49 protein-coding genes and 3 pseudogenes (1 of these 52 cut by a window edge) are annotated in these 57,253 nt (G+C 71.1%); 35 read left to right on the top strand and 17 right to left on the bottom strand.

The features are described 5' to 3' along the window. The 3 genes from ABZW32_RS13385 to ABZW32_RS13375 form a co-directional block, all read left to right on the top strand. Positions 1-3,487: the 3' portion of a Pls/PosA family non-ribosomal peptide synthetase gene (locus ABZW32_RS13385; RefSeq protein ID WP_356214973.1), read on the top strand. Its footprint begins 455 nt before the window's first position; the window shows 3,487 of its 3,942 coding nt (coding positions 456-3,942); the start codon falls outside the window, past its left edge; it ends in the stop codon at positions 3,485-3,487. 50 nt (positions 3,488-3,537) lie between these two features. After that, positions 3,538-4,917, top strand: a complete 1,380-nt coding sequence (locus ABZW32_RS13380; RefSeq protein WP_356214972.1) for a M1 family metallopeptidase — start codon at positions 3,538-3,540, stop codon at positions 4,915-4,917. A gap of 119 nt (positions 4,918-5,036) precedes the next feature. Then, entirely contained in the window at positions 5,037-5,483 is a 447-nt protein-coding gene (locus tag ABZW32_RS13375; RefSeq protein WP_356214970.1) for a hypothetical protein, read from the top strand. Here ABZW32_RS13375 and ABZW32_RS13370 read toward each other — a convergent pair. The 3 genes from ABZW32_RS13370 to ABZW32_RS13360 are packed head-to-tail and all read right to left on the bottom strand — an operon-like array spanning position 5,440 to position 7,300. Further along, the gene (locus ABZW32_RS13370; RefSeq protein ID WP_356214968.1) at positions 5,440-6,162 is read right to left on the bottom strand and encodes a 4'-phosphopantetheinyl transferase superfamily protein; all 723 of its coding nucleotides are present in this window, start codon (positions 6,160-6,162) and stop codon (positions 5,440-5,442) included. The genes ABZW32_RS13375 and ABZW32_RS13370 overlap by 44 nt on opposite strands. Further along, positions 6,153-6,383: an acyl carrier protein gene (locus tag ABZW32_RS13365; protein ID WP_356214966.1), complete on the bottom strand. Its 231-nt coding sequence runs from the start codon at positions 6,381-6,383 to the stop codon at positions 6,153-6,155. The genes ABZW32_RS13370 and ABZW32_RS13365 overlap by 10 nt, the downstream gene beginning before the upstream one ends. A gap of 59 nt (positions 6,384-6,442) precedes the next feature. Further along, positions 6,443-7,300: a hypothetical protein gene (locus ABZW32_RS13360; protein ID WP_356214964.1), complete on the bottom strand. Its 858-nt coding sequence runs from the start codon at positions 7,298-7,300 to the stop codon at positions 6,443-6,445. 592 nt (positions 7,301-7,892) lie between these two features. Between ABZW32_RS13360 and ABZW32_RS13355 the strand changes: the two genes are divergently transcribed. The 5 genes from ABZW32_RS13355 (at position 7,893) to ABZW32_RS13335 (ending at position 14,726) form a co-directional block, all read left to right on the top strand. Next, entirely contained in the window at positions 7,893-8,978 is a 1,086-nt protein-coding gene (locus ABZW32_RS13355) for a phytanoyl-CoA dioxygenase family protein (RefSeq protein ID WP_356214962.1), read from the top strand. Then, entirely contained in the window at positions 8,960-10,297 is a 1,338-nt protein-coding gene (locus ABZW32_RS13350; protein WP_356214960.1) for a DUF6271 family protein, read from the top strand. Before ABZW32_RS13355 ends, ABZW32_RS13350 begins: the two co-directional genes overlap by 19 nt. Then, positions 10,294-12,126, top strand: coding sequence for a condensation domain-containing protein (locus ABZW32_RS13345; protein ID WP_356214958.1), 1,833 nt, complete (start codon positions 10,294-10,296; stop codon positions 12,124-12,126). The genes ABZW32_RS13350 and ABZW32_RS13345 overlap by 4 nt, the downstream gene beginning before the upstream one ends. A gap of 1 nt (position 12,127) precedes the next feature. Continuing rightward, positions 12,128-13,375 (top strand): MFS transporter, encoded by a 1,248-nt coding sequence (locus ABZW32_RS13340; RefSeq protein WP_356214957.1) that lies wholly within the window; start codon positions 12,128-12,130, stop codon positions 13,373-13,375. A 67-nt stretch (positions 13,376-13,442) separates the two neighbouring features. Then, a complete protein-coding gene (locus ABZW32_RS13335) occupies positions 13,443-14,726 on the top strand; it encodes an NAD(P)/FAD-dependent oxidoreductase (RefSeq protein ID WP_356214955.1) in 1,284 nt (427 codons plus the stop codon). A gap of 89 nt (positions 14,727-14,815) precedes the next feature. Here the strand turns inward: ABZW32_RS13335 and ABZW32_RS13330 are convergent, their stop codons facing one another. The 8 genes from ABZW32_RS13330 to ABZW32_RS13295 form a co-directional block, all read right to left on the bottom strand. Beyond that, on the bottom strand, positions 14,816-15,589 hold the full coding sequence (locus ABZW32_RS13330; RefSeq protein WP_356214953.1) for an enoyl-CoA hydratase/isomerase family protein: 774 nt from the start codon (positions 15,587-15,589) through the stop codon (positions 14,816-14,818). Beyond that, entirely contained in the window at positions 15,586-16,833 is a 1,248-nt protein-coding gene (locus ABZW32_RS13325; protein ID WP_356214951.1) for a cytochrome P450, read from the bottom strand. The genes ABZW32_RS13330 and ABZW32_RS13325 overlap by 4 nt, the downstream gene beginning before the upstream one ends. A 104-nt stretch (positions 16,834-16,937) precedes the next feature. Further along, a complete protein-coding gene (locus ABZW32_RS13320; RefSeq protein ID WP_356214949.1) occupies positions 16,938-18,317 on the bottom strand; it encodes a cytochrome P450 in 1,380 nt (459 codons plus the stop codon). A 10-nt stretch (positions 18,318-18,327) separates the two neighbouring features. Next, a complete protein-coding gene (locus ABZW32_RS13315) occupies positions 18,328-18,888 on the bottom strand; it encodes an ATP/GTP-binding protein (RefSeq protein ID WP_356214947.1) in 561 nt (186 codons plus the stop codon). Between the two features lie 3 nt (positions 18,889-18,891). Further along, complete coding sequence (locus tag ABZW32_RS13310) at positions 18,892-19,287, bottom strand: DUF742 domain-containing protein (protein ID WP_356214945.1); 396 nt, start codon at positions 19,285-19,287, stop codon at positions 18,892-18,894. Beyond that, entirely contained in the window at positions 19,280-20,122 is an 843-nt protein-coding gene (locus tag ABZW32_RS13305; RefSeq protein WP_356214943.1) for a roadblock/LC7 domain-containing protein, read from the bottom strand. The genes ABZW32_RS13310 and ABZW32_RS13305 overlap by 8 nt, the downstream gene beginning before the upstream one ends. Next, on the bottom strand, positions 20,119-21,309 hold the full coding sequence (locus ABZW32_RS13300) for an ATP-binding protein (protein WP_356214941.1): 1,191 nt from the start codon (positions 21,307-21,309) through the stop codon (positions 20,119-20,121). The genes ABZW32_RS13305 and ABZW32_RS13300 overlap by 4 nt, the downstream gene beginning before the upstream one ends. 530 nt (positions 21,310-21,839) lie before the next feature. Beyond that, the gene (locus ABZW32_RS13295) at positions 21,840-22,037 is read right to left on the bottom strand and encodes a hypothetical protein (protein ID WP_356214939.1); all 198 of its coding nucleotides are present in this window, start codon (positions 22,035-22,037) and stop codon (positions 21,840-21,842) included. An 89-nt stretch (positions 22,038-22,126) separates the two neighbouring features. Between ABZW32_RS13295 and ABZW32_RS13290 the strand changes: the two genes are divergently transcribed. The 23 genes from ABZW32_RS13290 (at position 22,127) to ABZW32_RS13180 (ending at position 48,135) form a co-directional block, all read left to right on the top strand. Next, positions 22,127-23,191 carry a phosphotransferase gene (locus ABZW32_RS13290; RefSeq protein WP_356214937.1) on the top strand — a complete coding sequence of 355 codons (1,065 nt, stop codon included), beginning with the start codon at positions 22,127-22,129 and terminating at the stop codon, positions 23,189-23,191. Positions 23,192-23,250: 59 nt separating this feature from the next. Next, positions 23,251-23,913, top strand: coding sequence for a hydrolase (locus ABZW32_RS13285; protein ID WP_356214935.1), 663 nt, complete (start codon positions 23,251-23,253; stop codon positions 23,911-23,913). A gap of 5 nt (positions 23,914-23,918) precedes the next feature. Beyond that, the gene (locus ABZW32_RS13280; RefSeq protein ID WP_356214933.1) at positions 23,919-24,425 is read left to right on the top strand and encodes a DoxX family protein; all 507 of its coding nucleotides are present in this window, start codon (positions 23,919-23,921) and stop codon (positions 24,423-24,425) included. A gap of 95 nt (positions 24,426-24,520) precedes the next feature. After that, positions 24,521-25,099 carry a DNA starvation/stationary phase protection protein gene (locus ABZW32_RS13275; protein ID WP_356214931.1) on the top strand — a complete coding sequence of 193 codons (579 nt, stop codon included), beginning with the start codon at positions 24,521-24,523 and terminating at the stop codon, positions 25,097-25,099. Then, positions 25,099-26,523 carry an NAD(P)/FAD-dependent oxidoreductase gene (locus tag ABZW32_RS13270; protein ID WP_356214930.1) on the top strand — a complete coding sequence of 475 codons (1,425 nt, stop codon included), beginning with the start codon at positions 25,099-25,101 and terminating at the stop codon, positions 26,521-26,523. The genes ABZW32_RS13275 and ABZW32_RS13270 overlap by 1 nt, the downstream gene beginning before the upstream one ends. 79 nt (positions 26,524-26,602) lie before the next feature. Continuing rightward, positions 26,603-27,436, top strand: a complete 834-nt coding sequence (locus tag ABZW32_RS13265) for an alpha/beta hydrolase (protein ID WP_356214928.1) — start codon at positions 26,603-26,605, stop codon at positions 27,434-27,436. Between the two features lie 47 nt (positions 27,437-27,483). Further along, a complete protein-coding gene (locus tag ABZW32_RS13260; protein WP_356214926.1) occupies positions 27,484-28,437 on the top strand; it encodes an alpha/beta hydrolase in 954 nt (317 codons plus the stop codon). Next, the gene (locus ABZW32_RS13255) at positions 28,434-30,320 is read left to right on the top strand and encodes an amidohydrolase (RefSeq protein WP_356214924.1); all 1,887 of its coding nucleotides are present in this window, start codon (positions 28,434-28,436) and stop codon (positions 30,318-30,320) included. The genes ABZW32_RS13260 and ABZW32_RS13255 overlap by 4 nt, the downstream gene beginning before the upstream one ends. A gap of 16 nt (positions 30,321-30,336) precedes the next feature. Next, positions 30,337-31,074, top strand: a complete 738-nt coding sequence (locus tag ABZW32_RS13250; RefSeq protein WP_356214922.1) for a GPR1/FUN34/YaaH family transporter — start codon at positions 30,337-30,339, stop codon at positions 31,072-31,074. Between the two features lie 46 nt (positions 31,075-31,120). Continuing rightward, the gene (locus ABZW32_RS13245) at positions 31,121-31,435 is read left to right on the top strand and encodes a GNAT family N-acetyltransferase (RefSeq protein ID WP_356214921.1); all 315 of its coding nucleotides are present in this window, start codon (positions 31,121-31,123) and stop codon (positions 31,433-31,435) included. A gap of 83 nt (positions 31,436-31,518) precedes the next feature. Further along, complete coding sequence (locus tag ABZW32_RS13240; RefSeq protein WP_356214919.1) at positions 31,519-32,244, top strand: alpha/beta hydrolase; 726 nt, start codon at positions 31,519-31,521, stop codon at positions 32,242-32,244. 103 nt (positions 32,245-32,347) lie between these two features. Continuing rightward, positions 32,348-33,679: an extracellular solute-binding protein gene (locus tag ABZW32_RS13235; RefSeq protein ID WP_356214917.1), complete on the top strand. Its 1,332-nt coding sequence runs from the start codon at positions 32,348-32,350 to the stop codon at positions 33,677-33,679. Continuing rightward, entirely contained in the window at positions 33,679-34,644 is a 966-nt protein-coding gene (locus ABZW32_RS13230) for a sugar ABC transporter permease (RefSeq protein ID WP_356214915.1), read from the top strand. Before ABZW32_RS13235 ends, ABZW32_RS13230 begins: the two co-directional genes overlap by 1 nt. Then, on the top strand, positions 34,641-35,528 hold the full coding sequence (locus tag ABZW32_RS13225) for a carbohydrate ABC transporter permease (RefSeq protein ID WP_356214913.1): 888 nt from the start codon (positions 34,641-34,643) through the stop codon (positions 35,526-35,528). Before ABZW32_RS13230 ends, ABZW32_RS13225 begins: the two co-directional genes overlap by 4 nt. Next, entirely contained in the window at positions 35,525-38,293 is a 2,769-nt protein-coding gene (locus ABZW32_RS13220; protein ID WP_356214911.1) for an AAA family ATPase, read from the top strand. The genes ABZW32_RS13225 and ABZW32_RS13220 overlap by 4 nt, the downstream gene beginning before the upstream one ends. Positions 38,294-38,427: 134 nt before the next feature. Then, positions 38,428-39,264, top strand: a complete 837-nt coding sequence (locus tag ABZW32_RS13215; RefSeq protein ID WP_356214909.1) for an alpha/beta hydrolase — start codon at positions 38,428-38,430, stop codon at positions 39,262-39,264. A 104-nt stretch (positions 39,265-39,368) separates the two neighbouring features. Further along, positions 39,369-40,454, top strand: a complete 1,086-nt coding sequence (locus ABZW32_RS13210; RefSeq protein ID WP_356214907.1) for an LLM class flavin-dependent oxidoreductase — start codon at positions 39,369-39,371, stop codon at positions 40,452-40,454. Continuing rightward, on the top strand, positions 40,451-41,065 hold the full coding sequence (locus ABZW32_RS13205; RefSeq protein ID WP_356214905.1) for an FMN reductase: 615 nt from the start codon (positions 40,451-40,453) through the stop codon (positions 41,063-41,065). Before ABZW32_RS13210 ends, ABZW32_RS13205 begins: the two co-directional genes overlap by 4 nt. A 60-nt stretch (positions 41,066-41,125) precedes the next feature. Further along, positions 41,126-43,957 carry an AAA family ATPase gene (locus tag ABZW32_RS13200; RefSeq protein WP_356214903.1) on the top strand — a complete coding sequence of 944 codons (2,832 nt, stop codon included), beginning with the start codon at positions 41,126-41,128 and terminating at the stop codon, positions 43,955-43,957. A 136-nt stretch (positions 43,958-44,093) separates the two neighbouring features. Then, positions 44,094-45,341, top strand: a complete 1,248-nt coding sequence (locus ABZW32_RS13195; RefSeq protein ID WP_356214902.1) for a helix-turn-helix domain-containing protein — start codon at positions 44,094-44,096, stop codon at positions 45,339-45,341. A 138-nt stretch (positions 45,342-45,479) separates the two neighbouring features. Then, a complete protein-coding gene (locus ABZW32_RS13190; RefSeq protein WP_356214900.1) occupies positions 45,480-46,331 on the top strand; it encodes an alpha/beta hydrolase in 852 nt (283 codons plus the stop codon). Positions 46,332-46,373: 42 nt separating this feature from the next. Next, positions 46,374-47,273 carry a helix-turn-helix domain-containing protein gene (locus ABZW32_RS13185; protein ID WP_356214898.1) on the top strand — a complete coding sequence of 300 codons (900 nt, stop codon included), beginning with the start codon at positions 46,374-46,376 and terminating at the stop codon, positions 47,271-47,273. A 148-nt stretch (positions 47,274-47,421) separates the two neighbouring features. Next, positions 47,422-48,135 (top strand): alpha/beta hydrolase, encoded by a 714-nt coding sequence (locus ABZW32_RS13180; RefSeq protein WP_356214896.1) that lies wholly within the window; start codon positions 47,422-47,424, stop codon positions 48,133-48,135. A 252-nt stretch (positions 48,136-48,387) separates the two neighbouring features. Here ABZW32_RS13180 and ABZW32_RS13175 read toward each other — a convergent pair. The 3 genes and pseudogenes from ABZW32_RS13175 to ABZW32_RS13165 all read right to left on the bottom strand — a co-directional run. Then, positions 48,388-48,579: pseudogene (locus ABZW32_RS13175) on the bottom strand (CorA family divalent cation transporter); the annotation flags it as partial. Between the two features lie 614 nt (positions 48,580-49,193). Then, the gene (locus tag ABZW32_RS13170; protein WP_356214894.1) at positions 49,194-49,565 is read right to left on the bottom strand and encodes a hypothetical protein; all 372 of its coding nucleotides are present in this window, start codon (positions 49,563-49,565) and stop codon (positions 49,194-49,196) included. A gap of 29 nt (positions 49,566-49,594) precedes the next feature. Then, positions 49,595-51,679, bottom strand: a complete 2,085-nt coding sequence (locus ABZW32_RS13165; protein ID WP_356214892.1) for a hypothetical protein — start codon at positions 51,677-51,679, stop codon at positions 49,595-49,597. A 434-nt stretch (positions 51,680-52,113) separates the two neighbouring features. Here ABZW32_RS13165 and ABZW32_RS13160 point away from each other — a divergent pair. After that, a pseudogene (locus tag ABZW32_RS13160) lies at positions 52,114-52,335 on the top strand (site-specific integrase); the annotation flags it as partial. Positions 52,336-52,539: 204 nt separating this feature from the next. Here the strand turns inward: ABZW32_RS13160 and ABZW32_RS13155 are convergent. Together ABZW32_RS13155 and ABZW32_RS13150 are read right to left on the bottom strand one after the other, a co-directional pair. Further along, positions 52,540-52,737, bottom strand: a pseudogene (locus ABZW32_RS13155) (CorA family divalent cation transporter); the annotation flags it as partial. Positions 52,738-53,515: 778 nt separating this feature from the next. Further along, positions 53,516-53,998: a hypothetical protein gene (locus ABZW32_RS13150; protein ID WP_356214890.1), complete on the bottom strand. Its 483-nt coding sequence runs from the start codon at positions 53,996-53,998 to the stop codon at positions 53,516-53,518. 24 nt (positions 53,999-54,022) lie between these two features. On the opposite strand from ABZW32_RS13150, the gene ABZW32_RS13145 reads away from it, so the two are divergent. From ABZW32_RS13145 to ABZW32_RS13135, 3 genes are all read left to right on the top strand, one after another. After that, positions 54,023-55,090, top strand: coding sequence for a serine/threonine-protein kinase (locus ABZW32_RS13145; protein WP_356214888.1), 1,068 nt, complete (start codon positions 54,023-54,025; stop codon positions 55,088-55,090). 430 nt (positions 55,091-55,520) lie between these two features. Beyond that, a complete protein-coding gene (locus ABZW32_RS13140) occupies positions 55,521-55,880 on the top strand; it encodes a hypothetical protein (protein ID WP_356214886.1) in 360 nt (119 codons plus the stop codon). Then, a complete protein-coding gene (locus tag ABZW32_RS13135; protein ID WP_356214884.1) occupies positions 55,877-57,031 on the top strand; it encodes a caspase family protein in 1,155 nt (384 codons plus the stop codon). Before ABZW32_RS13140 ends, ABZW32_RS13135 begins: the two co-directional genes overlap by 4 nt. 9 nt (positions 57,032-57,040) lie before the next feature. Here the strand turns inward: ABZW32_RS13135 and ABZW32_RS13130 are convergent, their stop codons facing one another. Next, positions 57,041-57,244: a hypothetical protein gene (locus ABZW32_RS13130; RefSeq protein ID WP_356214882.1), complete on the bottom strand. Its 204-nt coding sequence runs from the start codon at positions 57,242-57,244 to the stop codon at positions 57,041-57,043. Between the last annotated feature and the right edge of the window lie 9 nt (positions 57,245-57,253).

Raw genomic sequence — 57,253 nt, 5'->3', positions numbered from 1 at the left:
AGGCCGCATCGACCCCGTCGGGAACCCCGGCGGCGCCGGCGTCCGCGCACCGGCCGCACGGCCCGGACCCGAGCACGACGCCTGGATCATCTTCACCTCCGGCTCCACCGGGAAGCCCAAGGGCGTCGCCGTCAGCCACCGCAGTGCCGCCGCCTTCGTCGACGCCGAAGCCGCCCTGTTCCTCACCGACGAGCCGATCGGCCCCGGCGACCGCGTCATGGCCGGACTCTCCGTCGCCTTCGACGCCTCCTGCGAGGAGATGTGGCTCGCCTGGCGCTACGGCGCCTGCCTCGTCCCCGTACCCCGTTCCCAGGTGCGCAGCGGCGCCGACCTCGGCCCCTGGCTGGTGGAGCAGGAGATCACCGTCGTCTCCACCGTGCCGACCCTGGCCGCCCTCTGGGAGCCGGAGACCCTCGACGAGGTCCGGCTGCTGATCTTCGGTGGCGAGGCCTGCCCGCCCGAACTGACCCAGCGCCTGGTCACCGAGGGCCGCGAGGTCTGGAACACCTACGGCCCCACCGAAGCCACCGTCGTGGCCTGCGCCGCGCTCCTGACCGGCGAGGAACCGATCAGAATCGGCCTTCCTCTCGCAGGCTGGGAGCTGGCCGTCGTCGACGGGGCCGGTGAACCGGTCCCCATGGGCGGCAGCGGCCAGCTCGTCATCGGCGGCGTCGGCCTCGCCCGCTACCTCGACCCCGAGAAGGACGCCGAGAAGTACGCCCCGCTGGAATCCCTCGGCTGGCAGCGCGCCTACCGCAGCGGCGACCTCGTCCGCGCGGAACCGGAAGGGCTGGTCTTCCTCGGCCGCGCCGACGAGCAGATCAAACTCGGCGGGCGCCGCATCGAACTCGGCGAGGTCGACGCCGCCCTCCAGGCCCTGCCCGGCGTCGCCGGCGCCGCGGCGGCCGTCCGTACCGCGCGCAGCGGCAACCAGCTGCTCGTCGGCTACCTCGTCACCCAGGACGGCTGGGACCACGCGGCGGCCGTCACCCGGCTGCGCGCGGAACTGCCCGCCGCGCTCGTCCCCCTGCTCGCGCCCGTCACCGAACTGCCGACCCGCACCTCCGGCAAGGTCGACCGCGACGCCCTGCCCTGGCCGCTGCCGGAACTGGAGACCACCGGACCGGCGGAGCAGCTGTACGGCACCGAGGCCTGGCTCGCAGAACAGTGGAGCGAGACCCTCGGGGTGGCCGTCACCGGCGCGGCCGACGACTTCTTCGCGATCGGCGGCAACAGCCTCGCCGCGGCGCAGCTCACCACCCGCCTGCGCACCCGCTACCCCAGAGCGGCCGTCCTCGACATCTACCAGCAGCCCGTCCTGCGCAAGCTGGCCCGGCGCCTGGAGAAGTCCGTACGGGACGACGACGCCGTCCGCACCGTCGCGCCCGTGCCGCGGCGGACCAAGGCGGCGCAGGCGCTCCTGCTGCTCCCCTTGTTCACCCTGGTCGGAGCCCGCTGGACGGTGGCGCTGCTGGCCCTGGGCAACGTACTGCACCACTTCGGGCCCTATCCGTGGGCGCCGACCGCCTCGTGGTGGCTCGTCGCCGCCGGCGCGGCACTGCTCTTCAGCCCGCCGGGCCGCCTCGCGATCGCGGCCGGCGGGGCGCGCCTGCTGCTGCGCGGGGTGAAGGCTGGGCGCTACCCGCGCGGCGGGAGCGTGCACCTGAGGCTGTGGACGGCCGAGCGGCTGGCCGAGTACGCGGGCGCCACCTCGCTCACCGGTTCCTGGCTGGAGCGCTACGCGCGGGCACTCGGCGCCAAGGTCGGCCCCGAGGTGGACCTGCACTCGCTGCCGCCGGTGACGGGCATGCTCAAGCTCGGCCGCGGCTGCGCCGTCGAATCCGAGGTGGACCTCTGCGGGTACTGGCTGGACGGGGACCGGCTGGAGATCGGCCCCGTCAAGGTCGGCGCGGGCGCGGTGGTCGGCACCCGCAGCCTGCTGTTCCCCGGTGCGCGGGTCGGCAAGCGGGCCGAGGTGGCACCCGGCTCCGCCGTGGCCGGGCAGATCCCGACCGGGCAGCGCTGGGCCGGGGCGCCCGCCGTCAAGCTCGGCCGGGCCAAGCGGAACTGGCCCAGGGAACGCCCGCCGCGCGGGCTGCCCTGGCGGGCCGCCTACGGGGCGGCCGGCTTCGGCCTCACGGCCCTGCCGGTGCTCGCCGCCCTGCCCGCCCTGCTCGTGGCGAGCCGGTTCGTGCCCGCCGATGCCGGCTTCGCACGGGCCCTGCGCGGGGCCCTGCTCGCCGTGGTTCCCGGGGCGCTGGCCTTCGGGTTCGCGTACGCGCTGCTGCTGCTGGTCTCCGTACGCCTGCTCAGCCTCGGACTGCGTACGGGCACCCACCCCACCCACAGCCGCACCGGCTGGCAGGCCTGGACCGTCACCCAGCTGATGGACCTGGCCCGTGAGACGCTCTTCCCCCTGTACGCCGGGCTGATCACCCCGGTGTGGCTGCGGCTGCTCGGCATGAAGATCGGCCGCGGCGCCGAGGTCTCGACCGTGCTCGCCCTGCCCAGCCTGACCACCGTCGGCGAGGGCGCCTTCCTCGCGGACGACACCCTGACCGCCCCCTACGAGCTGGGCGGGGGCTGGATGCGCGTCGGACACTCCGAGATCGGCCGCCGGGCCTTCCTCGGCAACTCGGGGATGACCGCGCCGGGGCGCAGCGTCCCCGACGACGGACTCGTCGGCGTCCTGTCGGCCACCCCGAAGAAGGCCAAGAAGGGCAGCTCCTACCTGGGCCTGCCGCCGGTCAGGCTGCCGCGGTCCGCCGCGGACGCCGACCACAGCCGCACCTACGACCCGCCCACCCGCCTGCTGTGGGCGCGCGGCCTGGTCGAGCTGTGCCGGCTCGTGCCCGTGTTCTGCTCGGCCGCGCTGGCCGTGCTGACCGCGGCCGCGCTCTGCGCCCTGATCACGGCACCCGGCGCCGGGCTCTGGCAGGCCGCGCTATTGTCCGGCGCCGTCCTGCTCGCCGCCGGAGCCGCCGCCTGCGCGGTCTCCGTCGCCGCCAAATGGCTGCTGGTCGGCCGCCACCGCACCGGCGAGCACCCGCTGTGGAGCGGCTTCGTCTGGCGCAACGAACTGGCCGACACCTTCGTCGAGGTCCTGGCCGTGCCGTGGCTCATCGGATCGGTACCCGGCACCCCGCTGCTGTCCCTGTGGCTGCGCGGCCTGGGCGCCCGGATCGGGCGCGGAGTGTGGTGCGAGAGCTACTGGCTGCCGGAGACGGACCTGGTGGTCCTCGGCGACGGCGTCAGCGTGAACCGGGGCTGCGTCCTGCAGACACACCTCTTCCACGACCGGATCTTGAGGACGGATACTGTGGTCCTCCGCGAGGGCGCCACCCTGGGCCCGGGCGGCATCGTCCTGCCCGGGAGCACGGTCGGGGCCCGGAGCACACTGGGACCCGCCTCGCTGGTGATGGCCGGGGAATCCGTCCCCGCCGACACCCGGTGGCTGGGCAATCCGATCGAGGCGTGGCGGTCCTGAGCGGCCGGGCACAGCGGCACAGCGGCACACCGCAGGGAGCAGGAACGGCCATGAACCTCAGCGGCCAGAAGGCAGCGGCACCGGACCCGTACTTCCCGGCCAACGGCGACCCCCGTTACCGCGTGCACCGGTACGAACTCGCTCTGGAGTACCGTCCCGGCCCCAACCGGCTGTCCGGGACGGCCCGGCTCAGCGCGATCGCCGGCCGGGCCCCGCTCGCCGAGTTCGCCCTGAACCTGGCCGAGTTCAAGGTGGGCCGCGTCCTGGTCGACGGCCGCGTCCCGCACTACGCCCACCGGGGCGGCAAGCTGCGCATACGGCCCGCCAAGCCCCTGCCCGCCGGTGCCGCCTTCACCGTGGAGGTGCACTGGGCGGGCAACCCCAAGCCCGTGCGCAGCCCCTGGGGCGGCCTCGGCTGGGAGGAACTGACCGACGGCGCGCTCGTGGCCAGCCAGCCCGTCGGCGCGCCCTCCTGGTACCCGTGCAACGACCGCCCCGCCGACAAGGCCTCGTACCACATCTCCGTCAACACGCCCTCCGCCTACACCGTCGTGGCGGGCGGCCGGCTGCTGACCCGGACCACCCGGGCGAGCACCACCACCTGGGTCTACGAGCAGCCCGCACCGACCTCCAGCTACCTGGTCGGCCTCTCCATCGGCCTCTACCAGACGGTGCTGCTCGGCGACCCCGGCCTCGAAGGCGTCGCGCAGACCGCCCACGTACCGGCGCACCTGCTGCCGCGGTTCTCCCGCGACTTCGCCCGGCAGCCCGCCATGATGCGCCTCTTCGAGGAACTCTTCGGGCCCTACCCCTTCGGCGAGTACGCCGTCGTCATCGCCGACGAGGAACTCGACGTCCCCGTCGAGGCCCAGGGCCTCTCCCTCTTCGGCGCCAACCACGTCGACGGCGCCCGCGGATCGGAGCGCCTCATCGCGCACGAACTCGCGCACCAGTGGTTCGGCAACAGCGTCACCATCGCCGACTGGCGGCACATCTGGCTCAACGAGGGCCTCGCGAAGTACGCGGAATGGCTCTGGTCGGAGCGCTCCGGCGGCCGCCCCGCGCACGACCTCGCCGCCACCGCCCACCGGCTGCTCTCCGCGCTGCCACAGGACCTGCGCCTGGCCGACCCGGGCCGCAAGCTGATGTTCGACGACCGCCTCTACCAGCGCGGGGGGCTGACCGTCCACGCGATCCGCTGCGCCCTGGGCGACACCGCGTTCTTCCGCATGATCCGCGACTGGGCCGGTGTGCACCGCCACGGGGTGGTCACCACCGCCGTGTTCGGCGCCCACGTGGCCCGCTACGCCACCGAGCCCCTGGACGACCTCCTCACCGCCTGGCTCCACACCCCGGCGCTCCCGCCCCTCCCGGCGCCCCCCGTCACCCCGGCCCGCCCGCCGTACCCCCCGCACCCGGCCTCGGCGTAGCAGCGGGCGGGCGCCGGGGCGCCCGGAGTGCCGATGCGGGTCCGCCGTGCCAGGCTGAAACGGGGTATTCCGCCGGTCGCGGTCACGCCGGACCGGCTCCGCAACCCATGGAGGCCGACATGGCCAGTGACGCCAGCAGTGCCCGCACGGGCTCTGGACACCCCATGCCCCACCACGCGCCCACGTCCGGCCGCACCCAGCTGGCCGCGGCACTGATGATCTTCGGCGGCGTGATGGCGCTCCTCGAAGGCATCTCCGCCGCCTCCAGGGACCCCGTGTTCGTCGCGACGCGCCACTACGTGTTCGAGTTCAGCCTGGTGGGCTGGGGCTGGGTGCACATCATCCTCGGCGCCCTGCTGATCTTCGCGGGCGTCGCCGTGCTCCGCGAGGCCCTGTGGGCCCGCTACTTCGGCGTCACCATCGCCGGCCTGGGAGCGATCGCCAACTTCCTCTGGCTGCCGTACTACCCCTGGTGGGCCATGGTGCTGATCGCCGTGAACCTCCTCGTCGTCTGGGCCCTGCTCACGGGCATCCACCACGAGGCCGACGCGTCCCGGCCCGTGTGAGCACACCGCCGACCCCGCCGCCCTCGTCCCCGCGGTCTCCGCGGCCGGCGAGGGCGGCTTCGGCGGGCAGGACCGCGGTGGGGGCGGTGGCGGCCACGGCCGCGACGGCCGCCCGGCCGCGGTCCTGCCATTCGAGGACGGGGAGGTCGTCGCGGCCCGCCTTCAGCAGGGCTTCCGCGCGGACCCACAGCCGGAGCAGTGCCGGGCCGGGATCCGGTCCGGCGCCGGCCTCGCGGAGGTCCGCCTCGGGCAGCAGGCGGCGCAGCACGCGCAGCGGGCCCGGGCGGCGCGTCGAGGGCTCGACGTCGATGCCGACGGCGCCCGGACCGACGGCCGCCGCGACCACACCGTCCGCGTGGCTCATGCTCACCCCCACCCCGGGATGGCCGCGCAGGTAGGGGCGTCCGTGGCCGTGCCGTCCGCATCCGGGGCACCGCTGCGCCGGGGCCGACGCGCGCAGGGACAGGCCCGTGTGACGGGCGACGCACAGCCGGAGCAGCAGCCGGGCCGCCAGTACGTCGTCACGGCGGCCCGGCACCCGTATCCCGGCGAGCCGCCGCCGTTCCCAGGGCGCGAGCAGGCCCTCGTGGAGCCCGGGGCGGGCCAGGACCTCCCGGGTGGTCGCCACCACCGCGATGCCCGTGTCCCGGCCCCGCGCCGCGCCGCCGGTCAGGGGCACGTGCTCAGGAAGCGCTTCTGGACGTTGTCGAGGGTGCGGAAGTCGTCGATGGTGACCTCCTGGAGGTCGATGGTGGTGCCGGACAGCTCCTCCAGGAGGTCGACGAACTCCAGGAAGTCCATCGAGTCGATGAGGCGCGCCTCGATGAGGTCCTCGTCGGTGCCGATGGGGCCGTCGAGGCCGGGGTTCTTCTCGTGAAGCCACGTGGCGATGCGGTCCATGGGGGAAAGCGCTCCTTGCTGCTGTTGCGGTGACGTGAGGGCGGGGCGGGCGGGCCGCCTCAGGGGGCGGCGTCGCGCAGCCGGTCCAGGGCCCGTTCGGGGGTTCCGTGGGCGAGGACCATCGCGTGGACCCAGCGTTCGAGGCCGAAGGCGACGCACGAGCTGTACGCGGGGCCGCCGGAGCCCGCGCGGATGTCCAGCCGCTCGCCGAAGAAGTTGCGGTGCCGGTTCACGGAGGCGATGGCGGTGCCGTCGGGGGCGGAGAACTCGTGCTTGACGGGGTCCAGGGCCATCAGCCGGGCCCGGGCGGCCCCCTTGTCGTAGAACGGGTCGTCGGCGACGGCCCTGTCCAGTTCCAGTCCGAGGCGCGCGGCTGCCTCCAGGATGAACCCGGCGCCCTGTTCCAGGTGTTCGACCGCGCCCTGTTTGGTGCCGAGGTAGAGCACCTCCCGCATGTGGAAGCCCCACAGGCGGCGCAGTCCGTCGTAGTGGGTCTCATTGCGGAAGCAACGGCCGGCGGCGGAGAGGCGCAGGCCTTCCTCGCCCACGTCCCCGCCCTCCAGGGAGAGCAGCAGCCCGTAGCAGGTGGCGGACGGCAGGAGGTAGCCGGTCGGCCGCAGCGGCAGCTCTCCCGGGGCCTCGCCGGCGGCGAGGCCGTCGAGCGCGTCCGGGGCGAAACGCGCGGCGGAGACGCCGAGGTGGGGGAAGTTGCGGAAGAAGTCGAGCCGGGCCAGCCCCTCCACGGACAGCAGGGGCGGACCGACGACCTCGGGGGCGCGGAGCCGTGCGGCCAGCCCCGTGAGCAGGTCGTCCAGCCCGCGCAGGAGGGCGGTCCGGACCGGATCCAGCGTGATCAGGCCCGCACCTGGACTCTTCAGGCCGCCGTCCGGCAGGGCCGTGGTGCTGGGTGTGCTCATGGGAACCGCTTCCTCTGGGCGTGGGTGGACAGTCGACGGGGTCGGCCGCGCGGGTGGGCGCGGCGGTCGTGCCACGGCGTCCGCGCGGTCGCGCCACGGCGTCCGCACGGTGGCGTCGACACGCTTCAGCCGGGGCGCGGGGGCGTGTGAAGGTCCGCGCGTGCGGTCGGCGTTGACCGCGACGGGTGCGCGGCGGCGAAGAAGTCGAATGTCCGATTAGGGGCGGACTGCGCATCAGGACACTAAGCCGCCCGTGCGGCTATTGTCTAGACCAAACCTGGCGGACGGTCGAGTGGATTTCCAGGCTCCGTTTCGGCGCAACTCCGTCTCTTGAGATGCCACTTGGCAGCGGTTATGGTCTAAACCAATTCCGCCGAACGGCGCGGCCCACGCACCCGCGCCACGGCGTCACCACCCGTCCCCGGCGTCCGCCACCGGCCCGCGCCGAGGGGCGCCCCGCGCTGCCCTCCGGCCGAGGAGGAGCGCGCGTCACCACTGCCCGTCCCCCTCGCATCCCCCTCGCACCCGCCGGAGCGGCCGCGCCCGCCGACGGGCCGGACCGCCGCCCCGACTCCCTTTCTGGAGGGACCGCATGACGACACCCGCTCCCCGCAGCCGCCCCCGTCTCCACCGGGCGGCCTCGGACCTGCCGTACTTCAGCGCGGACGGCGAGTCCTACCTGGCCCAGACCACCCTGCGGGAACTGAAGAAGTCGAGACCGCTGCGGGTGCTGTCCGAGGAGGACTTCGCCCACTGGCAGACGTACGGCTACGTCATCGTCCGCGAGGCGGTCCCGGCGGAAGCGGCGCGCCGCCTGCTCGACTTCACCTGGGAGTTCCAGGGCCTCGACCCGGACCGGCCGGACGGCTGGTACGCGGACCGGCCCTTCCGCTCCGACCTGGACCGGCAACTGCACGTGTACGGCTTCGTGGAGGCCTACCACCACCAGCTCCTCTGGGACAACCGGCAGGCCCGGCGCGTCTACGACGCCTTCGTCGACGTATGGGACTGCGAGGAACTCTGGGTCACCCAGGACCGGCTCAACCTCAACCCGCCCAACACCGGCAACCGCGACCGCGCCCTGATCGAGCCCACGGACCGCGGCTTCGACATCGAACTGCACTGGGACATCGACACCACGCTCGGTGTTCCGCCGCAGCGCGTCCAGGGGATCATCGCGCTCAACGACACCCGGCCGGAGGCGGGCGGCTTCCAGTGCAGCCCTGAGCTGTTCCGCCGGTTCGACGCCTGGAAGGCCGGCCAGGCGGCCGACCGGGACCCCCTGCGCCCCGGCGCCGACCGGGCGGAGTACCCCGTCGTACGCCCCGACCTGCACCCCGGCGACCTGCTGATCTGGAACGGCCTGCTCGCCCACGGCGTGGCGCGCAACACCTCCCGGGACCAGGTGCGGGCGGTCCAGTACCTGTCGATGATGCCGGCCCTGGAGGAACACGAGCGCCTCAGGCGCTCCCGCGTCGACGCCTGGCGGCACCTGCGGACCCCGCGCTGGAACCGCACCCTGGTCGGGGACCCCGTACGGCACGAGTCCGAGCGCTACCCCACGGCCACCCTGAACGAGCTCGGCAGCCGGCTGCTCGGGCTCACGTCCTGGAAGGAGACGGGCACCGCCACCCGCGCCGACCGGAGCGGGGAGCCGGCGTGCGCCGTGTCTGCCTGACCCTGCCCACCAACCGGCCCTGCGCGGCGACGATCAGGGCCGTGGCCGAGGAGGCCGCGTACGGCGCCCGCCGTTTCGGCGCCGAGGTCCACCTGCTCGTCCTCGACTCCTGCGACGCCCCGGAGCTCGCCGGGCACCGGGAGACGGTCGCCGCCCTGCCCGCGGTCCCCGGGGTGGTCGTGCACCACCTCGACGAGGACGCCCAACGGACCTTCCTGCGCGAGGTGATCACCCGGTCCGGAGCCGCCGCGCCCGGACGGCTGCTGGAGCTGATGCTGCCGTCCCGCGTCTCCTACGGAGCCTGCACCAACCGCGCCTTCCTCATCGCGGAGGCCCTGGGCTGCACCTCCGTCCACCGCCGGGACTCGGACAGCCGCTACCAGTACCTGGACGGAGAGCCGGTCTTCCCCCTCCACCACGAGCTGACGTCCCTCGGGCGGCCCGCCGCCGAGGTGTCCGCCCTGGTCACCCGCAGCAGGCTCGACCCCGCCTGCGCGGACCGGCCGGTGGCCCTGGTCGGGGGCTCCTTCGTCGGCGAGATGTCCGTGGACGTGGAGGAGATCCGCCGCCTCGACCCCTCCGTCTACGAGGACGTGGTGGGCCTCTCCGTCCCCGCCGGCCACCCCGAGATCTGGCGCAGGAACCTGATCGCGGAGTCCTTCCGGGGCGCCGGGACCGCCGCGTTCACCGGCGACCTCACCACCCTCACCAGCGTCAGCCCCCTGCGCGTCGACATGTGCAACATCGCCCTCGACCGAGAGGTCTACGCCCGGGTGCCCCTGCCGCCCGCCACCGACACCATCGGCAGCGACTACTTCCTCCTCCACCTGGTCCACGACGCACGACTGCCGGGGGTCCTCCACAACCGGCACATCGTCAACTTCCACACACGGGAACGCCGTTCCGACGAGGGCTTCCTCGCCTACCAGCTGCGCTTCGCCAAGTTCCTCCTCTCCGGCCCGCACCTCGACGCCGTGTACGCCGCCACGAAAAAGGCCGGTGACGCACTGCTCGACCCCGACGGCCACGTCCGCGCCGCCGCCGTCGCGGGCCTCGTCGGGGACGGCGCCCGCGTCGCCCCCGACGAGGGCGCCAGACGGCTCGACGTACTCGACCGCTCGTACCGGACCCTGGGCGGCCGCTACACCACGGCCGCGGACGCGCTCACCGCCCGCCGGGAACCGCTCCTCGACGACGCCCGGCGAGACATGGAGGACTTCGCCGTCCTGACCGAAGCCTGGGAGGACCTGACCCGCGCGAGCCGGGCACAGGGCCGCCCCGGCCCGACGCACCGGGAGGCCGCGCGATGCACCGCATGAGCCGCCGACCGGCGGGGGCCCGGCCCGACGGCGGCCCCCGCCGGCCGAGCGGCACGCACGTCCTCACCGTCACGTACGCGGGCGGGGAGGAGCGCCGGGGCCCCGTCACGATGGGGCAGGCCAACATGATCCGCTGCATGCTGCGCGACGAGCCCGCGCACATCAACATCCACGACGTGTGGCCGGTTCCCGAGGGGACCCGGACGGACGCGGTGGTCGAAGCCCTGCGCGCCCTCGTCGTACGGCACGAGGCCCTGCGCACGACCTTCCCGCACGCCCCGGGCAGCGCGCCCCACGAGCAGGCCGTGGCGTCCCGGGGAACGTTCACCGTCACCGTCCTCGACCACGGGGAACTCTCCGGGGACCCCGTCGCGTACGCCGACTCGCTGGCCCGCCGGGCACGCGAGGAACGCTTCCGGCTGGACCGGGACTTCCCCCTCCGCCTCTCCCTGGTGACACGCGCCGGCACGCCCGTGTGCGTGGCCATGGCCGCGAGCCACGCCCTGACCGACGCCGGCGCCCTCGCGGTCCTGAAGGAGGAATGGCTGTGCCTGCTCGCGGGCGAGGAGCTCGCCCCGCCCACCTCGCTCACCCCGCTCGGCCTCGCCGAGGAGGAGGCCACCCCGGCCGGTCTGCGCAGGTCCGAGGCATCGCTGCGACACTGGGAGCGGATCATCCGCACCGGACCCCAGGCGATGTTCGCGGAGCCGGGCGCCGAGGGCACCGAGGTACGGGTGCCGCTGCTCACCCTCCGGTCGCGGCGGGCCGCCCGCGCGCTGGCCGGCGCTGCCGAACGCACCGGCGCCCTGCCGTCCACCGTCCTGCTGACCGCCTGGTGCGCCATCGTCGCCCACCGCACGGGGCAGGACGCCTGCGTCATCGCCGCCCCGACCTCCAACCGGTACCACCCCCGGCTCGCGCGCGCGGTGAACACCCTCTCCCAGGACGCCCTGCTCTCCCTGGACGTCCGGGTGCCGTCCTTCGACGTGCTCCTCAAGAAGGCCTGGGGAGCGGCCCTCAACGCCTACCGGCACAGCCGGTTCGACGCGCTCGGCCTGTGGGAGGTGATCGGCCGGACCACCTTCGAGCGCGGCAGCCGGTTCGCGCGCGACGTCGTGTTCAACGACGTGAGCACGCTCCCGGCCACCTCGGCCTCCCGCACCGCGGACGGCCCGCCGGAGGGCCGGGACCCGTACGGGCCGGAGCTGGAGCTCACCTGGGGGCCGGAGCAGGTCCTGCCGACCCGCGTCCTCGTCTTCGTCCACGCGACCGATCCGCTGCTGCACCTCGCCCTGTGGGCCGACCCCGCGCTGTTCGGGCGGGAGGAGGCCGAAGGCCTCCTCACCGGTCTGGTACGGCTCCTGGAGGCCGCCGCCGCGCGGGACGTGCCGCTCGCGTCGCTCACCGGGGTCACGGGGGTCCGGCCGGTGGAACGCGGCCCCCACTGGCTCCGGGTGGACGGCTCCTGGACCTCGCCGCCGCTCGTGGCCGCGACGCTGAGCCGGGCCCTGGACGGCCTGCCCGTACACGTCACCGCGGACGCCCCGGCCGGGAGCGCGCCTGCGGGGAGCGAGCCGCCGGGGAGCGAGCCGCCGGGGAGCGAGCCGACGGCGAGCACCCTGACGGCGTACATCGCCGCGGGCGACACCCCGCTCACCCCGGCGCAGGCCCACACCGCGCTGATGGACGCGCTCCCCGGCCGCCCCGGGGTACTGGCCCCGAGCCGGTACGTGATCGTCCGGCACCCGCCGGCCGAGGCGGACCGCGGCGACGCCTGGCTCCACCGGAAGATCCTCAGGGAAGGGACCGGCCGGCAGCGGCCGATGTGACATGACGATGGATGAGGCAACCGCGCGGCGGGAACAGCAGACCCCGCCGCCCAGCCCGTGGCGGTCGAGCCGCTTCCGGCTGTTCTTCACCGCCCGCAGCACCTCGCTGCTCGGCGACGGCATGCTGATGGTGTCCCTGACGACCGCCGTGCTCGGGGCGGGATACGGGGCGGCCGGCGTCGGCTACGCGCTGGCCGCGTGGATGGCGCCGATCGTCCTGCTCGTGCTGTTCGGCGGGGTCCTCGCCGACCGGTTCACCCCCCAGGTGATGATGGTCGGCGCGGACGTGGTGCGCACGGTGGTCATGCTCGCGCTCGCGCTGCTGCTGATCGGCGACCACGTCCGGCTGTGGCACGTCATGGCGCTGCTGGCCCTCAGCGGCGCCGCCACCGCCATGTTCCAGCCGGGCCTGGCGAGCCTGGTGCCCCGGGTCGCCGAGGACATCCAGCGGGCCAACGCCCTCCTGCGGATCTCCGAGGCCATCTGCACCCTGCTCGGCCCCGGGGTCGCCGGTCTCCTCGTGGCCTACTGGAACGTCGCGGGATCGTTCGTGGTCATCGCGGCTGCGTACGCGCTCAGCGCCCTGGGCCTGGCGCCGCTGCGCGGGCTCGGTACCGCCCGGGACGAGAGCGACGACCCGATGTGGCACCGACTGGCCGCCGGATGGCACGAGTTCCGGTCCCGTTCCTGGCTGTGGGGGGTCATCTCCGTATGGGCGGTGTACGGCCTCTTCGTCTTCGGCCCGGCCCTCCCGCTGGGCGCGACGCTGCTCACCGAACAGCACGGCGCCGGCGGCTACGGCTGGATCGCCTCGGCCGACGGCGCCGGGACGATCGTCGGCGGCCTGCTCGGCATGCGCGTCCGGCCCCGCCGCCCGCTCGTCGCGGGGGCCTGCGCGATGTTCTTCTTCTCCCTCAACCCCCTCGCGCCCGCCCTGGGCTGGTCCTTCACCGTGACGGCGCTGACCGGGGCCGTGGCGGGCTGCGGGTTCGCGTTCTGGGGCGTCATGTGGGCGACGAGCGTGCAGTCCCACATCCCGCTGGCCGTCCTGAGCCGCGTCTCGGCCTACGACGTGGCCGGCTCGATCATGGTCATCCCCGTGGGCCGCGCCCTGGCCGGCCCGGCGGCGGCCGCCTTCGGAGCGGACCGGGTGCTGCTGTTCTCCTCGGCCGTGGGCGTCGTGTGCATCGGCGTGATGCTCGGCGTCCCCGCGATCCGCGCACTGGAACGGGCACCGGGGAAACCGTAGTCCGCCTACAGTTGGTCATGTTCCTGACAGTAGTGCCACCGCACCACCCGAGGGGGGCGACCAGCGCATGACCAACCCTGAGAGCGCGGGAGACGACTACGACGTCGTCATCAGCGGAGCCGGCCCGGCCGGCAGCGCCGCGGCGATCCTGCTCGCTCGCCGCGGCGTCCGCGTCGCACTGCTGGAACGCCGCTCGGACCCCGGGGCGTACAAGGTGCTCTGCACCCACTCCCTCACGGCCAACGCCTACCCGGTGCTGGACGAACTCGGCCTCGTTCCCGCGCTCGAAGAGGCCGGGGCCGTCCGCAACGCCGCGCGCTGGTACACCCGTTGGGGATGGATCGAGCCGAGGGCCGCGCCGGGCGGCCCCGAGCTCCCGTACGCGTACAACATCCGGCGCAGCGTCCTCGACCCGCTGATCAGATCCCACGCGGCGCGGACCCCCGGCGTCGACCTGCTCCCCGGTCACCGGGTGACCGGGCTGATCCGGGAAGCCGGGCGGACGGTGGGCGTGCGCGCGGCGGCACCGCGGGGCGAACGGGAGATCCGGGCCCGCCTGGTGGTCGGCGCCGACGGCAAGGACTCGGCGGTGGCGGGCCTCGCGGAGGTGCCCACCCGGCTGCACGAGAACGGGCGCTTCGGCTACCTCGCCCACTTCCGCGGCCTTCCGCTGCACGGCGGGATCGGGCAGGCCTGGTTCCTCGAACCCGACATGGCCTACGCGTTCCCGAACGACGACGGGGTGACGGTCCTCGCGGTGCTCCCGGACAAGAAGCGACTGCCGGCCTTCCGGGAAGACCTGGAGGGCAGCTTCTTCGACTTCGTCCGCGCCCTGCCCGACGCGCCGCCCATCGACTCGGCCGAACGCATCAGCAAGATCATCGGTACGGTCGACTACCCCCTCGTCACCCGGGATCCGACCGCGCCGGGCATCGCCCTGATCGGCGACGCCGCCCTGACCGGGGATCCCCTGTGGGGCGTGGGCTGCGGGTGGGCCCTGGAGTCCGCGCACTGGCTGGCGCGGGCGGTGGCCCCGGCCGCGGCCGGCCGCGGCGACCTCGACAGGTCCCTCGCGGCGTACGCCCGCACCCACCGCCGCCGGCTGCGCGGGCACCAGAGCCTGGCGGTCGACTTCGCCAGGGCCCGCCCGTTCAACCCCGCGGAGCGGCTGGTCTTCTCGGCGGCGGCGCGCGACGAGGCGATGGCGCGGCACATGTACCTGTTCGCCTCCCGGCTGATCGGTCCGTCGCGCTTCCTGAACCCCGTGGCACTGACCAGGGCCGCGGTGGTCGACATCCGACACCGCCGGGCGTCCACGCCGACCGCGCACCGCGCACAACCGGACTCCTGACCGGCTCCCCCCGCCCGACCGGCGGGGCCGGCCCCGCGAGCCACGGCCGGCCCGTGGGGGGCCGGCCGCCCGCGTCGGCCCCGGGAGGATCAGCCCGTCGCGTGCCCCTGGAGCGTGGCCGCCAGCAGATGGGAGTCGAGGAGGGAGACGTCCGCCGTCCTGTCCGCCCGTGCGTAGCCGGCCAGCATCCGCTTCGTCAGGACGAGCGCTTCGGGCGAGCGCCGGACGAGGGGCCTGGTCCAGGAATCGATGACCGCGTCCAGCTGGTCGAGCGGGGCGGTCCGGTGGAGCAGGCCGATCCGGTGGGCCGTGTCGGCGTCGAAGACGTCGCAGGTGAGCATGAGCTCGCGGATCCTGGAGGCGCCCACCTCGGAGACCAGCCGCCCCATCGCCCCGCCCCAGGCCGGCGGCAGCCCTATGCCGACCTCCGGCATGCGGAAGCGGCTGGTGTCGGCCCCGGCGCGCAGGTCGCAGAAGGAGGCGAGGGCGAGGCCCGCGCCGATGACCCGCCCGTGCAGCCGGGCGACGGTGACCGCGTGCGTGTTCTCCAGGGCCTGGCACAGCCGGTGCGCCTTGTCGGCGATGCGCCGCAGGCCCGCTCCGGACGGATCGGCGGCCAGTGCCTCCCGGTACTCGTCGCGGTCGGCACCCAGGCAGAAGTCCGTACCCATGGACGACAGCGTCAGGATCCGGACGTCGGGTCTCTCGTGGAGGTCGTCCAGCAGCATGATGAGGTCGTCCAGGACCGCGGAGTCCAACGTGTCCTCCTGCCCCCAGGGGTTGAGGCGGACACGCAGTACGGGGCCGTCCTGCTCGGCGATGACCGCCTTGGGAACGGTCCGGGTGCGGGTGGAATCGGTCATGCGACGGTCACGTCCAGGTTCAGCAGGCGCCGGAACGCCACGCGGGGCGCCATCGACGGGGGGCGTACGAGGGTGAGGCGGGGAAGGCGGCGGATCAGCTGGCGCAGGAGCGTCTGGGCTTCGAGGCGGGCCAGCGGCGCGCCGAGGCAGTAGTGGATGCCGCCGCTGAAGGCGAGGTGGCCGGGCGCGCGCTCGGGGTCGAACCGGTCCGGGTCGCTGTGCCTGGCCGGGTCCCGGTGCGCCGCCCCGACCATGAGGTGGACCATCTCGTCGCGGCGGATCTCGATGCCCCCCAGCACGCAGTCCTCGGAGGCGATCCTGCTGATCACGTGGGTGGGCGGGTCGTAGCGGAGCGTCTCCTCCACGAACCCGGGCACGAGGTCGGGGTTGTCGGCGACCGCGTTCCAGCGGTCCGGGCTCTCGACGAGCCGGAGCGTCATCGTCGAGAGGAGGGTCGCGGTGGTTTCCAGGGCGGCCAGCAGGACGAACAACACCAGGAAGTAGACGGCCTCGTCGGCCTTGTCCCGGTCGGGCTCGATCGTGTCCCACGTCCGGATCCACCGGGTGACGGGGTCGTCGCCGGGGTGGGAGCGCCGGTCACGCACCAGTTCCATGAAATAGGTGCGGAGTTCGGCGGTGGCCGCGTCGGACAGGGCCAGCTGGCTGGCCGAGGGCAGCAGCTCCTGGGTGAAGACCTGATCGTGCGTCAACTGCCGGAGCCTGGGCCAGTCGGCCCGTGGCAGCCCCAGCCAGTCGCCTATGGTGGCCACGGGCAACTCCTCGCAGACGAGCTCCGAGATGTCCGCCTCGCCGGTGCGTATTCGCTCCGTGAAGGCGTCGAGGAGCTGATCCGCGGTCCGCTGCACGTTGCGGCCGATGCGCTCCACGCTGCCCCGGTCGAACGTGCCCGCCGCCCGCCGCACCCTGGTGTGGTCCGGGGCGTTGAGTGCGGCGAGCGTGTTGCTCATCTCGCGCGAGCTGGGCGCGTTCCAGCGGGTCCCCGGACCCTGGCGCTCCCGCCATTCCCTGTCGGGCTCCAGCCATTGCCGGCTGCGCAGGACCTGGTCGCAGGCGGCGAAGCCGGTGACCGCCGAGCCGCCCCAGGGCGCGGGCACCACCTCGCCCCGCGCGAGGAGCTCGGCGTATATCGGGAAGGGGTCGGCCTGCCCTCTGGCCGTCCGCAGACGGGAGAAGAGGGAGGCGGACGCCCGGCGGTCGTACGACGGACTTGTGGCAACGCCCATGATGGCGGCTCCTTTCTGAGAACCAGCCGCCATGCATACCCACATGATCGTTAAAGACTCCACTACCACTGAGTACTCAGGACGTTACTAGAATCACACTCGATTCACCCGCCCTTGGTCCACGCCAGGAAGCGGCTGAACAGACCGCCCTTGGGCTGCGGCGCGGCGCCGGAGCCCGTACGCGAGGGGCCGGTGCTGGAGGTGGAGGAGGCGGCTGCCTGCTGCTGGGAGGTTTGGCCCGCGTTCGATCCGGCCGACTCGGCCGCCGGGGGAGCGGCCCTCGGGGTGAAGCGGATCGGGAGGGTGACCAGCGAGCGGATCCACGGGCTCGGTGCCCAGGTGAGCGCCTTGAACGGGACGCGCATCTCCACGTCGGGAAGCTGGTTGAGCAGCGTCTCGACGGCGGTCACGGCGATCATGAAAGCCGGGTCCTTGGCGGGGCAGGCGTGCGGGCCCGCCCCGAACGCCAAGTGCGCCTTGGCGCTCAGCTGTTCGCGGTGCCTGGTCAGCTTCGGGTCGGTGTTGGCCGCGGCGAACGAGATCAGGACCGGGTCGTTGGCCCGGACCAGCCTGTCGCCGAGCTCGACGTCGTGAGTCGGGTAGTGCGCCGCGTAGTTGGCGATCGGCGCGTAGTTCCAGAGGGTCTGGGAGACCGCGTCCTCGACCGGGAGGCCGATCTGCCAGTCCTCTCCGAGGTACAGGGCGCTGCTGGTGCCGATGGCCGCGGCCAGCGGCGCGGTGCCACCGGAGAGGAGGGTGACCAGCTGGTGGAGCACCTCCTCGTCGCTCAGCTGGGCCGAGTGTTCCATCAGACGCGTCGTCAGGTCCGCACGCGGGCGCCGCCGCTTGAGGGCGATCAGCTCGTTGAGCGCACCGCCGAGCACCTCGTCGGCCCCGGGCGTCCCCTCGAAGATGCCGCTGATCCCGGCGATCACCCGGTCGCCGATCTCGGGCGGGCAGCCGAACAGCTCGCTGAACACCAGCAGGGGCAGCGGCTGGGCGTACTCGGCCATCAGCTCCGCCTGCCCGCGGATGTCGGTGCTGAACTGGCTGATCAGGTAGTTGGCGGACTGCTGCGTCTGCCGGATGAGCTGGTGCTCGTTGACCGTGGCGAGGCTGTCGGTGACGGCCCTGCGCAGCCGGGCGTGTGCCGCACCGTCACTGAAGAGCGCGTTGGGGCGGTATCCCATCATCGGCAGTGCCGGGCTGTCGGCCGGGACCCGCCCTTCGGCCAGCGCGTTCCAACGGCGGGAGTCGCGTACGAAGGAGGCGGGGTTCTGCAGGACGTACAGCGCGGCGTCGTAGCTGGTGACGAGCTCGGCCGGGACGTCGGGGGCGATGTCCACGGGCGCGCTGGGACCGTACGGACGCAGCTGTGCGTAGTGGCTGTCGGGGTCGGCTCCGAACGAGGGGCCGTACATCTGGACGTTCCCGTGCGCGGGGCAGCCGGGGGGTATCTCTTGCGGTTCACGTGGCTGTTGCATTCCTGCGCTCCTAGCCGAGTTGGGACATGAGGTGTTTGGCGAGGGTGATGAGGGCCTGCGCCGAGGAGTTCTGGTCCCGTACGTCGCACTTGACGACGGGGGTCTCGGCGGTGAGGTTCAGGGCCTCGCGCACCTCGTCGAGCGGGTAGTCCGTGGTGCCCTCGAAGTGGTTCACGGCGATGGCGTACGTCAGGCCGAAACGCTCGACGAGGTCCAGGACGGGGAAGGACTCGTGCAGTCGCTCCGGGTCCACCAGGACCAGCGCGCCCAGGGCACCGCGGGAGAGCTCCTCCCACATCTCCTTGAAGCGTTCCTGGCCGGGCGTTCCGAAGAGGTAGAGCACCAGGGTGTCGCTCAGGGTGAGCCGGCCGAAGTCCATGGCGACGGTGGTGGTCTTCTTGCCGGGCGTGCCCGACAGGTCATCGAAGCCCATGCTGGCCTCGGTGATCTCTTCCTCGGTCCGCAGCGGCTCGATTTCGGAGAGACTGCCGATGCAGGTGGTCTTGCCGACCCCGAAGTGCCCCACTATGAGGATCTTCACCGCGTGGGAGACGTCTGGATCCAGGTACACGGGCTAAGCTCCGAATCGATTCTTCAGGCCCTCGAGCACGGCGCTGACCAGTTCTCTGTCGACACGTTCGGCACGCGGTATCGGTCTCCTCGCGAGGATGAGACCGTCCTCCTCCAACTGCGCCAGCAGGATGCGGACGATGCCCAGGGGCAGGTGCGTGTGCCCCGCCACCTCGGCCACGGACAGGAAGCCGTTCGCGACCAGGTCCATGACCTGCCCCGCTTCCGGGGACAGTGTGCGCGCCGTGACCTGTCCGTTCTCCGCCGGCGCCGCCGTCACGAGCGTCGTGTGCTCGTACTCGTGCTCCGGGGGCAGCGCCCGTCCGTTCGTGATCACGAAGAGGGGGACTAACGGAGACGTCAGTTCCAGATCTTCATCGTGTTCGGATCCGTCAGACACGGCCTGTTCCCTTCCCCGGTGTCGCGCCCGCGGTCAGTCTGGGAACCACCTCGTGCAGACGCATGGTGAACTCCTCTATGTCACAGTCGTGTTCGGCGGCGGCGGCCAGGAGGGCATCGGGGCCGGCCGCCATCAGGAAGATCCAGCCGTGCTGGAACTCGATGACCGTCTGACGCCATTCCGCGTCCTCGACGACCCCCGCGAACTGGGAGGTCACCCGGCTGTAGGCGTGGATGCCCGTCATGGCCGCGGAGATCGTGTCCGCGAGGTCGCGGCTCATCCCGTCGGTCGCCCCGCGGGGCAGTCCGTCCGATCCCAGCAGTACCGCGTGGAGGGCGCCCTCGACCCGGGACACCACCTGGTCGAGCTCGCGGAGGACGAATCCCGAGTCACCGGCGCCCTGCGGCCGGGGGTCGCTCCGCCGGGTACCCGCGGCGTCCTCGGCGCTCACGCGCGGGGGCGAGGTGAGGTTGGTGCCCAGCCGGGCGACGAGGCGGTGCATGCGGAAGGAGATCTGCTGCATGTCCACGTCGGGCGCGGCCGCGGCGGCGAGATAGGAGCCCTGCCCGGCCCCGATCAGGAAGCTCCAGCCGTGCGAGAACTCGATGATGGTCTGGTTCCACTGCCGGTCCTCGTCCGGTCCGGCGAAGTGGGCCGTCGCCCGGCTGAGCGACTGCATCCCGGCCATGGCGGCGGAGATGGTGCGTACATCCTTCTCGGCCAGGCCTTCCGTAGCGCCGCGAGGGAGGCCGTCCGCGGACAGCAGGACGGCGTGCCGTGCGCGGGGCACGTTGTGCACGATGTCCTCGAGCATCCACGACAGGTCTGCGGTCATGCGTTCTCGGGTCCTTCGAACGAGGTGGCGTCAAGGTTGCGGCCGGAGAGCGTGCCGCGCTGGAAGGCCCCCAGACCGCGCCCGGAAGCACGGCCCGGCTCTCCCGGGGTCCGCGGCGCCGGCGGGGCGGCGTCGGGATCGGGAACGCTCGCGATGGGCGCCTGGCGCGCGCCGCGCTTGGGCAGACCGTGCATCGTGCGCGACGGCGGGCTCTGGGGCCGGCTCTCGGCGGCGCGCCGGATGTTGCTGACCGGAGCCTCCTGGGGGGCGGGCGGTATCTCCTCCATGGTCCACAGCTCCTCGGGCAAGAGGACGACGGCCCTGACGCCGCCGTATCGGGAGACTCCGGTGACGTCCACCTTGAAACCGTACTGACGCGCGATCAGGCCGATCACCGGGAAACCGAACTTCGGCTGGGTCCCGAGCTCCGACAGGCGGGGGGCGACCTCTCCGGAGAGCAGCATGGTCGCCCGCTGCCGGTCCTCGTCGTTCATGCTGACACCGGCGTCGTCGATGACGATGCACAGGTTGTTCTGGACGCGCTGGAACGTCACCTCGATCGGTGCGTCGTGCTGCGAGAAGCTCGCGGCGTTGTCGAGCAGCTCCGCCACGGCGAGTGCGACGGGCGCGACCGCGGACGCCTTCAGCGCGAGACCGGTCTGCTGCATGATGGCGACCCGGTGGAAGTTGCGGATCTGGCCCTGGGCACTGCGCACCACGTCGTAGACGCTGGCAGGCCTGTTGCGGCGGCCGAGCGGCGCACCGCACATGACGGCGATGCCCTGGGCCTTGCGCGCCATCTGCGCGTTGGCGTGGTTGACGTCCATCAGGTCGCTGAGGACGGCGTGCCCGCCGTACTTGCGCTGGATGTCGTCCAGGAGCGTCGTCTGCTCGGCCGCGAGGCTCTGCAGGAACCTGGCGGCACCCTTGAGGACGGCCTTGGTGTTCTCCTCCGCCGCTTCCTTCGCTTCGCGGAGCGTGGCGTCCTGCTCGCCGCGGAACCTCTGCAGGTCGGCGTGGAGGGCGTGCAGGTGGCCGTCTGCCGTGAGCAGCGCCTGCCTCAGTTCGGCCTCGGTGTGGCGCTTGTTCGCCCCCAGCGCCCGGTTGCGGGCGACGAGTGCCGCGACCGCGGCAACGGCTATCGCCGCCACCGCAACCAAGCACCACACAAGTGCGTCTCGATTCATGGAAACCTTTCCCGGCGCATGGCATGCGGACGGCTGCAGATACACCTCGCGAGGCCCCGCAACACGGCTGATCGGCACGGTTCGCCTGCGGTTGCGCGGAGATGAAGCCGCCGATCGCAGATCAGCATCTGAGTCAAAAATTGATCAAGATCACAGATGCCGGGATGCTATCACCCGGATCTCGGCCCCCCTGACCCCCTCCGCGGCTCCGCATGCGCTCAACCGGGCCCTCGTGGCTGCGGGTTGACATGGCCCTTTCGACTCCGCATCCGCTGCCGGCAACCCCCTTCGTTGCCGCTCCGTCAAGGAGTTCTTCACGAGAGCAGCGACAATCCCTCACATCGCCCCGAGGCCCCGCCGGCCGAACTCGTGAAGGACCTCACAGGCGGCCGACGTCGCCCGTGCGTCGAATCCCGCCTTTCTTCAGGTCGATTTTCCGCCACTGGCGCATTTCGTATCCTGCGGATTTCAGTCACCGGAATTCCCGGTCCCCGACGCACGGTTCCCGACGCGCGGTTCCCGACGCACGGTCAGCGCGACGTGCCCGGGCGCCCGGGCACGTCCAGCACGGCCTGGAACTGCCCGAGCGCCTCGTCGATGCGGCCGGTCGCCACGTAGGCGCGGCCCGGCCGAGAGCGGATGTCCATCTCCAGCCAGTCGTAGCCGGGTTCGGTGAGGGGGGACGGCAACCGGTGCCGGCGCGGCGCCTCCTCGTGCCGTCCCTCCAACTTTTGGCTCGTGTCTCCGTCTGACTCTCTGCGGAGACCCGGGTGACGAATTCGGGTGCGGGATTCGGCGTCGGCGTACCGTGCTCGGGGTGACGGACACGACTCGGGAAGACGGTCTGGCGGCAGTACTGCCCACCCTGTCCGGCGCCTTCGGGCTGGGCGAGGTACGCGATCAGCGGTTCCTTGCCCATGGCCTGATGAACCGGAACTGGCGGCTCGTGACGGCTACGGGGGTGTACGCGCTCAAGGAGATCACCGACGTTCCTCTGCCGAAGGTTCGCAGGAACCTCACGGTCCTCGTTGACCTGGCTCGTGAGGGCGTCCCGGTGCCGGCACCACTGTTCGACGCCGGTGGGGACCGTGTGGTGGAAGTCGGTGGTCGCGGCTACTGCGTCCTGCCGTGGGTGGACGGCGAGCACGTTCAAGGGACGGACCTCCCGCTCGACCAGGTGCGCGATCTCGGTGCTCTCCTGGGCCGCCTGCACGAGGGCTTGCGGCGGCATGGGCCCGGCCCGGTTCCGGAGCGGGCACCGGTGGCGGAGGTCCGCGACGTGGCCGAGGCCGACCGGGCCGCCGCCGCTCTCGCGGGCCGCCTCCCGTCCGATCCGGTGAGCGACCTCGGCAAGGCCGCCGCCGAGGCCCTGCGCGGCCGCCGCGGTCTCCTCGCCCGGTACGCCGATACCCGGCCGGACGGCGGGGTGCCGGCCGGGCCGTACGGGTGGACGCACGGCGACTTCCAGTACCGCAACCTGCTGCGCCGTGACGGCCGGGTGGTGGCGGTACTGGACTGGGACCGGCTCGGGGTCCGTCCGTACGGGGAGGAGGTCGCGCGGACCGCGCAGGTGCAGTTCGGGGTGGGTGGTGCTTTCGACCTCGACCGTGTCGCCGCGTTCTGCTCCGGGTACCGGTCCGTGATCGATCTGTCCGCGGGTGAACTCACCGACGTGGACCCTCCGCCGCGCATCTCCGCAGATTCTCCCCGGCCGCAGCCCGTTCCTGGCGGCGTTTCCGCTGGTGAGGCGGCCCTTGGTTGGGTTGGGGTGTGGTTCCGCGCCGTTTTGGTGGGGTCTCGGGGCGTTGACCGGTTGTGCGCTGTCGTGCCAACCCCTGGGCGCAGAAGGTCAACGCGGTCGGTCGGGTCGCTCGTAGCTTGAAGAAGTGCCGAGCCGCCGACGTGGCGGGCACGTTACCGATTGCTTCGAGAGGACCCCTCATGTTCGACATCAGCAAGGTGCAGGCCGCCCCGAGCAAGGACCTGCTCACGCCCGACAACTCGGTCATGCTCTTCGTCGACCACCAGCCGCAGATGTTCTTCGGCACCGGCAGCGGCGACCGTGCCGCGATCATCAACAGCACCGTGGGTCTCGCCAAGGCGGCTCAGGCCTTCGACGTTCCGACCGTTCTGACCACGGTGGCCGCCGAGTCGTTCTCCGGGCCCCTGCTGCCGCAGCTCGCCGAGGTGTTCCCCGAGAACGAGATCATCGACCGCACCACCATGAACGCCTGGGAAGACGAGGCGCTCGTGGCGGCGGTCAAGGCGACCGGGCGCAAGAAGATCATCCTGTCGGGTCTGTGGACCGAGGTCTGCCTGGTGCTGCCCGCGCTCTCGGCGCTTGAGCAGGGTTACGAGGTGTACGTGGTCTCCGACGCCTCCGGTGGCGTCAGCCCGGCCGCCCACGAGCACGCGCTGCAGCGGATGATCGCCGCCGGCGCCGTCCCGGTGACCTGGGTCCAGGTCCTCCTGGAGCTGCAGCGCGACTGGGCGCGTCAGGAGTCGTACGGCGCGGTCATGGAGATCGTCAAGGCTCACGCGGGTGCGTACGGCCTGGGCGTCGTGTACGCGCAGAGCGTCATCGGCGCGCACGCCGCCGGCTGACCCCTGTGGACACCGGCATTCTGATCCTGCGTCTGCTGGTGGGACTGCTCGTCGCCGGCCACGGTGTGCAGAAGATCAGCTCGCACCTGGGCGGCAAGGGACTTCAGGGCGGTACGGAGGAGTTCCGCGCCGACGGCTTCCGCGGCGGTGCCCTCACCGCCCTGGCGGCGGGCGGTGGTCAGATCGGATCGGGCCTGCTGCTCGCGGTCGGCCTCCTGACCCCGCTCGCCGCGACCGGCGCCATCGGGGTCATGACGGTCGCGCTCACCGTGAAATGGCGCCACGGTCTCTGGGTGCAGAACGACGGGTACGAGTACCCGCTCGTCCTCATCGGCACCGCCACCGCCCTCGCCGCCACCGGCCCCGGCGCCTGGTCCCTCGACGCGGCCCTCGGCCTCACGCCGTACCCGCTGTGGTGGGCCGCCCTCGCGCTCGTGGCCGGTCTCGGCAGCGGACTCCTCACCCGGCTCGTCCTGCACCGGACCGCCGCCCCGGCGATCGCCGAGCGCTGAGCGCGAGCCGCGCAGACCGGGTCCGGCCGCCCGCGTACCCCCCCCGACCGGGCGGCCGGGCCCTTCTCACCCTCTCTCCCGAACAGGAGCACTCGATGGACACCCTCACGACCCCGCACGGCGGCGGCCAGCCGCTGCTGCACCAGAAGGGCGCCGAGACCCAGGCGTTCGGCACGCTCAAGCAGTTGCCGATCGGCCTCGGCCACGACACCCGCATGTACGCCTGCCAGCGGCTGAACCGCGTCCTCGCCGACACGCAGATCCTCCACTCCCTCTACAAGAAGCACCACTGGCTCATGCGCGGAGCGACCTTCTACTCGCTCCACCTGATGCTGGACAAGCACGCGGAGGCCCAACTGGCCATCGTGGACGCGCTGGCCGAGCGGGTCCAGAGCCTCGGCGGCGTCGCCGTCGGAGACCCGCGTCACGTCGCGGAGCTGACGTCGATCCCCCGGCCGCCCGACGGCGTCGAGCCGGTGCCCGTCATGCTGTCGCGGCTCCTCGACGCGCACGAGCGGATCCTGATCGACGCCCGGGACGCCGCCGCCCGGCTCTCCGGTGAGGGCGACGAGGGCAGCGCCGACCTGCTCGTCTCCGATGTCATCCGCACGGGCGAGGCGCAGGTGTGGTTCCTGGCCGAGCACCTCGTGGACACCCCTCTGGTGCGCGGCTGATGGACACGTACGACGTCGTCGTGGTCGGCGGCGGTCCGGCCGGCGAGGTCGTCGCCGACCGGATCGCCCGGTCGGGGCTGACCGCCGTCGTCGTCGAGGCCGAGGCGGTCGGCGGCGAGTGCTCCTACCGTGCCTGCGTGCCGAGCAAGGCCCTGCTGCGACCCGGCGCCGCGCGGGCGGAGGCACGCTCGGTCGACGGGGCCCGGCAGGCGGTCACGGCGGCACTCGACCCGGCGCGCGTCCTGGACCGCCGTGACCGTTTCACCGGGCGGGGCGACGACACCGGACAGGCCGACTGGCTCGACGGTGCGGGCATCGCGCTCGTGCGGGGGCACGGACGGCTCGCCGGTGAGCGCCGGGTGGAGGTGACGGGGGCCGACGGCACGGTCCGTACCCTGCGGGCCCGGCGCGCGGTCGTGGTGTGCACCGGCACGGAACCCGCCCTTCCGTCAGTCGAGGGGCTCGACCGGATCGGTGTGTGGACCAGCCGGCAGGCCACCACGGCCGACGTGGTGCCCGAGCGGCTCGTCGTCATCGGCGGGGGAGTGGTGGCGTGCGAGATGGCCACCGCGTGGCGCTCGCTCGGCTCCTCCGTCACCCTGCTGGTCCGCGACCAGGCCCTGCTGACCGGCTGGGAGCCGTGCGCCGGCGAAGAGGTCGCCCGGGGTCTGAGCGATCTGGGCGTCACGATCCGCTTCGGGGTGTCGGCCGTCCGGGTCGCCCGTGACGAGGACACCCGCGCGGTGACGGTGGACACCGACGACGGTACCGCCCTCGTGTGCGACGAGGTCCTGGCCGCCGTCGGCAGGCGCCCGCGGACCGCGGACCTCGGCCTGGACTCCGTCGGACTGGCGGCAGGCGACTGGCTCCCGGTCGACGACACCTGCCGCGTCACGGCAGCCGAGGGCGACTGGCTCCATGCCGTCGGCGACGTGAACCACCGTGCGCCGCTGACCCACATGGCCAAGTACCAGGCCCGCGCCTGCGCGGCGGCGATCGCCGAGCGAGCAGCGGGGCGCCCGGCCGCCACCGGAGGCCGGCAGCCGTGGAGCGCGGAAGCCGACCACGCCGCCGTCCCGCAGGCCGTGTTCACGCGCCCCGAGGTAGCGAGCGTCGGTCTCACGGAACGCGCTGCACGCGAAGCGGGTCTCGCGGTACGCGTGGTCGAGTACCGCATCGACGACGTCGCCGGTGCCGCGCTCCACGCGGACGACTACCGCGGCGTCGCCAGACTCGTCGTCGACGAGACCCGAGGAGTCGTCGTCGGCTGCACGCTCACCGGCCCGATGGCGACCGAACTCATCCACACGGCAACGGTCGCCATCGTGGGAGAAGTCCCGCTCGAACGCCTGTGGCACGCCGTCCCCGCGTTCCCGACGGTCAGCGAGATCTGGCTACGGCTCCTGGAGGCGTACGGCCTCTGAGGTGAGGTCCCGCCAGACCGAGGCACCCCCGCCCGCCCGAGCGCATCCGAATGTTTCACCATCCGAGAAGGAAATCCCCGTGCATCCCAAGAGGCGCACCCTCGCTTTCGCCCTGCCGGCCACGGTGGCCGCCCTGCTGGGCGCCGCGCCCGCCACATCCGCCGCACCCGCGACCGTCCCGGCCGCCGCCGACCGGCACGGTCCCAAGCCCACGATCGTCCTGGTCCACGGGGCGTTCGCCGACGCCTCCAGCTGGAGCGGCACGATCAGGCGGCTTCAGCGCGCCGGCTACCCCGTCCTGGCCCCCGCCAACCCGCTGCGCGGTCTCGCCGCGGACACCGCCTACCTGCGCAGCGTGTTGGCCGCCGTCGAGGGACCCGTCGTCCTGGTCGGCCACTCCTACGGCGGCGCCGTCATCAGTGGCGCCGCGCTGGGCGACATCCGGGTGAAGGCCCTCGTCTACATCGCTGCGTTCACCCCGGACAAGGGCGAGAGCGCGGCCGAGCTCGCCGCCAAGTTCCCCGGCTCCACCCTCGGCGATACCGTGAACCCGCGGTCGTACCCGCTGCCCGGCGGTGGCACCGGCACCGAACTCGTCATCGAACGGGCGCAATTCCACCGGCAGTTCGCCGCAGACGTCCCGGCCGCGGACGCGGCCGTCATGGCCGCGACCCAGCGCCCGGTCGCCACCGCCGCGCTGGAGGAGAAGGCCGGGGAAGCGGCCTGGAAGACGATCCCTTCCTGGGCGCTGATCGTCACCGCCGACAAGAACATCCCGCCGGCCGCCGAACGGTGGATGGCCCGGCGCGCCGGCTCGCACATCACCGAAGTGGACGCGTCGCACGCCGTGGCCGTCTCCCGCCCGGCCGTGGTCGCCGACGTGATCCTCGACGCCGTGGTGGCGACCCGCTGAGCCCCCGGCCCGAGCCCTCTCGTACATCCTCAGAAGGAGAACGCCATATGAAGAACCGTCCGATCCTCGAACCCGCCGCCCAGGCCTTCGCCGACGCCACTGCCCAGCCGCCGTACCTCTACGAAATCCCCGTCGCCGAAGGCCGTAAGGCCGTGGACGGTGTTCAGAGCGGCGAGGGCGTCCCCCTGCCCCAGGTCGACGAGGAGTGGATCACCGTCCACGGCGGCCCGACCGGCGACGTCCGCGTCCGGATCGTCCGCCCCCGCGGTGCCTCCGGCCCGCTTCCCGTCATCCTCTACATCCACGGCGCGGGCTGGGTCTTCGGCAACGCCCACACCCACGACCGGCTCGTCCGTGAACTCGCCGTCGGTACCCGGGCGGCCGTGGTCTTCCCCGAGTACGACCTCTCGCCCGAGGCGCGCTACCCCGTCGCGATCGAACAGAACTACAGCGTCGCCCAGTGGGTCGCCCGCGAGGGGTGCCACAAGGACCTCGACGGCACGCGGATCGCCGTCGCGGGCGACTCCGTGGGCGGCAACATGAGCGCCGCCCTCACCCTCATGGCCAAGGAGCGCGGCGACGTCACGCTCGTCCAGCAGGTCCTCTTCTACCCGGTCACGGACGCGAGCTTCGACACCGACTCGTACCACCGGTTCGGTGAGGGCTACTTCCTGCGCCGCGACGCCATGAAGTGGTTCTGGGACCAGTACACGACCGCCGGGGCCGAGCGGGCCCAGATCACCGCCTCCCCGCTGCGCGCCTCCACCGAGCAGCTCAGCGGCCTGCCGCCGGCCCTGGTGATCACCGCCGAGGCCGACGTCCTGCGCGACGAGGGCGAGGCGTACGCGGCGAAGCTCCGCGCCGCCGGCGTTCCCGTCACCGCCCTGCGCGTCCAGGGCGTCATCCACGACTTCGTGATGCTGAACGCACTGCGCGGGACGCAGGCCGCGGAGCTCGCCATCGGTCTCGCCACCGACACCCTGCGCAAGGCCCTCGCATGACCGGGCCGTCGACGAGCATGCCGGTGGCGGGTCTCGTCCCCGCCCCGCGTCGGGAACACGAGCACGCCGACCTCCTCGTCCGCAACGCCAGGGTGTTCACCGGTGACCCCGACCGCCCCGAGGCCCGTGCCGTCGCCCTCCGCGGCGGCCGGGTCGCAGCCCTCGGCGACGACCACGACCTCGCCCACCTCGTCGGGCCGGGAACGAAGGTCGTCGACGCCCTCGGCCGCCGGGTGATCCCCGGCCTCAACGACTCGCACCTGCATGTCATCCGGGGCGGCCTGAACTACGTCCTGGAGTTGCGCTGGGACGGTGTACGAAGCCTCCGGCACGCCCTCGCGATGCTGCGCGAGCAGGCAGGCCGCACCCCGAAGGGGCAGTGGATCCGGGTGGTGGGCGGCTGGACCGCCGAGCAGTTCGCCGAGCGCAGGATGCCGACCATTGCGGAGCTGAACGCCGCCGCCCCCGACACCCCGGTCTTCGTCCTGCACCTGTACCAGTCGGCGCTGATGAACCGGGCCGCGGTGCAGGCAGCCGGATTCACCCGCGACACCCCGGATCCCCGCGGCGGGCAGATCGTCCGCGGCCGGGACGGCGAACCCAATGGCGTGCTCCTCGCGGCGCCGAGCGCCCTCATCCTGTACTCGACCCTGGCCAAGGCGCCGGCCCTCGACGAGGCCGACAAGCGGACGTCGACGCGCCACTTCCTGCGCGAGCTGAACCGCTTCGGACTGACCTCCGCGGTCGACGCCGCCGGCGGGTTCCAGAACTTCCCCGACAACTACGCGACGGTCGCCGACCTCGCCGGGTCGGGGGAGCTGACCCTCCGGATCGCCTACCACCTGTTCCCGCAGACGGCCGGGCAGGAGCTCGCCGACCTGAAGCGCTGGACCGGGATGGTCAGGCCCGGGGACGGGGACGAGTGGCTCCGCCTCAACGGCGCGGGAGAGAATCTGACCTGGGCCGCCGCCGACTTCGAGAACTTCTCCGAGCCCCGGCCCGAGCTTGCCGCGGGGTACGAGACCGAATTCGAGAGCGCCGTCCGGCTTCTCCTCGAGAACGGCTGGGGCTTCCGGCTCCACGCGACCTACGACGAGACGATCCGCCGCGACCTGGCCGTCTTCGAGAAGCTTGCGGCCGAAGGGCTCTTCCCCGGCGGCAACCGCTGGCTCTTCGACCACGCGGAGACGGTCTCGGCCGACAGCCTCGACCGGATCGCCGCCCTCGGCGGAGCCGTCTCGGTCCAGAACCGGATGTCCTTCCAGGGCGCCGCGTTCCTGGATCGCTACGGCGCCGGGGCCGCTGCCCACACCCCGCCGGTCCGAGCCATGCTCGACCGGGGCCTGACCGTCGCCGCAGGAACCGACGCCACACGCGTCTCCTCGTACAACCCGTGGGTCGCCCTCCATTGGCTGGTCACCGGGCGCACCGTCGGCGGCACGGCCCTTTACCCGGCCGGGAACCTGATCGACCGGGAGACCGCCCTGGGCCTCTACACCCGGGGCGGAGCGCAGCTCACCGGCGAGCAGGACGTCAAGGGAACCCTGAGAGAGGGGACTTACGGCGACCTCGCGATCCTCTCCGACGACTTCCTCACCGTGCCCGAGGACGTCATTCCGGACATCGAGTCCGTCCTCACTGTCGTCGGCGGCCGGATCGTCTACGCGAGCGCCGAGTACGAGGGGCTCGACGAGGCCATCGGGCCGGTGACCCCCGAGTGGAGCCCGGTGGCCCGCTTCGGCGGGTACCAGAGCGGTGCCCGCCAGGCATCGGCCGTGGCCGAGGCCGTCACCGAGTCCGAGCAGCACCGCCGCTGGCGCGTCGCACGCGGCTCCGTTCCCGATGCGACGCCGTCCTTCGTCGATCCCTGCTTCGATCACTGAAAGAGAGATCCACCCGATGTCCGCAGCCTCCCCCGCCGCCGACGGCGGCGACACGTCGGCACCCCTGCCGGACGTTCCCCCGGGACGCCGTTTCGAGCCGGACCTCCGGTCGATGACACGGATCAACCTGCGCCCCATCGCCTCACCCATGCCGCTCGGCTTCTTCACGATAGCCATCGCCTCCGTGATGACGGGCTGCCTGCAGCTCGGGATCTTCGACGAGGCGGCCCGCAGCGCCGTCGCCTTCACCGTACTGCCGGCCTTCGCCCTGCAACTCCTGGTGAGTGTCCTGGCCTTCGGAGCCCGTGACGTGATTGCGGCGACGCTGATGGCGGTGTTCGCCGGCAGCTGGCTGCCCTATTCGCTCATCATGCTCAGCGGCGCGGCCGACGGCCTTCAGGTCCTCGGCGTGTTCAACCTGGCGCTCCTCTGCTTCGGGGCCCTGATGACCGCCGTGACCCGGCCCAAGCGCGCGCTGTGGTTCGTCCTCGCGGTCTCCCTGCCCCGCTGGGCGGCCACCGGCCTCGCCGGCATCACCGGCGCCGAATGGCTGACGCGCACGTCCGGCGCGCTCGGCCTCGTGGTGGCGCTCGTCGCGATGTACACGGCGTTCGCCCTGATGCTTGAGGACATGCGCAGCGAGCAGGTCCTGCCCATCGGCCGCAGCGGTCCCGCCCACCTCGCCGTGGAAGGCGACCTGTCCGTCCAACTCCGCAACCTGGAACGCCAGGCAGGCGTACGCCGCACGCTCTGAGCGCGCCCACCCACCCCCGTCACACGACGACCGCACAGGAGCGCCCATGGAACCGCAGGTGACGGACCGGCCCGAGAAGTCCCGGTATGAGATCCTCGCCGGCGACGACCGCACCGAGACCGCCGGCTTCGCCGAATACCACCTCTCGGAGGGCGAGATCGCCTTCATCCACACCGAGATCGACGGCCGGTTCGCCGGCCGGGGCCTGGGCGGGCTGCTCGCCCGCGGGGTCCTCGACGACGCCCGGGCCCGAGGGCTGTGCGTCCTGCCGTACTGCCCCTTCATCCGGGGCTGGATCGGCAAGCACCCCGAGTACACCGACCTGGTGCCCGAGGCGAGGCGCGCCCGCTTCGGCCTGTGAGGCACCACACGAACACCACACATCCGCCTCCCGTCTCCCGCATCCCCTGCCCCATCCCCCCTCATGCACTGAGGAGTTACCCCATGCCCCGACACGCCCGCCCCACCGTCGTCCTGGTCCACGGCGCCTTCGCCGACGCCTCCAGCTTCGCCCGCGTCATCCCCGAACTTGCCGCCGCCGGCATGGAAGTGGTGGCCCCGGCCGTGCCCAACCGCGGCCTCGTCGACGACGCCGCGTACATCGCTTCGGTGATCCGCGCCGTCGAAGGCCCCGTGATCCTGGTCGGGCACTCCTACGGCGGCGCCGTCATCACCCTCGCAGGCACGGAGGACAACGTCCGCGCACTGGTGTACCTCGCGGGATACGCATTGGAGGAGGGCGAGAGCCTGGGCGAGCTGCAGGGCCGCTTCCCCGACTCCGGTCTCGCCGACGCGCTCGTCCACACCCCGTTCCCGGTGGCCGGCTCCACCGAGACCGGCACCGACGTCTCGGTGGAGATCGAGAAGTTTCCCGCCCTCTTCGCGGCGGACGTCGACCCCGACATCGCAGCGGTGCTCGCCGTCTCCCAGCGCCCCCTGGCGGCACGGGCCTTCTCGGAGGCGGCACCCGTCGCGGCGTGGAAGACCAAGCCCTCGTGGGGCCTGGTCGCCTCCTCCGACCGCACGATCAACCCCGATGTGGAGCGCTACGGGTACGAGCGCGCCGGCATGACCACCGTCGAGGTCGACTCCTCCCATCTGGTCATGCTCGCCCAGCCCAAGGCCGTGGCGGAGCTGATCCGGGACGCGGCCCGCGCCACCGCCCACTGACCCGATCGTTCAGGATCGAACGATTAGTCGATGATGTTCGAGCGCTGGTAGCTTCTGATCGCCCCCGAGGACCCCTTCGGCGGTGATCGGAGAAGATACGCCCATGAGGTTCGGCGCGAGGCTCGCGCTCGCCGTCATCGCCCTCGCCGCCCTTGCCACCGCCTGTGGTGTTCCGCAGGACGGTGCTTCGCAGCCGCACGCCGCGGCGGACTGTGGGCCGTACGCCAGGTACGGCAAGCACCCCGGCGCCAAGGTCACCGTCTACGCGGAGAACCGGGACCGGGAGGCCGACCTGTTCGAAGAGACCTGGGCGGACTTCGCGCACTGCACGGGAATCGACGTCCAGTACGAGGGGGACGGGGGGTTCGAGGCCCAGATCCAGCTCCGGGTCGACGGCGGGAATGCCCCGGATGTGGCGTTCTTCCCTCAGCCCGGGCTGCTGGAACGCTTTGCGCGGGCGGGGAAGCTCAAGCCCGCGAGCGCCGGGGTCGTGGCCCTCGCGAAGCAGGGCTGGTCGGCTGACTGGAACAGTTACGCGACCGTGAACGGCACCCTCTACGGCACTCCGTTGGTCGCGAACGTGAAGTCGTTCGTCTGGTACTCGCCGAAGTTCTTCCGCGACAGGGGACTGAGCGTTCCCCGCACGTGGTCCGAGCTGATGGCCGTGACGGAGAAGGCCGCGGCGTCGGGCGTCAAGCCGTGGTGCGCGGGCATCGAGTCCGCCGAGGCGACCGGATGGCCCGTGACGGACTGGATCGAGGACGTCCTGCTGCGTCAGCAGGGCACGGACGTCTACGACCAGTGGGTCGCCCACGAGATCCCGTTCAACGACCCGCGGGTGATCAAGGCGATGGACACCGTAGGGTCCATCCTCAAGAACGACCGGTACGCCAACGGCGGTTTCGGCCAGGCCCGTTCGATGGCGTCGATCTCCTTCCAGGAGGCCGGCGCACCGATCCTCTCCGGGGACTGTGCGATGCACCGCCAGGCCTCGTTCTATGCCGACATGTGGCCGAAGGGCACCGAGATCGGACCGGACAAGGACGTCTACGCCTTCCTCCTGCCGGGGGACGACCCGGCCGGCCGCCCCGTACTGGGCGGCGGGGTGTTCACCGCGGCGTTCGCCGACCGTCCCGAAGTGCGGGCGTTCCAGGAGTATCTGGCCTCCGCGGACTTCGCGAACGCGCGTATGAAGAGGGGCCCGTTCGTCTCGGCGAACAGAGGCGTGGATCCGCAGAACGCCGCGACCCCGGTCGACAGGCTCTCGATCCAGCTGCTCCAGGACCCCAAAACACAGTTCAGGTTCGACGGTTCGGACCTGATGCCCGCGTCGGTCGGCGCCGGGACGTTCTGGAAGGGAGCCGTCGACTGGATCGGCGGCGCGAGCTCCCAGCAGGTCGCCGAGGCCATCGAACGGTCCTGGCCGAGCCACTGATGCCGTTCGACGCCGTCGCCCAGCAGCCCAAGCTGCTGTACCTGCTCCAGGGCGTCGCCGCCTTCGCCGCGGTGGTCTCCCTGATCCTGCTGGCGCTGCACCGGGGGCCGGTACGGAGGAGGGGCGCGGCCCTGATCCTGCTGGCCCCCGCGCTGCTGCTCCTCACGGTCGGTCTCCTCCTGCCCGGTCTGCGCACCCTGGTCCTGTCGTTCACCGACAGCGGGGGAGACGCGTGGGCCGGCTTCGACAACTACGTGTGGATGGTCACCGACCCCCGGGCGCTGGTGGCGCTGCGCAACACCCTGGCGTGGGTGGTGCTCGTGCCGTTGCTGTCAGCCCCGGTCGGTCTGCTCTACGCGGTGGCCGTCGCACGGTCGCGGTTCAGAGCGTTCGCGCTGTCCCTCGTCCTGATGCCGATGGCGATCTCCTCCGTCGGCGCGGGTGTCGTCTGGAAGTTCGTCTACGCCTACCGTCCCGCGGAGGCCGGGCAGATCGGGCTGCTGAACCAGCTCGTCGTCGCGTTCGGCGGCGAACCGAGGCAATGGCTCGTGGACTCTCCCTGGAACGTCTTGTTCCTCATAGTGGTGATGGTGTGGACGCAGGCGGGCTTCGCGGCCGCCCTGCTGGTCGGCGCGATCAGAGCCGTTCCCGGCGAGCTGACCGAGGCGGCCCGACTCGACGGCGCGTCCCCCCGGCAGATCTTCTGGCGGATCACCATGCCGTCGATCAGGCCCACGCTGCTCGTCGTTGTCCTCGCCCAGGCGATCGGCACCTTCAAGGCCTTCGACATCGTCAAGACCATGACCGGCGGACAGTTCGACACGGGCGTCGTCGCCCACGAGATGTACGACCAGGCCTTCCGCTACGGCGAGACGGGCCGCGGTGCGGCGCTCGCCGTGCTCCTCTTCGTCCTCGTCACCCCCTTCGTCGCCCACCAGGTCCGGGCACGGCGGAGGACAGGGTGAACGGCGTCCGGGAGCGTCTGGCCTCCCGCGCCTTCACGTCGATCGCCGTGGTGATCGCGGTCCTCTGGACGACACCGACCCTCGGTCTGCTGCTCTCCTCGTTCCGTCCCGAGGAGGAGATCAAGACGACGGGCTGGTGGACCGTGTTCGGTACGCCGCACCTCACGCTCGACAACTACGGCGAGGTGCTGTCCGGCGGCGGGAACGGGTCCGGGCGGCTCGCGGAGTACTTCGTCAACTCCGTCGTCATCACCGTTCCCTCGGTGCTGTTCCCGCTGGTGCTGGCGTTCTTCGCGGCGTATGCCCTGGCGTGGATCGACTTCAGGGGGCGGGACGCGCTCGTCGTCGGCATCTTCGCGCTCCAGGTCGTGCCGCTCCAGATGGCGCTCGTCCCCCTCCTGAAGCTGTTCTCCCGGGGCTGGCTGTTCCTGCCCGCGTGGCACCTCACCGGTCCCGCGCGTTTCGGCCAGGTCTGGTTCGCCCACACGGTCTTCGCGCTGCCGTTCGCGGTGTTCCTCCTGCACAACTTCCTGGCAGGGCTGCCCCGGGACCTGATCGAGGCCGCCCGCGTCGACGGCGCGTCACATGGGACGCTGCTGCTCCGGATCGTGCTGCCCCTGGCCCGCCCGGCCATGGTCTCCTTCGCCGTCATCCAGTTCATCTGGGTGTGGAACGACCTCCTCGTGGCACTGACCCTGTCGGGCGGAACGGCCGAGACCGCGCCGATGACGGTCCGACTGGCGAGCCTGGCCGGGACGTACGGCTACGAGTGGCAGCGGCTCACCGCAGGAGCCTTCGTGGCGGCGTTCGTCCCGCTGCTCGTCTTCTTCTCCCTCCGGCGGCACTTCGCGCGGGGACTGCTCGCCGGATCGGTCAAGGGATGACCCCCGAGCGGCCCGAGGGAGCAGGCATGGCGGTGCCCGGGAGCGCGGGGCTGAGCCGGCCCGGGCTGCGGGGCCGCGAAGCCGAGCTGGAGCGGCTGCGCGCCCTGGTCGAGGCGGTGCGCGACGGCGAGGGAGGAGCGATCGCGCTGCTCCTGGGCGAGCCCGGGATCGGGAAGACCGTACTGCTGCAGGAGACCGTCTCGATCGCGCGGGCTCACGGGTTCGTCGTCAGCCATGGACGCGCCGAGGAACTGCACGAGCTGGCACCGCTCGCCTCACTGGCCTCCGGCCTCCTGCACGGTGACCCGCCGCTGCTGTCCGGCACGGACTTCGCAGACCTCGCGGGCCATCACGACCAGCGCATCTGGCTCGTCGAACGACTGGCCCAGCTGATCGAGGAACGCTCGGCGGGCACGCCCGTACTGATCGCGGTCGACGACGTCCAATGGGCCGACCCGCTGAGCCGGTTCGCCCTGAGTGTCATGCCGGCACGGCTGCTCAGCTCCCCGGTCCTCTGGCTGCTCACGGGCAGGAACGACCCGGAACTGTACGGGCAGGGGCCGCGGCCGACGACCCTCCCCCTCCGGCCGCTGTCCGACACGGCCCTGACCGAACTGGGACGGGACGTCCTCGGCGGGGACGTGCCGACGAAGGTCGCGGAACTCCTCGACGGGGCGGGAGGCAACCCCTTCCTCGCGGCCGAGATGCTCACGGGCATCGCGGCGTCGGGCGCGGACGCGCCGGAGCCGCCGGAGCGGCTGGTCCTCGGTGTGCGCGACCGGCTGGCCGACCTCCGGCCGGACACCCTCCACTTCCTGCGGATCGGCTCGGTCCTCGGCCGCGCGTTCTCGCTCGCGGACGCCGCCGCCCTGTGCGGCCGGCCTGCCTCCGGACTCAGTGCCGAAGTGGACGAGGCGATCGCCGCCGCCCTCCTCCACGACGAAGGCGAACGCCTCCTGTTCCGCCACGACCTGCTCCGCCAGGCGGTGTACGCCGATCTCGCCCCTTCCGTACGCCGGGCGCTGCACCGGGAGGCCGCGAGCCGGCTCGTCGCGGCGGGCCGGAGCTCCACCGACGCGGTCCCGCATCTGCTGAAGAGCGCCGAACCCGGCGACCAGGAGGCGATCGGGCTGCTCGGCACGGCCGCCACGGACGTGAGCGCCGTGATGCCCGACCTCGCCGCCGACCTGGCCGTACGCGCCCTGGAACTCGTACCGCCCCATGCGCCCATGGTGTTCGACGTGGGAGAACGGGCCATCGTGGCGCTGACCCGCGCGGGCCGGTACACCCAGGCACGGGACACCGGCGACACGCTTCTCGCCCGGCAGCCGCCCCTGGACGTCTTCGCCCGTCTGCAGTCCGCACTCGGCGACACGCTGTGGCACCTCGACGACGTCCACGAGCTGACCCGCCGCTCGACGCCGGCACTGGCAGCCGTCACCGACCCGACGATCCGCGCCCGGCTCACCGCCCGGCAGGCCCTCGCCCGTTCCCGCGGGCGCGACCTCGGGGCCGCTCGCGAGACCGGCGAACGGGCGCTCGCCGAGGCGGAGCGGTCCGATGACCGGGAGGCCCGTGTCCTCGCGCTGTGGGGCCTCGGCGAGATCGCCCTCAACGCGGGCGACTGCGCCGCCGCCGTCGAACACCACACGGCGCTGAGCGTGTTCGACACGGCCTTCCTGCCCGAGGAGGCCGTCGCCCGGATCCACATGGACGACTTCGACACCGCACGGCGACTGCTGCGGACGGCGGGCGACGCTCCCCTGCGCCCCGCCATGCTGATCTGGGCCCAGGGAACCCTGAACATGGGGCTCGGCCGGCTCGACGACGCGGACGCCGACCTCGTCACCGCCGAGCGGCTCGAAGCGGACCTCCACGTGCCCGGCAACCTGGTCAACATCCGCGTCAACCGCGGCCTCCTCGCGATGCTGCGCGGCGACCGCGAAGCCGCGCGGGAGCACCTGGACGTCGTGCGGGCGGCCGTGGCCGAGCGGCCGAACACGGGCAACCACGCCACGCACCAGTACTTCGAGGCCGTCGTCGCCGACGCCGACGGCGACCACGCGGCAGCGGCCGAACTGGTCCGATCCGTGCAGCGTGACCATCCCTTCCTCCGATGGCGGCTCCTGCGCCCCCATGTCGTCCAGGCCGTGCGGATCGCCCTGCGAGGCGGGGACCGGAACCTGGCCGAGGACCTCGCGGCCCAGACCGTCGAACACGCCACCCGCAACCCCGGCGTGCCGACCGCCCAGGGGGCGGCCGCCCACGCGTCCGCCCTGGCGAACGCCGACCACGGACTCCTGGAGCGGTCGGTGCGCATCCTCCGCACCGGCCCCCGGCCGCTGCCCCTCGCCGCGGCATCCGCCGACCTCGGGCGCGCGCTCCTCACAGCAGGCGACCCCGCCGCGACACTCGCCCTGACCAGGGCCCACGACATCTACGCCCAAGCGGGGGCCGATGCCGAGGCCGACCGGGTCCGGGCCGATCTGGAACGGGCCACCAGCCGCTCCGGCCGGCGCACCGGAAGCCTCATGCCGCGCCCCGCCCAGGGCTGGGACGCGCTCACAGCCTCGGAACGCAAGGTGGCCCGGCTGATCGCCGCGGGCCACACCAACCGGTCCGCCGCGGAGGCCCTCGTCGTCTCCCCGCACACGGTCAACACCCATCTGGCGTCGATCTTCCGCAAGCTCTCGGTGCGCTCACGGGTCCACCTGGCCCGGATCGCGCTTGCGGAGGGCGACACCGCACCCGCCACCGGCGGCTGAGTGACCTCTGCGCCCCCGTGCCAGGTGTGGTGCGCGGTACGGCAACAGGAGGTGCGGGACCGGTCCTAGCGTGACGGGCATACCGCGCCGCTTCGACGCGCGGACCAGCCGACCTGGATCGAGGAAGCACCCCCATGCCGTACATCACCGTGGGCCAGGAGAACACCAACCCCATAGAGCTGCACTTCGAGGACCAGGGAGGCGGGCAGCCCGTCGTCCTCATCCACGGCTTCCCGCTCGACGGCCACTCCTGGGAACGCCAGAGCGCCGCGCTGCTCGACGCCGGCTACCGCGTGATCACGTACGACCGCCGCGGATTCGGGCAGTCCTCGCAGCCGACCACCGGCTACGACTACGACACCTTCGCGGCCGACCTGAACACCGTGATGGAGACCCTCGACCTGAAGGACGCCGTCCTGGTCGGTTTCTCCATGGGCACCGGCGAGGTCGCCCGCTACGTGTCCACGTACGGCTCCGGCCGTGTCGCCAAGGTCGCCTTCCTCGCCTCGCTCGAGCCCTGCCTGCTCAAGAGCGACGACAACCCGGACGGCGTCGCCCCGAAGGAGTTCTTCGACGGCGTCGTCGCCGCCGTCAAGGCCGACCGCTACGCCTACTACACGGCCTTCTTCAACGACTTCTACAACCTCGACGAGAACCTGGGCACCCGCATCAGCGAGGAGGCCGTCCGCAACAGCTGGAACACCGCGGCCCGCGGCGGCTCCTTCGCCGCGTCCGCCGCGCCGGCGACCTGGTACACCGACTTCCGCGCCGACATCCCCGCGGTCGACGTGCCGGCCCTGATCCTGCACGGCACCGCCGACCGCATCCTGCCGGCCGAGGGCACGGCGCGCCCGTTCCACAAGGCGCTCCCGTCGGCCGACTACGTCGAGATCGAGGGCGCCCCGCACGGTCTGCTGTGGACCCACGCCGAGGAGGTCAACACCGCCCTCCTCGCCTTCCTGGCGAAGTGACGTCGCACCGTTGACCCGCCGGGCGACGCCGGAGCCCCCGGCGTCACCCCGGCCCCCGGTTCCCCGGCGCGGGAACCGGACGAGCTCAGGAGAGCAGACGCCCCATGCAGTTCGGTATCTTCACCGTCGGGGACGTGACCCCCGACCCCACCAATGGCCGTACTCCGACCGAACGCGAGCGCATCAAGGCGATGGTCGCCATCGCGCTCAAGGCCGAGGAGGTCGGCCTGGACGTCTTCGCGACCGGCGAGCACCACAACCCGCCGTTCGTACCGTCGTCGCCGACCACCATGCTCGGCTACATCGCCGCCCGCACCGAGAAGCTGATCCTGTCCACCTCCACGACGCTGATCACCACGAACGACCCGGTGAAGATCGCCGAGGACTACGCGATGCTCCAGCACCTGGCGGACGGCCGGGTCGACCTCATGCTGGGGCGCGGCAACACCGGTCCGGTCTACCCGTGGTTCGGCCAGGACATCCGCCAGGGCATCAACCTCGCCAAGGAGAACTACGCGCTGCTGCGCCGGCTGTGGCGCGAGGACGTCGTGGACTGGGAGGGCACGTTCCGGACGCCGCTCCAGGCCTTCACCTCGACACCGCGGCCCCTGGACGGCGTCCCGCCCTTCGTCTGGCACGGCTCCATCAGGTCCCCCGAGATCGCAGAGCAGGCCGCCTTCTACGGCGACGGCTTCTTCCACAACAACATCTTCTGGCCGGCCGACCACACCAGGCGCATGGTGCAGCTCTACCGGCGCCGGTTCGCGCACCACGGCCACGGCCGGCCGGAGGACGCCGTCGTCGGCCTGGGCGGACAGGTCTTCATGCGCAAGAACTCCCAGGACGCCGTACGGGAGTTCCGGCCCTACTTCGACAACGCGCCGGTGTACGGCCACGGCCCGTCGCTTGAGGACTTCACCGAGCAGACCCCGCTGACGGTGGGCTCTCCCCAGCAGGTCATCGAGCGGACCCTGTCGTTCCGGGAAGCCGTCGGCGACTACCAGCGCCAGCTGTTCCTGATGGACCACGCGGGCCTGCCCGTGAAGACCGTCCTTGAACAGCTCGACATCCTCGGCGAAGAGGTCGTGCCCGTGCTGCGGAGGGAATTCGCCAAGGGGCGTCCGGCCGACGTGCCGAAGGCCCCCACGCACGCGTCCCTTCGAGACGCCCGGGAGGTGTCCGCCGCATGAGGCTGACCGTCGTCTCCGCGGGGCTGAGCACCCCCTCATCCACCCGCCTGCTCGCGGACCGGCTGGCCGAGGCTGCCCGCGACGAACTCGCCGCCCGGGGGCAGGCGCCGTCGACCGAGGTCGTGGAGCTGCGGGAACTGGCCGGCGACATCGCCAACCACCTCGTGACCGGCTTTCCGCCGCCGCGACTGAGCGCCGCGATCGACGCGGTGACGGCGGCTGACGGCCTGATCGTGGTGACTCCCGTGTTCGCGGCTTCCTACAGCGGTCTCTTCAAGTCCTTCTTCGACGTGATCGATCCGGACGCCCTCTCCGGGAAGCCGGTCGTGATCGCGGCGACGGGCGGTACCGCCCGCCACTCCCTGGTCCTTGAGCACGCCGTGCGCCCGCTCTTCGCCTATCTCCGCGCCGTCGTCGTCCCCACCGCCGTGTTCGCGGCCTCCGAGGACTGGGGCTCGGGGGGAGACGAGTACACCGACGGCCTGCCCGGCCGCGTCCGCCGGGCGGGCGCCGAGCTCGCCGCGCTCATGGCGGCGCGCCCGGTCGGTGAAGAGCCCGACGACGACGTCACCGTCCTCGAACGGCAACTCGCCGACCTGCGCTTCGACTGAGAGGGGCCCCTGGGCCGGGCGAGGGCGAGGCGGTTCACATGGTTCATACTGTTGCGCCGTATGAGCGTGAACCGAGTGACGACAAGGACCACGCCCGAGGAGACCGACGGTGTACGGACACCCCTCCGGGGCAGGGACGCCGAAATGGCGTTCATCGAGGAGCGGCTCGACGCGCTCGGCCGGGGCGAAGGCGGGATCGTCCGCGTCGAGGGCCCCGCCGGCATGGGCAGGTCCCGGATCCTCGCCGAGGCCGCGGAGGCCGCGAGGCGGCGGGGGACGAGGGTGTTCGAGGGGGCGGCGGACCCCGACGAACAGTTCGTGCCGCTCGGCCCGCTCCTCGACGGTCTGCTCTCCACCGAGGAGTCGCTGTCGGGCGCCGTCCGTCTCAGGGATCTCGCCACGACGCCCGGCCAGCGCTTCTGGCTGCTCCAGGAACTGGGGGACCGCTTGCGCGAGGCGGCTCGAAACGGCCCCCTGCTCGTCGTCCTCGACGACCTCCAGTGGTGCGATGACCTGACCCTTCTCACCTTCAACACCCTCGCGGCCGGACTCTCGTCGCACGCCATCCTGTGGCTGGTCGCCGTGCGCGGTGGCAGCGTGCCGTCGGGAGTGCGCACGACCCTGGACCGGATCCGGCAAGCAGGCGCACACGAGGTGGCGCTGGGAGCGCTGGACGACCGGGCGACCACACGGATCACCGAGGACGTCCTCGGCGCCGCTCCCGACCCGGACGTCCTCTGCATCGCCCGCCGCGCCGAAGGAGTCCCGCAGCTGCTGGTCGAGCTGCTCGGCTCGCTGCGGCAGGCAGTGACGCTCGAGAACGGCACGGCCAGGCTGTCGGCCGGACCCCCCGCCCCACGGGAACTCCCCTCTGTCGTGCGCCGCCTCGACCAGCTGTCCGGCGAGGCACGGGAGCTGGTGCAGACGGCGGCCGCCGTGGGCGGCCCGGTCACCGTCGCGCTGCTGGCCGAACTGCTCAGCAGGTCCTCGGCGGCGCTCATCACAGCCGTGCGGGAATCCCTCGACGCCGATCTGCTGGCCGAGAGCGGCGAGCACCTCGCTTTCCGCCACGACCTGATCCGCGAGGCGGTGGAGGCAGGCCTCCCCCTCTCCCTGCGCCAGGCCCTGAGCCGTCAGGCCGCCGGGCTGCCACCCGGGAGAGCACCGGCAGATGCGACGGAGGCCGTGGGCGCGGCGCCGGGAGACGCGGCGGAGGCCGACCGGCAGCGCACCGAAGCGGCGGAACTCGCCGGCACCGCTCCCGGAACCGCCGCGGAACGCAGCCTCAAAGCCTTGGAGCTCACCGCGGCGGACGCTCCGGAGCGTCCGCGGGTCGTCGCCGAGACGATCCCGCTGCTCTGGCAGACGGGCCGGGCCGCCCAGGCGCGTGAACTGGGAGCCACCGCCCTGGCGGCCGACGGTCTCGGACCCGAGGACGAGGCGCTCATACGCCTGGCCCTGGCACGCCTCGCCGTGCAGTTCGACTTCTCCGAGGCGGTCCGGCAGGCCCGAGCCGGGGCGGCACTGCCCGGGATCTCCCTGACCGCGAGGGGGCGACTGCTCGCCATGCTCGCCGTCGGCCTGTCGGTGTCGGGCGAACACGCGGCGGCCGAGCAGGTCGCCGCGCAGGCGTGGGACACCGCGGCGGCAGCGGGGGACCGCACCGCCGAGGCCACGCTGACGACGGTCCGCTCGGCGGTGAGCTTCCACCGCATGGACCTGGCCGAGGCATTCCGGCAGGCCGAGCGGTCCGCCGCGCTGGCCGACGCCCTGGGCGTCAGCACCTCGCTGTGGGTGCCGGAGGCCTTGTGGCACGCCCTCCTGTCCAACACCACCGGACGCACCGCGGAGGCGCTCGCCCTCGCGGAGGAGGGCATCCGGATCACCGGGGAGCAGGGCCGGACGGCCGCCACCCGCATGTGGCTCATGACCCGCACCCGCATCCTTCTGGAAACCGGACGGCTGTCGGACGCCCGGGCCGACGCCGAAGCCGCGTCCCCGGCGACCGACGAACCCGGCCCGGGAAACCTCGCCGACGTCACGCTCCGGTACGTGATGCTGCGCGTCGCCCTCCACACCGGCGACCGGCAGACCGCGGAGGCGTACGCGGCGGAGGCGAGGCGCATGCGGACCGACGACGCACCCGTCGTCCGGCACTTCGGCACCTGGATGCTGGCGCTGATGGCCGACTACGAAGGCCGGCCCGACCGCGCCATGGCCGAACTCGACGCGGTGATGACGTCGCCCGCCGCGGACCGGCCCGCCTACTCCGGCCTGATCGACCCGGCCGACGCCCCGGTGCTCGTCCGCCTGGCGCTGCGCGCGGGCAGGCACGAACGGGCCGTGCAGGCGGTCGCCATGGCCGAGAAGCGAGCCGCGCTCAATCCCGACCTCCCGTTCCTCGCCGCCACCGCCGCGCACGCCCGGGGGCTCCTCGACAACGACCTCTCCCCTCTCGTACGCGCCGTCCGGCTGTACGAGGACTGCCCTCGGATACTGGCCCGGGCGTCGGCACTGGAGGACGCCGGACGCAAGCTGGCGACCACCCGCAAGCCGGAAGCGGTCCCGTACTTCGAAACGGCCCTCGCGCTCTATGTGCGGGCGGGCGCCGTGAGGGACGTCGCTCGGGTGCGTCGGCGCCTGCGGGCCGCCGGTGTCCGCCGCAGGCCCTCGACGGCCGGACTCTGTGACGCATGGCCCGAGTTGACGGCCGCGGAGCTACGGGTGGTCCGGCTCGTGGCCCAGGGGCTGACCAACCAGCAGGCGGCCGAGTACCTCTCCCTCTCACCGCACACGGTGAGCTCGCACCTGCGCCGGGCCTTCACCAAGCTGGACGTCACCTCGCGCGCCGAGCTGACCCGGTTGGTGAAGCATCGCGACGACGGAGAGTAATCGATCCGCATCACACGCGGGCGTCGTGGCAATGGACGATTCATGCGATGTGCCGACGCCGTCGTCTCCTCAGACTGATCAAGAACCGCGGACTGCAGAAGTCCGCGGGGGCAGTTGATCGAGAGAGGAACAGCGCATGACCGCAAGGCTCCAGCGAGCCCGCCCGGGCAGCCCCGAGCTCCAGGCGCTAGTCGACGAGCTTGCCGACCGGCTCGGCCGGTCCGTCGCCGTCGACGACCCGCTGGTCCGCATGGTCTGCACGAGCCGCCACTTCGGTGACGAGGACCCGGTGCGCATCGGCACCCTGTTGCAGGGCCGCGCCGACAAGGCGGCCATCCGCTACGTCCTCGACCAAGGCGTGACCCGGTGGTCGAGGCCCGGGTTCATCGACGGCCGTGACGATCTCGGACTGCTGCCCCGGTACGTCGTGCCGCTGCGCGAGCGCGGACATCTCCTCGGGCTGCTCGTGGTGGTCGTGCCCGAGAAGACGCTGGAGGAGGAGGACGTCGCCGCCATCGACCGGGCGGCGGACGCCATGTCGGCCCAGATGTACGGAGAGCACGTCGCCGCCGACACCCGGAAGACCGACGAACGGGACCTGGCCCTCGCGCTCGTCGGCGCCGACGTCGCCGCACGCACCACCGCGGTTCGCCGCGGCAGGGAACTCGGGCTGCTCGGGGCGGCGGAGCACGTCCTGGTCACTGTCGTCCAGCTGAGCTGCGGAACGGAGCTCGTCCGGCAGTCCGAAGCAGCCCTGTGGGCGGCGCTGGAAGGATTCCGGCAGACGCGCTCCGCCCAGGGCCTCATCGCGATCGGCAAGGAGCGGGCCATGCTGCTCCAGCTCCGAGACCGGGCGCCCGGTCCGGACGAGATCGCCGCCCAGTGCGCCCGTGTCCTCGATGAACTCGACACCTTCCTGGATCCGTCGGCGGCCCCCGTGATCGGCGTCGGCGGCCGGTACCCCCACCCGGACGACGCCTGGAGGTCGTACGAGCAGGCGCTCGTGGCGGCGCGCGCGGCACGCCGACTGCCCACCCTGAAGAGCATCGGTGACTGGGAGCTGCTCGGTGAACTCGCCGTACTGCTCCAGCTCCCCGAGCACGTCCTGAACGCCTCCCTGGTCCCGAAGCCGCTCCGCACCCTGAGCGAGGCTCATGGCGGAGACCGCCTGCGGGACACCCTGCGCTGCTTCCTCGGACACGCGGGGTCGATTCCCAGGACCGCGGACACTCTGGGAATCCACCGCACTTCGCTCTACTACCGCCTGCGCCAGATACAGGAGTTGACCGGACTCGACCTCGACGACGGCGCCCACCGGCTCACCCTGCACCTCGGCCTCAGGATCGAGGAACTCCTTGCTCCGCGCGCCGGCGGTGCCCTGTGACCCCGGACTCGTTTCGACAGAACGAGGAGGATCCACGGCCCGATTCCTACAGCTCGCGGTGGTGCGGGCGGCCGACCCGATTCGATGATGTCCGGGATGGACGGGGCGGATGTACCACCTCTGACCAGGGAAGAGGTCATGAAAGAACTGATCACGACGGATGGTGCGAGGCTCGCGTACCAGGACACCGGCGGCGAGGGAGTCCCGTTGGTGATGCTCCACGGCTGGGGCCAGACGCAGGCCATGTTCCGCCACCAGGTCGAGGGTCTTGGGCTTGGCCGTCGCGTCGTCACCGTCGACCTCCGCGGCCACGGGAAGTCCGGCACACCGCGTCACGGCCACCGCATCGCCCGGCTCTCCCGCGACGTGCTCGAACTCGTCGACCGTCTCGGACTCGACCGTTTCGACGCACTGGGCTGTTCCATGGGCGTCTCGGTGTGGTGGAGTTTCATCGACCAGTACGGGACCGGACGGATCCGGCGCTTCGTCGCCGTCGACCAGCCCGCGGCCGTCGCCGCCGTGCCGTGGATGACCGAGAGGGAACAGCGGGACTCCGGCGCCATCTTCGACGTGTCGGGCCTGCTGTACCTGGGCGCGGCCCTCGCGGGTCCCGAGGGCGACACGGTCCGCGCCGACTTCGTGCGCGGCATGTTCTCCGGCGAACCCGACCCCGAGGTGCTGGCGTTCGTCGCCGAGGAGATCAGGTCGACACCCGCCTGCGCGGGCGTACCGCTGCTGTTCGACCACTGCGCACAGGACTGGCGCGACGTGCTTCCCCGGATCGATGTGCCGACCCTGGTGATCGGCTGTGAGGGAAGCCATGTGCACCCCGATTCGCAGCGCTTCGTCGCCGAGCGGATTCCCGGCGCACGCCTGCACGTCTTCGCCTCCGACGTGGCGAGCTCGCACTTCCCCTTCCTGGAGAACCCGCCGGCCTTCAACGCCGTGGTGGAGGAGTTCCTGGCCGAGGAGCCGGTGAGAGGGGCGTGAACCCGCCCTCCGACCTGCACGAACCCACGGCTAGGAATCACCATGACCCTCACACTGATGTCACGCGCGTCCGAACGGGTGCCCCGGCAGGCGACTGCTCCGACCTCGCCCTCCTCACGTTCGGGATGGCTGGTCCAGATGCTCTCCGAGATGCCGGACACGAAGGACCGGAACCACGTCTACCTCGGCGTCCACGTCCGTGGGCCCGTCACCGTCGTCCACGAGCGTGCCACGACCCTGCTGGAGCCGAACGACCTGGTCTTCTGCGACCCGGCCCGACAGCACCTGCTGCGGTTCGGCGGCGACTGTCGGATGATCTTCTTCCGTGTGCCCCGCTGTTTTCTGGGCCTCTCGGAGTCGGGACTGAACCAGGTGCTCGGCGTACCCGTGCGCGGCGGGGAAGGGGTGGGGTCGCTGGTGTCCGGCTTCCTGACCGCCCTCGCCGCCCAGGCGGAGTTCCGCCGGTCCACGATCGGGGACCGGCGTGCCCGGACGGCTGTACGTCTCCTCTCCCTCCTGGTCATGGAGCTCCTCGAAGCGGACACGACGGACGAGGTCGACGACGCGTCCGGGACGGCCAACGAGATGCTGTCCCGGATTCGCGCCTACATCGAAGAACATCTGATGGACCCGGACCTCTCACCGGAGTCGATCGCACGCGCCCACCACATCTCCGTCCGGTACCTGCAGAAGCTCTTCCAGAACGACGGCAGCACCGTGAGCCAATGGGTGCGGGAACGCAGGCTCGATTTCTGCCGACTCGAACTGGGCCGCTCCAACCGGAGAACCACCATGGCCGCGCTGGCCCACCGCTGGGGCTTCAGCAGCCCCTCGCACTTCAGCCGCACCTTCCGCGGGGCCTATGGCATGAGCCCCAGCGAATGGCAGGCGCGGGCGACCTCAGCCTTCGCGCCGACGACTGCCGACGTCGAGGACGAATGAAGGCGCTGAGCCGCGCACGTACAAGGGGAGCCACTTCTACGGCCCTACCGAGAGTGACAGTCGCACGGACCTCTCCCAGGTTTCCGGTCTGCCCCCGGACCGTCGCGACGACGCCCCCACGTGGCCCGACATCGAGAAGGGAACTCACATGACCAACCCCACCGTCGTCCTCGTGCACGGTGCATTTGCCGACGCGACAGGCTGGATAGGCGTCATCGCGGAACTACGCAGCTGCGGTATCCCGGTGATCGCTCCGTCGAACCCGCTGCGGGGGCTGACGTCGGACGCCGCCTACCTCACCTCCGTCCTCGCGCAGCTCGACGGCCCGGCCGTACTCGTCGGCCACGACTACGGCGGTGCACTGATCACTGTGGCCGGCACCGCGGAGAACGTCGTCGCGCTGGTCTACGTCGCCGCCTACGTGCCCCACGAGGGTGAGAGCCTGGGCCGGCTGCAGGCGAGCTTTCCCGAATCCCCCCTGACGGGCAAGCTGAAGGAGTGGACGTACCCGCTCCTCGACGGTGACTCGGCGGTCGAGGTCACCATCGAGGTGACGGCCTTTCCCTCCGTCTTCGCGGCGGACGTGCCCGAGGACGTCGCCGGCGTCCTGGCAACGGCCCAACGCCCCCTCGCCGCAGCCGCCTTAACCGAGACCGCGTCCGCGGCGGCGTGGCGGACCACACCGTCCTGGGCCCTGGTGGCCGGGGCGGACCGCACGATCGGCCCCGAGGTCCAGCGCTTCGGCGCCGCACGGGCCGGCGCCGTCGTCGTCGAACTTCCGGACGCCTCCCACGCCGTCGCCCTCTCCGAGCCCACGCGGGTCGCCGACCTGATCAGGGACGCGGTACGGGCGACGAGCTGACCGACCGACCTCCGCAACGACAGGAGCGGGACCGGGCCAGTCGGGGTACCACCCACGCTCGGCCCGGGCCCGGACAGTGGGCGTCGCGGGCGGCGACGAGCCAATCGTGGACCTCGCGGTCGCGTTGCAGGGCCTTGGCCGGCCCTCGCTGTCCAGGACGAGCGCGCCACTCACGCGGCCGCCCCGGCGTCGGAGGCAGTGCCGCCGGCGAGCTTGGCCGGATCGGCGCGGCATGAGTGGGACCGATCGCTCCTAGAGCCAGTCCCGTCGCTTGAAGATGACGTACAGGCTCGTGCAGACGACCGCCATCAGGAGGATCGCGAAGGGGTAGCCGGCCACCCAGTGGAGTTCCGGCATGACCTCGAAGTTCATGCCGTAGATCGTGCCCACCAGGGTGGGGGCGAAGAGGATGGCGGCCCAGGAGGAGATCTTCTTGAAGTCGTCACCCTCACACCGCTGACCTGCGCAAACCGGCTGGAGAGGCGCCCTGACCTGCGGCGATCCGTTTTTCCGGCCCTTTCGCCGTACTGCCCATTGATGCGGCCGATCCTCCCCAGCCGCTCCCCAATGGGGCCTCGTTCTCCCCAGATCCTCCCCAGCGGAGGCCGCTTCTGAAGGAGGATCGCCGCTGACAGGGACCGTTGTGCGGGCACCCCGACAGGCTACGCAACGTAGTTGAAGAGGGGGAGCAGGCCCTCACCATTCGCTCGGCCGTACCGGCGATTGGGTGCGGTCCGGCTCGACTGAGCCGCGCCGACCACGTTCGAACTGCTCCACCCGGCGACGCTCCTCGTCTTCGACTTCGCCGAGTACGGCACGCTCGACGGCATCCCCGTCTCGCAGAACCTGCAATACGCACGCGAAGGCGTACGGGACGCTCTCGGCCTGCCGATCGAGTACGGCGTCCTGGTCGAGGCTCTCGCCCGCCTCAACCAGACCGTTGGCCGCCCGTACGGTCCTGGCACCGCCGCAGGCCTGGCCCGCATCGACGCCCTGGACCTCGGTCCCGACGTACTAACTCGCTGTGAGGCGTTGAACGCCCCACAGCGAGAGATTCCTCAGAACCTGGTGCTGCCCCGGCGATGGCGAACCGGCAGCATCAGGCGTGCAGCAACGGTATTTTCGTACCAGTTGACGATGCTGGGCTTGGTGGACCACTTTAGGGGTAGCACCCAGAAGCTGTCCCACTCGCCAAGCTTGGTCGGCTCCGCGAGATGCTGCTTGAGCCGGATGCCCGCCGCACCCGTCCAGGACCTGATGGGACGAGTCTGGCCGGCGTAACAGGCGAGGCCTTCGTGGTTGACCGCGACGTAGACGGCCTTCTCCTCGTCGCCGTCGTACGGCATGTCGAGGCTATGGGCGATGGGACGGCTGGCCATGAGGTTGTCCCCGGCGAGACCAGCGAGATACCGGTAACGGGTCGCGGTCATGGTGACAACCCCGGTCCATGGTGGAGTGCTCACGACTCGTGGTCCTCCGCGGTCATCCGGTTCAGGGCCTTGGCCATCGTCTCGAGCTGCTTGATCGGCCCGTCGGTCTGGTCAAAAGGCAGGAGCGCCGGGGAAGGATCCTGGCTGCGGATCGCCCGGTAGTTCTGGAACGCCTCGTCGGCCAGAACAATCCTGCGGCACAGATCGTTGAAGGCGTTCTCCTCCGCGGAGGCCGAGGTCTTCTCGGCGCTGCCCTGCACCGCGATGCGCACCGCGTGGCGCAAGCGGGCGTCGCGCGCGGTCACCGAGACCGTCGCGTCGTCGTAGGTCTCGATGTTGGTCGTCCCGTCAGGGACCTGAACCCCGAGCAGCGGGACGCCGGCGCGGTTCCGCTTGATGTTCTCGGCCAGCAAGCGCAAGCCCCACGGGAAGGACGTCAGCTTGTCGACGATGCTCGCGACGCTGGAGCGATCGATGAGGTCACCGACTTCCTTCTCGCTGGAACCCTTAGGGCTCGTCAGTCCACCGCCGATTACCAGCGCCACCATGCCGAGGACCCCGAGCAGCCTGGCGTACTGCCCAGGCTCCCCGGTTACGACCTCCTTCTTGCCCCTCGGGGCCAACTCCTTGAGCGCGAGCTCCAGTACTGCATCGACGGTGCGGTCATCGTTGACCTGCGCAGGCTGCCAGGGCTGGTCCACCAACGACTGCCAGATGCAGCCCGAGTTGAGTGCGGTGCGGCTGCGTTCCACGTCGTAGGCGCTCATCACGGCGCCGTAGGAGCGCAGGATCAACTCACTGGCGACGGCCGAGCGGTGCGAGAGCATCACCTTCCGCTTGCCGAACTTCTCCCGCATCGCCTTGTTGAGCTTGGTGGAGTTCTGCGCGCACAACGCGATGACCATCATGGCCCGCAGGTCGCGCAGGTTGGGGTCGAGACCGTACTCCTCCATGATCGCGGAGATGTCCTCCCGGCCGATCAGCAGCTCGACCTCGTCGTAATCGAAGTGTCCGCTCTGCTGCGCCGCGAGGACTATCTCTTCGGCGATGACCGCGTTCTGGGCGCCGGTGTCGAAGGTCTTGACCCCGACGTTCATCCGCACGAGCAGCGAGCGAACGGCCGAGGCGAACCGCTGCATCCCGTGGGTCTCAGGATCATCGTCCTCGTAGCCGACGATCACCTGGACCGGCGCCGTGAGGGCATTCAGCGCACAGACGGCCGCATTGCGCTCCCTCATGTCCTTGAGCGACGTGCGCGCCGGGAGGGCGAGACGATCCTCGTTCACCTTGATGATCTTGCGAGTCAGGTCGCGCCGCTCATTGAGGTCGCAATCCATCAGCATGGACGGCAGCAGCGTCGGGCGCTCGTCCCGGTACTGCTTGCGCAGCCGCTGGGGCAGCCAGCTCGGGTCAATCTTGATCTGCGCGTAGGCGCTGGCCAGCCGGCTGTTGCCGTCCACACTGACCTGCTCCAGCTCGTTGCTCCCCTCGGTGTAGCGCAGGGTCGTGAAGACCGTGGTGAGCGAGCGGTGGATGATGTCGGGGCCGATATCGTGCTGCGGGTTGCTCTTGCGGACGGCCTGGCAGTTGCGGTCAGTAGCCTCCAGCAGGGTGCCCTTGGAAGCCGTGTAGACGAGCTTCGCGAACGTGCCGTCAGACTCCGGCATCGGGACCGCGATGTGCCCGATCCGCCGACCGTCCTTGTTCACCGTCTTGGCGTCGAACGACGGATCAGCGGCGTAGATCAGCTGATCCCCGAGCCGGTCGTTACTCGGGGTCAACGTAAACAGGGTCACGAACTGGCGGGCCTCGATGATCGACAGCCAGCCAGTACCGACCCGGTGGCGGGTGACGTGGAACCCGTTGGGCTCTACGCAGGACATGGCCAGCCGGCGGAGCGAGTCCGGATCCAGGCGCACGCCCCTAAGCGCGCTGACCTCAGCTGCGGTCTTCGCGGCCGATCGCGGGTCCATCACCCGCAGCGTCGGCGTGCCATTGACGGTGGTGGCCGCTACCGGAATCAGCTGGAGCTGCGCTTCGGTCGCCTCAGCATCGAGGTCGTCGCTCGGGTCGTCAGCTGTATTTCCGGCAAGAGCAACAGAATTGATGGTCACTGGAAGCGATCTTTCATGGGCGTCCGGAAGTCCGCGTGCAGCGGAGCCATCGGGGCCCACGCACTCGCTGTCTACGCTCGGGGACGCTCGGTGTCCGGCGCTTCGGCGACACCTGCGAACGTTCGTACCGCGACGGCTCCGAGGGCCATCAGCATCTTCTTCAGGGCCGCAGCGCTAAAGATGAGGCGGTACGCCGCTTCGCGAGTGACGTTTCGTCAGATTAGCGGATGGCTCCCAGAATAAGGAAGGGCTTCGCCGGCACGGGGCTGGCACCATGCCGCGATGCTCGCATCTCGTGCTCCTCGGGCCAGGCTGGCGCCCTCGCCTTCCGATCAGGCGTCTTCGTCCTGGTCGCTCATAGCTCAGGCAGCAGCCACGATCACGGTGCCGAACGCGGTGGGACGCATCGGCTTGCCGCGCTGAGCTCGTTCAATGACGGCTTCCATGTCCTCCGCCACACCTACGCCTCGATCCTCCTCGAAGCGGGCGAGTCCATCGTCACGCTCGCCCGGTGGCTCGGTGACTCAAGTCCAACCATCACCCTCGACCACTACTCCCACTTCATGCCGGAGCCCGGCGGTGAGGGCCGCGCAGCCATCGACTCACTGCTCGGCATCGTGCCCGAGTGCGTACCTGAAAGCCTCGTGACGGCGTGATCAGCGGGCGGCACAGCAATGTGCTGTGCCGCCCGTTCCGTTACGCTCTGTGTCCGCGAGATGGTGCCGGTCCATCTGTTCGCCGAGGTGGGCAGCTCGGGATGCGGGGGAGGGCGCTCTTGCGGCGCGCTGCGCATTCTCCCCAGGGGGACGTTCTGTGATGTTCACAGATGCTTAAGTCGACCGTCGCTTCCGGCTCGTTCGCTACAGCCAGTCGCGCTTCTTGAAGATGACGTAGAGGCTCACGCAGACCACTGCCATCAGCAGGATTGCGAAGGGGTAGCCGCCCGCCCACTTCAGCTCCGGCATGTCTTCGAAGTTCATGCCGTAGATGGTGCTGACCAACGTGGGGGCGAAGAGGATGGCCGCCCAGGCGGAGATTTTCTTGAAGTCGTCACCTTCACACCGCTGACCTGCAGAAATCGACAGGAGAGGCACTCTGAACTGCGACGATCCGCCTTTCGGGCCCTTTCGTGGTAGTGCCCGTTGATGCGCCCGATCCTCCCCAGCCGCTCCCCGGAGGGGCTTCATTCTCCCCAGATTCTCCCCAGCGAAGACTGTTGCCGGCAGCGCTGTTACGTGAAGGATTGGTGGCCACTACCGCACCTCTGGACATGTGCGGGGTTGCTCGTCTTGCGGTAGCCACGGCGCGCAGGCAGTGTCGTTGGTAACGGAATGGGCATCAGTGTTGGCGCGCTGTCGTTCCCCATCAAGACTGCATACACCGAAGGCCAGTGATCCTATGGGGGTGGACGGATGAGTAACCTCTTGGGTGCAGTGGACACAGCCCACAGCAACATTGAGCGACTAGCCGAACCGAGCGCACTGCAGGACGCCACTGAGCAAGTGATCACCGTTGCCCGACGCACCGGAGCTCAAGCCGTCCTCGCTGCCAGCCCCGTTGCCGAGCGCTTGGTCGGGGCGCTCCTGTCGGCGTGCAGCGATTTGGTCAGCCTGTCCTCGCAGGGGGCTGCCTACACGCAGACCGTATTAATCGTGGACGTCAACATTGCCAGCGGCACTGCGGTGGCGCAGGCTGCTCGCCACGCCAGAGACCTCGGGGCGCGACATGTTCACGCGGTTGTGCTCCACCAGCTGACTGCAGTGGCAGCGCGAGCCGCCGACTGCGGCGTGGACGGGTTGGACGTACTCGGAGAGCCGCCGCTGGCCCATTCCTCTTCTACGACGGATTCGGGTCTGTGGTAGACGCTGCGGGCAACGAGGCAAGGGCCGCAGCAGCGGCCGCCGAACGCTTAGGGTCCAATGCCTTACCGCGTGCAAGGGCATCTGCCTTGGTTAGGCCAAGCGCCTCGCCGACCTCCTTGCCACTGCGGTAGGCCACCTGATGGATCTTGTGATCGCGGCAGACGTAGCCGAGAGCACCTTCGATCATGAGGCGATGACGCGGTGCCGCCTTGCGATTACCAGCAGGGCTGACGTCCGCAACGCAGACCACCACGGCGTCGGGATTCAATGCCGAGAGCTTGCTACTGAGCTTGCGCCCCAAGTCCTCGACCTGGTCGATGACCTCCGACGCCGCTGTTCGAAGGTCGCACGCCTCCTGCAGGTGTGGCTCGCCCTGCGATCCCTCCAGCACGACGCAGTTAACTACAGGGCCACGTCCTGCCGTTGGAAAGCCCACACTGATCCCCAGTACCTCCATGCCCAGCACTATAGAGTGACGTTCATGTCGGGAACGGTCATCGCCCAGATCGGCAACCGCCAGGTCGGGAATCGCATCAGTGATCGCTACGAGGTGCTGGAACGCCTTGGGGGTGGATCTGGCGGCCAGGTCTATCGTGTCTTCGATGAGCACCTTCGCACCGAGGTGGCGCTAAAGCTCTTCGAACCGCTGCAAGGCCAGCCGGCGACGTGGGACGAAGCCCAGGCCCTCAAGAAGTTGCAGAGCCAGTACCTCCTCCCCGTCTATAACGCTGACATCGCCAGCGGGACCGACATCCGCTACATCACCATGCCCGTCATGGACGGTGACCTCGAGTCAGCCGCGGCACTGTTCGGTGCTGACGTCGCGAGGGCAGTGCACTGGGGCCAGCAGCTCGGGTACGGGCTCGAGCGCATCCACGCCGCTGGCCTACTGCATCGCGACGTCAAACCAGGAAACGCCTTCGCCGACAACGGAAACAACGTATTGCTGGGAGACCTCGGCTTCGCCGCACGGATGGATGGCGATGGTCATACCGCCGCAAACGGAACCCTCGCCACTGTGGCTCCCGAGGTGTTGAGCACCGGCAAATGTTCGGTGGCCTCAGACGTCTACTCCCTAGCGGCCACCCTGTTTTACCTCCTGTCGGGGCAGTACCCGAACGGGCCCATAGCCGTCAGCCTGACGGCCCGCAAGGAGCGGATCCTCCAAGCCCAGTTCGACAAGCTGCGTGACATTGCCCCGCATGTCTCCCAGAGGCTCGGCAGTGTCGTCGAACGAGGACTCTCCATCGATCCAGCTGCTCGTCCCAGGAGCGCGCAAGAGCTAGCAAACGAACTCGCTCAATGCTCACACCCTCACCGACCTTGGCGCCGTGTCACACCCCACGACGGTCACGACCAGTGCTTTGAAGGGGGTGCCACCAACACGGCGAAGGCCGTCTCGGTCTGTGCGGTGCGGGACGAACGGCGGCGCTACAGCATTGAGGTACGCCACCCGGCAGGCCGGCGCGCACGCCAACACGAGAAGGGCGGAGTCCAACCGGAGAGCCTCCCGGCCGCTTTGCGCGCTGTGCTTCGAAATTTGAAGTGACGCTGCTTCGACTGCTCGCCCTCGTCTTCAGGAAACGCGGGCGCTAAGCGGCCATGCGTCGACCTGGCCATGAGGAGGATGGTGAGGGGGTAGTCGGCGGCGGGCAGGGTTTCGAAGCTCATGCCGTAGGTGGTGCCGACCAAGGTGGGGGTGAAGAGGATGGCGACCTCTGAGGAGCCTTGAAGTCGTCACCTCGCGGGACGAACCTGCGGCAATCGATGGGAGAGGCCTTCTGACCTGCGGCTACCCGTCCTTCAGGCTCCTTCGCCGTGCTGACTATTGATGCGGCTAATCCTCCACGGCGGCTCCCCAGCCGAGCCTCATTCCCCCCAGCGCCTGAGGGAATGAGCCAAACGCATGCCAGGAGGCACGCTCTGTCGGACGATGGAGGTGCATGGGAGCGGCTGACAGCTGGAGACAGGGGAGAGGCATGCGCGTTGACGTACGGGTGGCGGCAGAGGCTGACGAGTTGCGCTCACTGCACAACTGGCTACGGGCAGACATGGACATCCGCAGGTCATCCTCGCTGACACTCCAGGAACAGCCTCCCGAGCCCGGGCAGATGGGCGGCTTGGTGGATGTCATCCAGTTGGTAACCGACAACGGGTGGAGCGCTGCCTCCTTCGTTGTCGCGTTGGCCGCTTGGAAGCGAACAAGGCCCCAGGACCCGCGGATCGAGATCAGGCGGGGTGAAACCGTGATCGTTCTTACGCAATGCAGTGATGGCGAGATCGACCGTGCCGTCCGAGCTCTTGAGGCTCCGGCTCCCGATGATGCCCCAGACACGTGAGTGCCCTTCCCGACCCTGGCGCGACCCGCGCTGTGCTGATCGGCACGAGTCGCTACGACCATCTTGAGCAACTGCCGGCAGTGTCCAACAACCTGACCGCTTTGGCTGCTGCGCTGACAGAACCCTTCTCGTGGGGGTTGCCGCCGGAACACTGCGTGACCCTCTCCAACCCCACGACTGCTGAGATGACCATGGCCGCGGTACGGGCGGCAGCCGAGCAGGCGCGTGACACCGTGCTCATCTACTTCGCGGGTCATGGGCTGGTTGACCCAGAAAATGATCTCTATCTGGCCATGCCGCAGTCCAGGCAGCAACGGGTCGAGACCGGGTTGTCCTATAGATGGCTCCGGCAGGCGCTCCTAAACGGCCGGGCCGAGCGATGTGTCGTCGTCCTCGACTGCTGCTATAGCGGCCTTGCGCTGGGGTCGATGGGCGGACCGGTAGACCTGGCCGATCAGGCATCCGTGGAGGGGACATTCCTGCTCGCTGCTGCGGCAGAAACGCGTACAGCACTTGCCCCACCAGGTGAGCCGTTCACCGCCTTCACGGGAGAGCTCCTGAATGCCCTTCAGGTGGGCATACCCCACGGCCCTGAGTTGCTGGAGTTCGGTGCACTGTACCGACACATGCGCATCAGTTTGGCGGCCAAGGGGCGTCCCGCACCCCAGGCGAGAGACAGGAACACGGGAGCACAACTAGCTCTCGGCCGTAACCCTGCGTACCTACCTGCAACGGGGTCTGCTCCTTCCGCTGGCGAGAACCACGCGTCAGAACGCTCCTGGCCCAACCCCTCGGATATTCGCACCGTCAAGGGCTTCTTTAAGGCACTGTCAGACGTTCGCGTCACGAGCGGCCTCACCCATCAATTGGTCAGCCGACGCTCTGGTGGGCGCGTCTCAGCTGGCACCGTCAGTCGGCTCTTGAACCGCGAGAGCCTGCCTAGCACCTGGCAGACCACAGCGGCGTACCTGTCTGCCTGCGGCGTTCCAGATGCACAGGTCGCTGAGTGGCAAGCCGTGTGGATGCGGCTGTTGGCAGAGACGACGATCGAGGCGGCTGCTCAGCCCGCCCCACAGCCGAGCCAGGACCATAGCCCCACATTGATAGAGCGACTGGCAGGGAGACTATCCCGACGAAACGGCCGCAGTTGAGATCCCCGTTCAGGGAGTAGTTGCGGCGGTCGGGAGCGGCTGCTGCGGAGCCGGAGCCTCGCTGTCATCACCAAAGATCGTGTTCCAAGCAGCGATGGCCAGCAGCGCAGCCACGACAATGACGCCCGTCGCAGGCTTCTTCACCTGCTTGACGGCTGACGGCCGCACCCAGTGCCCTGCCCGGTAGTAGGGCTTGTCGCTCTTCTGCGCCACGGCGCTCTC

The sequence above is a fragment of the Streptomyces sp. NPDC004667 genome (assembly GCF_040609475.1).
GTDB lineage: Bacteria > Actinomycetota > Actinomycetes > Streptomycetales > Streptomycetaceae > Streptomyces.
The sequence above is the reverse complement of the archived record's forward strand: the minus strand, read 5'-3'. Positions and strand labels throughout refer to the sequence as shown.

Coding starts and splice junctions, on each gene's coding strand:
- ABZW32_RS13380 (WP_356214972.1), top strand. CDS start 3,538: ATGAACCTCAGCGGCCAGAAGGCAGCGGCACCGGACCCGTACTTCCCG.
- ABZW32_RS13375 (WP_356214970.1), top strand. CDS start 5,037: ATGGCCAGTGACGCCAGCAGTGCCCGCACGGGCTCTGGACACCCCATG.
- ABZW32_RS13365 (WP_356214966.1), bottom strand. CDS start 6,383: ATGGACCGCATCGCCACGTGGCTTCACGAGAAGAACCCCGGCCTCGAC.
- ABZW32_RS13360 (WP_356214964.1), bottom strand. CDS start 7,300: ATGAGCACACCCAGCACCACGGCCCTGCCGGACGGCGGCCTGAAGAGT.
- ABZW32_RS13355 (WP_356214962.1), top strand. CDS start 7,893: ATGACGACACCCGCTCCCCGCAGCCGCCCCCGTCTCCACCGGGCGGCC.
- ABZW32_RS13345 (WP_356214958.1), top strand. CDS start 10,294: ATGAGCCGCCGACCGGCGGGGGCCCGGCCCGACGGCGGCCCCCGCCGG.
- ABZW32_RS13340 (WP_356214957.1), top strand. CDS start 12,128: ATGACGATGGATGAGGCAACCGCGCGGCGGGAACAGCAGACCCCGCCG.
- ABZW32_RS13335 (WP_356214955.1), top strand. CDS start 13,443: ATGACCAACCCTGAGAGCGCGGGAGACGACTACGACGTCGTCATCAGC.
- ABZW32_RS13330 (WP_356214953.1), bottom strand. CDS start 15,589: ATGACCGATTCCACCCGCACCCGGACCGTTCCCAAGGCGGTCATCGCC.
- ABZW32_RS13325 (WP_356214951.1), bottom strand. CDS start 16,833: ATGGGCGTTGCCACAAGTCCGTCGTACGACCGCCGGGCGTCCGCCTCC.
- ABZW32_RS13320 (WP_356214949.1), bottom strand. CDS start 18,317: ATGCAACAGCCACGTGAACCGCAAGAGATACCCCCCGGCTGCCCCGCG.
- ABZW32_RS13305 (WP_356214943.1), bottom strand. CDS start 20,122: ATGACCGCAGACCTGTCGTGGATGCTCGAGGACATCGTGCACAACGTG.
- ABZW32_RS13300 (WP_356214941.1), bottom strand. CDS start 21,309: ATGAATCGAGACGCACTTGTGTGGTGCTTGGTTGCGGTGGCGGCGATA.
- ABZW32_RS13285 (WP_356214935.1), top strand. CDS start 23,251: ATGTTCGACATCAGCAAGGTGCAGGCCGCCCCGAGCAAGGACCTGCTC.
- ABZW32_RS13275 (WP_356214931.1), top strand. CDS start 24,521: ATGGACACCCTCACGACCCCGCACGGCGGCGGCCAGCCGCTGCTGCAC.
- ABZW32_RS13270 (WP_356214930.1), top strand. CDS start 25,099: ATGGACACGTACGACGTCGTCGTGGTCGGCGGCGGTCCGGCCGGCGAG.
- ABZW32_RS13260 (WP_356214926.1), top strand. CDS start 27,484: ATGAAGAACCGTCCGATCCTCGAACCCGCCGCCCAGGCCTTCGCCGAC.
- ABZW32_RS13255 (WP_356214924.1), top strand. CDS start 28,434: ATGACCGGGCCGTCGACGAGCATGCCGGTGGCGGGTCTCGTCCCCGCC.
- ABZW32_RS13250 (WP_356214922.1), top strand. CDS start 30,337: ATGTCCGCAGCCTCCCCCGCCGCCGACGGCGGCGACACGTCGGCACCC.
- ABZW32_RS13245 (WP_356214921.1), top strand. CDS start 31,121: ATGGAACCGCAGGTGACGGACCGGCCCGAGAAGTCCCGGTATGAGATC.
- ABZW32_RS13240 (WP_356214919.1), top strand. CDS start 31,519: ATGCCCCGACACGCCCGCCCCACCGTCGTCCTGGTCCACGGCGCCTTC.
- ABZW32_RS13235 (WP_356214917.1), top strand. CDS start 32,348: ATGAGGTTCGGCGCGAGGCTCGCGCTCGCCGTCATCGCCCTCGCCGCC.
- ABZW32_RS13230 (WP_356214915.1), top strand. CDS start 33,679: ATGCCGTTCGACGCCGTCGCCCAGCAGCCCAAGCTGCTGTACCTGCTC.
- ABZW32_RS13220 (WP_356214911.1), top strand. CDS start 35,525: ATGACCCCCGAGCGGCCCGAGGGAGCAGGCATGGCGGTGCCCGGGAGC.
- ABZW32_RS13215 (WP_356214909.1), top strand. CDS start 38,428: ATGCCGTACATCACCGTGGGCCAGGAGAACACCAACCCCATAGAGCTG.
- ABZW32_RS13210 (WP_356214907.1), top strand. CDS start 39,369: ATGCAGTTCGGTATCTTCACCGTCGGGGACGTGACCCCCGACCCCACC.
- ABZW32_RS13205 (WP_356214905.1), top strand. CDS start 40,451: ATGAGGCTGACCGTCGTCTCCGCGGGGCTGAGCACCCCCTCATCCACC.
- ABZW32_RS13200 (WP_356214903.1), top strand. CDS start 41,126: ATGAGCGTGAACCGAGTGACGACAAGGACCACGCCCGAGGAGACCGAC.
- ABZW32_RS13195 (WP_356214902.1), top strand. CDS start 44,094: ATGACCGCAAGGCTCCAGCGAGCCCGCCCGGGCAGCCCCGAGCTCCAG.
- ABZW32_RS13190 (WP_356214900.1), top strand. CDS start 45,480: ATGAAAGAACTGATCACGACGGATGGTGCGAGGCTCGCGTACCAGGAC.
- ABZW32_RS13185 (WP_356214898.1), top strand. CDS start 46,374: ATGACCCTCACACTGATGTCACGCGCGTCCGAACGGGTGCCCCGGCAG.
- ABZW32_RS13180 (WP_356214896.1), top strand. CDS start 47,422: ATGACCAACCCCACCGTCGTCCTCGTGCACGGTGCATTTGCCGACGCG.
- ABZW32_RS13170 (WP_356214894.1), bottom strand. CDS start 49,565: ATGACCGCGACCCGTTACCGGTATCTCGCTGGTCTCGCCGGGGACAAC.
- ABZW32_RS13150 (WP_356214890.1), bottom strand. CDS start 53,998: ATGGAGGTACTGGGGATCAGTGTGGGCTTTCCAACGGCAGGACGTGGC.
- ABZW32_RS13145 (WP_356214888.1), top strand. CDS start 54,023: ATGTCGGGAACGGTCATCGCCCAGATCGGCAACCGCCAGGTCGGGAAT.
- ABZW32_RS13140 (WP_356214886.1), top strand. CDS start 55,521: ATGCGCGTTGACGTACGGGTGGCGGCAGAGGCTGACGAGTTGCGCTCA.